We start from the raw sequence: 44492 nt of genomic DNA, 5'->3' as shown, positions 1-44492 counted from the left end.
GCCGCAAGGCGCCGCTGCCGAAGATCCGCGCGCGGCGCTGGCTCGACCGGCGGCACGACGAGCGGAGAAAGAATTGAAAGTGACGAAAGTCACGCAAGTCACGAAGGTGCAGGAGTAGAACCGGCATCACCTCATTCACCCTCGTCACTTCCGTGACTTGCGTGACTTTCGTCACCTACCTCATGTCCTACACCCGCCTCACCCTGCTGCCGTCGCAACTGGTCCTCGCCGTCGAGGAAGGCGAGACCATTCTCGATGCGGCCTTGCGCGCGGGATTGAATCTGCCGCACAGCTGCAAGGGCGGGCATTGCGCTGCGTGCCGCGCGCGGCTGATCAGCGGGGAAGTCCGCTATCCGGCGGGACCGCCGTTAGGCATCACCGCGGCCGAGGCTGCAGGTGGTTACGCACTGCTGTGCCAGGCACACGCTGCGAGCCCGGAACTCACGGTGGAAATCCGCGAGATCCGGCCGCCGGTGCCGGAAGAACGCATTCAGAGCCTGCCGTGTCGCATCGAGCGCATGGAAGCACTCGCGCCCGGCGTGATGGCGGTGTATCTGCGGCTGCCATCCGCGGAGACGTTCAATTTCGTCGCCGGCCAGTATCTCGACATCATGCTGCCGCAGAACCGGCGCCGCAGTTTCTCGATCGCCAATCCGCCGCACGATGCCCAGTTCATCGAACTGCACATCCGTCGCGTCGCCGGCGGCGAGTTCACGCAGCAGCTGTTCGCCGGTATGAAGGAGAAGACGCTGCTGCGGATCGAAGGTCCGCTCGGACAGTTCTGGTTCCGCGAGGAATCGCCGCGGCCCGCACTGCTCATCGGCGGCGGCACCGGTTACGCGCCGCTGCGCGCGATGCTGCATCACCTGCTGGAACGCGGCGATCGACGTCCGCTGCATCTGTACTGGGGCGCACAGACGCGCGCCGACCTTTACGAGGACGCCATGCTGCGCGAGATGACGCAGCGCTATCCCAACCTCGCCTATACGCCGGTGCTGTCGAATGCGACGCCGCTCGACGAATGGCAGGGCCGCAGCGGCTGGGTTCACGAAGCGGCCTTTGCCGATCACCCGCGACTCGCCGACTATGACGTCTACGCGAGCGGCCCGCCGGTGATGGTCGAAGCGGTCCGCCGTCACTTCAGCGAGCAGGGACTGCCCGCCGATCAGTTGTTCTTCGACTCGTTCGACTTCGCGCCGGATGCGCTGGAGAAGCTGCGGCAGACCAAACCGGGTCAGTAAATCTGCTCTCTCTTCCTCTTCCTGTGGGGCCGGCTTCAGCCGGCCATCTGCAGAGGAAGGCCGGCTGAAGCCGGCCCCACAGGAGGAGCGCTCAGCGAGTCTGCGTCGCTGCCGCCAGCGCCGCACGCCGCCGTCGATTCCAGCGCCAGATGAGCGGCGCGAGGATCACGTCGTAGCACCAGGCCGCGAGCGGCTCGACCGGCGGCAGCCGGATGAACCACGCAAGCCCGCGCCAGTACGGCAGCGCCGCCCAGATCGTGCACAGCGCTTCGATGCCGCTCAGCATCCGTCCCGAATCCGCGAGCACATATACGCGCCGACGCGCCGTCTGCAGATCGATTCCATAGCGACTCATCAGTTCGGGGCGGGTCGCGACATCGTCGAACTGCCAGCGCTTCCCCAGGCGCCGCGCGGCGCGACAGTAGGTGTTCATCTCGCCATCGCAGATCGGACAGAACGTGTCGTAGAGCACATCGCTCGGCGCATCCGTGCGCATGCACAGATCGGCGAGCGCCTCATCGATCCGCGGATATTGGAATTCGAAACCCGACGCCAGCGCCTTCACCGGCAACACGCGCTGACCATCGAGCAGGAGCTGCGCGCGTTCGCCGAGCAGGCAACGCAGCATGGTTTCCGGGGCACGCACCGTCAGGGAACGTCCGAACTGTGCGGCCAGCTGGCGTGCGAATTCGTGCTGACGGACAGGCACCGGCGCTGTGGCGTTGATCGGTCCGTCGACGTCGCCGCGGTCGAGACAATGCTCGATCAGGCGCAGCACATCGTCGATGTGAATCCACGACAGCCATTGCCGGCCCGAGCCGAGCACGGCAGCAATCCGGGCGCGCGCTGCCAGGATCTGCTGCGGCAATGCGCCGCCATCGCGTCCCAGCACGACGCCCAGACGCAGGCTGCAAACGCGTACGCCATGACTCTTTGCGCGTTGCGCGGTGAGTTCCCAGATCTGGCACAGCTGCGACTGGAAGATCGTGCGGCCACGATCGGCCTCGCACAGTTCTTCGTCGCCGCGCACGCCGTAGTAGCCCACGGCCGATGCCGTCACGAGCACGGCGGGCTTGTGCTGCAGCCGGCCGATCAGCTCCACGACGGCCTCCGTCACTGCGACGCGACTGGCGATCAGTTGACGACGCCGGCGCCCGGTCCACGGTCGCGAAATGATCGGCTCGCCGGCCAGATTGACGATCGCATCGATGCGCACATCGGCGGCGATCTCGACCAGCGACGTGCAGATCGTGACGTGCGGTCCGAACAGATCGAGCGCGCGCTCGCGACGGCGCGCGAGCACCAGCACGTCGTCGCCGGCCGCGATCAATCGCCGGCATACCTGCCGGCCGATGAAGCCGGTCGCGCCCGTGACGAGGATCCGTCGCGGTTGAAGTTTGCTGCCGGCAAACAGCGGATCGCGCAGCCATCGCGGCGGCCGGCGCGGCAGGAACATCGCGAGCAGCGAACCGGCAATCAGCAGGACCACGAGCAGGTTCATGTCCATCACCCTCACTGAAAGATCCCATCCTGGAAGAACATCCGGCCAAACCAGTGATGATTCGTGTCCATGGTGAAGCGGAATCGGCCCTCGCCGAGATCGCGATGCACGACGTGGGTCGCACCGGGCAGGAACCAGTCCGGCAGCCGCACGCGCCAGCCGCCGGCGCGGAAGAAGTAACCGGTGCTGAGAAAATGCAGTTCGCCCCGTTCCTCGAACACCTTCAGGCGCATGTGCAGGCCGGCGTTCAATGCCTCGATGAGCGTGCCGTCGTCATCGAGTTGCTTGGTCGAGCGCACGACGACGGGCGCACGACCGGCGAATTCGTAGCAGCGCTCCCACACGATGCCGTCGGCGGTATCGATCACACGCACGGTCATGGGCACGTCCTCGCCGGTGTACGGCGCGACCGGCGTGCCGAAGAGCCGGCACAACTGCGCGAACCAGCGCCCGCTGCGCGATGCAGCCACCTTGCAGGCGCCGCGATAGATCACGTTCGCGTGCGCCGCATGGACGAAGCGCGTCCGCACGGCCGGCGGCAATCGCGACCAGGCGCTGTCGCCGAGCAGCCGGTGAAAATCCGGGTAGCGGCCGCCGGTCAGCGGCACCTCGGTGAGATCTCCGAGAACGGTCGTGTTCATGTTCTTGTCCTTCCGCTTCCAGCGTCGTCCGTAATTTCAGGAATTTCTGAAACTTGGCGGCAAAAAAAATGCTCGCTCCGTCACCCCACGATCTTCGCGACCCGCGTTCCCATGCGCATGAGCTTGAGCAGCGTCGGCCGCGGCATGTCGCGGATCTGGTCGTACCAGCCGGTCATCTCTTCGAGAAACTCGAGCATGGTCGCGATACGCTCCTTCACCTGCTCCGGGGTCTCGGTATCGCGTTTCGATTCCTGCGCGCACTCGCGCAGCATCTGCACCGTCGGGTCGATCTCGCGGCGCTTGCGACCGTCGAGGATCGTCGTGAGCACTTCCCAGATATCCTTGCGGGCCTGGAAGTAGTCGCGACGGTCGCCGATGACGTGGGTGATGCTGACCAGGTCCCAGACCTGCAATTCCTTGAGGCTGACGCTGACGTTGGAGCGGGCGATGGCCAGCGTCTCGGCGATGTCGTCAGCGGTCAGCGGCTCGGGAGCGAGGAACAGCAGCGCGTGGATCTGGGCCACGGAGCGGCTCACCCCCCAGCGGCTGCCCATTTCGCCCCAGTGGAGGACGCAGCGTTGGATCGTGGGTGTGAGTTTCATGTCGGGTAAGTCGGTTATTTCAGGAATGTCTGAAAATTACGGAAAGATCGACCGGGCTGTCAATGCGGCGAGTGCCTATCGCGGCACCGTGGGGGCCGCAGCATGACTGCGCCGAAGCCCCATGCGCTGATCGTCGGCTGCGGCTATGTCGGCGAGCGTCTGGCCCGCCGCCTGGCCGACACATACGACATAACGGCGGTCGTGCGCACGCCCGCGCGCGTGGCCGAACTTACCGCGCGCGGCATCAAGACCTTTGCACTCGATCTCGACCGCGTACGGCTCGGCGCCTGGATTCCGGAAAAACTCGAACAGGCGGCGATCTTCTACCTGGCGCCGCCGCCGGCGGCCGGCGAAAGCGATCTGCGGCTCGACCGCTTCCTGCAACTGGCGACGGTGCCGCCGCGCGCCTTCGTCTACCTGAGCACCACGGGTGTCTATGGCGACACGGACGGCGCGCCCGTCGACGAGGGCAGTCCGGTGCAACCCATGACCGATCGCGCCCGTCGACGCGTCAGCGCCGAGGAAATGACGCGCGTGTGGTGCACCGAGCGTCGCGTGCGTCGCGTGGTGCTGCGAGTCCCCGGCATCTACGGTCCGGGACGCCTGCCGCTAGAACGGCTGCGAAAGCGCGAAGCCACCCTGCACCCCGACGAAGCCGGCATCAGCAATCGCATCCATGTGACGGATCTGGTCGAAGCCTGCGTCGCCGCCGCCCTCAATCCCGAGGCCCGCGGCATCTACAACGTGACCGACGGCAATTCCTGCAGCTCGACTGCCTTTCTCGATCGCGTCGCTGCACTGACCGGGCTGCCGCCCGCGCCACGGGTTTCGATGGACGAGGCGCAGCTGACGTTCAGTCCGGAACGCCTGTCGTTCCTGCACGAATCACGGCGCGTCAGCAACGAACGGATGCTGAAGCATCTCGGCGTCAAGCTGAGGTTTACGGATCTCGATGCGGGGATACGCGACAGCCTGGAGAAAGAAGACTGAGAGCCTTCTCCTGTGGGGCCGGCTTCAGCCGGCCTTTTTCAAGCCAGGAGGCCGGAGGAAGCCGGCCCCACAGAAGAGCGAACCTCAACCGTCAGCCCGGCTGACTCTTCCTGCTCCCCAGCCACTTCCGGATCGGCGCCCACTGTTCCCAGTCCGGCCCCGCGAGATATTCGGGCAGTTCGAAAATGCCCATGCCGCGCTGGAAGGCGCGCAGATAGTTGGTCGACTGGCGCAGCGAAGTGAGGTACGGCACCTTCAGCTTGCCGAGATACTTGTCGAGTTCCTCGAACATCAGCGTGTTCTCGCGCACGCGGTTGGCGATCACGGCCAGCTTGGCCTGCTCGCGCTGCACCTTGCCGAGTTCGAGCAGTTCGCTCATGAAATGAGCACAGGCCTTCATGTCGATCGGCGACGGCATCACCGGCACGAGAATGGTTTCGGCGCGTCGCACCAGTTCGTTCATTTCCGAACCGTGGGTGCGCGCGGGCGCATCGATCACCAGCACTTCGGTATCGCGCGGCACGCCGCGCACGCCTTCGTCATAGGCCGGCACGCCCTGAATCTTCGGCAGGTCGTCCGGACGCGTCTCGAGCCAGTCGAGGCTGGTGCGTTGCGGATCGTAGTCGGCGATCGCCACCTTGTAGCCATCGATGGCGAACAGCGTGGCGATGTTGGTGGCGAGCGTGCTCTTGCCGCAGCCGCCCTTCGAATTCATAACCATCACGTGGCGCATGAAATCCTCGCTTCGCGCTGGCGTGAAAAGCCCGGCGATCGAATTGTTCTTCAAGGAGCCTTTTGCCGGCGGCTACGTTAAGGTGGCCTCGTGGAAATGTCCACGCGCGGAGACATTCGCATGGCTTTCGCAAACCCTTCACCGGCGGCGATCGCTGCACTCCTGCGTTCGGCCCGGGTCATCGCCGTCGTCGGCCTTTCCGACAATCCGCACCGGCCGAGTTACGAAGTGGCTGCCGCCCTGCTCGACTACGGCTACCGGATCATTCCCGTGAGTCCCGCGCTCTCCGTCTGGGAAGGCATCCGGGCCGTTCCCGATCTCGATCACGTCGCGGATGCGCTGAGCCCCGGCGAGCACGTCGATATCGTCGACGTCTTCCGCCAGCCGCAGCACGTCGACGACATCGTCGCCGACTGTCTGCGCCTGCGCTTCCCCGCCCTGTGGCTGCAGCTCGGCGTGATCAACGAATCCGCCGCAGAACGCGCCGTGGCCGGCGGCATGACCGTCGTCATGGACAAGTGCATCAAGGTAGAGCGGATGAGGATGGGGTGAGGAAGGCGCCTTCCGTATACTCCGCCCATGCTGTTGAACTTCACCAAGATGCATGGCCTGGGCAACGATTTTCTGGTGTTCGAGGCGCCTGCCGACGACGCCGTGCCCGACAGCGAACGCATGCGCCAGCTCGCCGATCGACGCACGGGCATCGGCTTCGACCAGGCATTGGTGCTGCTGCCGCCGCGGAAGCCCGGCACCGACGTCTACTACCGCATCTTCAATGCCGACGGTTCCGAAGTGGAGCAATGCGGCAATGGCGCGCGCTGCGTCGGCAAGCTCGTCGCGCAGAAGCTGGCGCGACAGCAATTGCACATGGACAGCCTCGGCGGCCGCGTCGATGTGCAGTTGCGCAATGACGGCCTGGTGTCAGTCGACATGGGCATTCCGGATTTCAATCCTGCGGCACTGCCCTTCGAGGCTGCGCGCGAAGCCGATGTCTATCCGCTTCGTGTCGGCGAGACGGAGCTGCAGATCAGCGCGGTCTCGATGGGCAATCCGCACGCCGTGATGCGCGTGCCTTCCGTCGCCGACGCGCCCGTGGACACCATCGGACCTGCGGTAGAGAATCACACGCGCTTCGCCAGGCGGACCAACGTCGGTTTCATGGAGGTCGTGAGCCGCAATCACATCCGCCTGCGCGTGTTCGAGCGCGGCGTCGGTGAAACCCAGGCCTGCGGCACCGGTGCATGCGCTGCGGTCGCGGTGGGGAGAAAGCTGGGCCTGCTGGACGAAGAAGTCGCCGTCGATGCGCCGGGTGGACGCATGACGGTGCGCTGGCCGGGTCCCGGCGAACACCTGTGGATGACCGGCCCTGCGGTCACCGTGTTCCGGGGAACGGTCGAGATCTGACCCTACAACTCGAGGTTTCATGAGCAAGCAACCTGTCCGCGGCGTCGAAGTCGACTCCCTGCCGGAAGAAGTCATCGCCGAATATCTGCAGCACCATCCCGACTTCTTCGAACGCCACGCGGCCCTGCTGACCCGTCTCAAGTTGCCTCACGGCCGCGGCTCTTCCGCGATCTCGCTCGTCGAACGCCAGGTGGCCGTACTGCGCGAGAAGAACGAGAAAGCCGAAGCGCAACTGCATGACCTCGTCGGCGTCGCCCGCGACAACGATGCGCTCGCCGACAAGATCCACAAGCTCTCCCGCCGGCTGATCCGCGCCCGCACGGCAGAGGCACTCGTCGATGCGCTCGAAGCGTCGCTGCGCGAGGACTTCGGCGCCTCCGAATGGCTGATGGTCCTCGCCCCCGCCGCGGAGTCCGGTTTTCACCAGATCACCAGCCGCCATCTGCGCCTCGTCGAGCCGACCGCCGCCGAACTGAAAATGTTCGAAACTTTGTTCAGCGGTGGCAAGCCGCGCTGCGGCCAGATCCGCGACAGCCAGCGCGATTTCCTGTTCGGCACCGGCACGATCGAAATCGGCTCCGCCGCGCTCGTACCGCTCGGTCCGCAGGCAGCGGCCGGATTGCTGGCCATCGGCAGCCCCGACACGGAACGCTTCTCGCCGGCCATGAGCACGGAATTTCTCGCACGCATCGGCGAGCTGGTGAGCGAGGCGGTGGGGGCGGTGTGAGGCGACCCGTCGGCCGAGGGCACCGTCATGCATGACGATGCCCTCGCCTGGCTGCCGCGATTCCTGAGCCATCTTTCTTCCGAACGCCGGCTCTCGGCACACACGCACGTCAACTATCGGCGCGACCTGGAGCTGTTCGCGAAATATTGCGAGCACCAGAAGGTCGACGACTGGCCGCGGCTCGACAGCCAGCACATCCGCAGTTTCGCCGCGACCGAATTCCGGCGCGGCCAGTCGCCGCGCACCATCCAGCGCCGGCTCTCGGCACTGCGCAGCTTCTTCAATTTCCTGATCCGCGAATCGGCGCTGAAGGCGAATCCCGCGGTCGGCGTGCAGGCGCCCAAGGCGAGCAAGCGTCTGCCGCAAACGGTGGATGCCGATCAGATGGCGCGATTGCTGGCGTTCCGCGCCGACGACGAACTCAGCGTGCGCGACAAGGCCATCATGGAGCTGTTCTATTCGTCCGGGCTGCGTCTGTCGGAACTCGTCGATCTCGATCTCGGCGACGTCGATCTGCGCGACCGGACGGTGCGCGTCGTCGGCAAGGGCAACAAGGCGCGCGTGTTGCCCGTCGGACGTTTCGCGATCGAAGCACTGACCGCCTGGCTGCGCGAGCGAAGCGCGGTGGCGATGCCCGGCGAGACCGCGCTGTTCGTCTCGAAGCGCGGCGGCCGGCTGCTGCAGCGTGCCATCCAGCGACGCATCGAACGCTGGGTGCGCGCACAGGGTCTCGGCATTCACATGCATCCGCACATGTTCCGCCATTCCTTCGCCAGCCACCTGCTCGAATCGAGCCAGGATCTGCGCGCCGTGCAGGAATTGCTGGGTCACGCCAACATTTCGACCACGCAGATCTACACCCACCTTGATTTCCAGCACCTCGCCAAGATCTACGACCAGGCTCATCCGCGGGCGCGACGCAAAGCGGCGGTTCGAGGATCCAAGGAATAGAAAGAAATGGCCGCAAAAAGGCGCAAAGATCACAAAGGGATTTGATCTTTCATTCCTGCACTTTGAGTCTCTTGCGCCTTTTTGCGGCCATTCTCTTCTTCTGATTCTGTGTCTCCTGCGGTTACTCTTCTCCCATGAATCAATTCGAAGGCACAACGATCCTTTCCGTGCGGCGCAACGGCACGGTCGTCATCGGCGGCGACGGCCAGGTATCGCTCGGCAACACCGTGATGAAGGGCAATGCACGCAAGGTGCGCCGGCTCTACGACGGCAAGGTGCTGGCGGGATTTGCCGGCGGCACGGCGGACGCATTCACGCTGTTCGAGCGCTTCGAAACGAAGCTGCAGCAGTTCGGCAATCTCACGCGCGCCGCCATCGAACTCGCGAAGGACTGGCGTTCCGACCGCAGCCTGCGGCGTCTCGAAGCGCTGCTGTGCGTGGCCGACACGAAGAGTTCGTTCATCATCTCGGGCAATGGCGATGTCATCGAACCCGAGGATGAAATCATGGCGATCGGCTCCGGCGGCTCCTACGCCCTGTCGGCTGCGCGCGCGCTGATGCAGAACACCGATCTCGACGCGCGCAGCGTGGTCGAGAAATCGTTGAACATTGCAGCGGACATCTGCATCTATACCAATCGGAATCTGACGATCGAAGAGCTTCGAGCGTGAGATTGCAAGGCGACTGGCCGCTGGCGACTGGCAGCTGGCCGGAGTCGAACCCTCCTGATATTTCTGGCCGACTGCCAGCCGCCAGTCGCCAGTGGCCTGCTTCATGTCCTCCATGACCCCCCGCGAAATCGTTCAGGAACTCGACAAACACATCGTCGGCCAGGCGGAAGCCAAGCGTGCCGTCGCCATCGCGCTGCGCAATCGCTGGCGCCGCATGCAGGTGCCCGAAGAACTGCGCGCCGAGATCACGCCGAAAAACATTCTCATGATCGGACCGACAGGCGTCGGCAAGACCGAGATTGCACGCCGGCTCGCGAAACTCGCGCGTGCGCCCTTCATCAAGGTGGAAGCGACGAAGTTCACCGAAGTCGGCTACGTCGGCCGCGAAGTCGATTCCATCATCAAGGACCTGATGGATGTGGCGGTGAAGATGACGCGCGAAGTCGAGACGGAAAAATTCCGGCATCGCGCCATGGATGCCGCGGAGGAACGCGTGCTCGATGCGCTGCTGCCGCGACCGAAATCCATGGGCTTCGCGCCGGAACCCGATCCTGCGCCGCGCGATCAGGACACGCGCCAGAAATTCCGCAAGATGCTGCGCGAAGGCCAGCTCGACGATCGCGAAATCGAGATCGAAGTGCGCGCATTGCCGATGGGCGTCGAGATCATGGCGCCGGCCGGCATGGAGGATCTGACCAACCAGCTGCAGGGCATGTTCGCCAATCTCGGCGGCAACCGCACCAGGATGCGCAAGGTGAAGGTGCGTGAGGCCTTCAAGCTGCTGACCGACGAGGAAGCGGCGAAGATGATCAACGAGGAAGAACTCAAAGCCCAGGCGCTGCAGAACGCCGAGCAGAACGGCATCGTGTTCATCGACGAGATCGACAAGATCGCGCGCCGCCAGGAAACGCACGGCGCCGACGTCAGCCGCGAGGGCGTGCAGCGCGACCTGCTGCCGCTGGTCGAAGGCAGCACCGTCAGCACCAAGCACGGCATGGTGAAGACGGATCACATCCTGTTCATCGCCTCCGGCGCCTTTCACATGTCGAAGCCCTCCGACCTGATTCCGGAGCTGCAGGGCCGCTTTCCCATTCGCGTCGAGCTGCAGGCGCTCAAGGTGGAGGACTTCATCCGCATCCTCACCGAACCCGACGCCTCGTTGTGCACGCAGTACCGCGCGCTGCTCGCGACCGAAGGCGTGAATCTCGAGTTCTCCGACAGCGGCGTACGCCGACTCGCCGAAGTCGCCTTCCAGGTCAACGAACGCACCGAGAACATCGGTGCGCGGCGCCTGCACACGGTGCTGGAGCGTTTGCTGGAAACGCTGTCCTTCGAAGCCGCCGATCGCAACGGCGCGACCATCACCGTCGATGCGGCGTATGTCGACAGGTATCTGGGCGAGCTGGTGAAGGATGAGGATCTGACGCGATACATTCTTTAGGCTGCTGGCGACTGGCTGCTGGCAGCTGGCCAGAACGGAGATGCTCTATTCTCTGGCCAGTTGCCAGCAGCCAGTCGCCGCTCTCTTCCCCATGCCCCCCACCTCTCTCAAACTCCGCACCCGATCCCGCCTGCTCGAAGTCGCCTTCGACGACGGCACGCGCTACGAGCTGCCGTTCGAATATCTGCGCGTGTACTCGCCCTCGGCGGAAGTCCGCGGCCACGGGCCGGGGCAGGAAACGCTGCAGCTCGGCAAGCATGACGTCGGCATCAAGGCCGTCGAACCGGTGGGCAATTACGCAGTGAAGCTCGTGTTCGACGACGGTCACGACACCGGGCTGTATTCGTGGAGCTATCTGCGCGAACTCGGACGCGAGCACGAACAGAAGTGGGCGAACTATCTGGCGCGGCTCGCGGAGCTGGGCATTCCCTATCCCACCGCCGCCGGCAAGAGCCGATAATCGCGGCGGCTTCATCTTTCCTGGAATCATGTCAGCGCTACAGACCTTCTTCGCCGCCGGATGGATCGGCATCGGTATCCGCCTGCTGCTGATCGCGCTTTGCGCCTGGCTGCTGCATCGGCTGATGCGAGGCGTGATCGGTCACCTGGGCGGTCGATCGATCATCCCGGCCGAGTTGCTCGTCGGCCTGCGACGTACCTCCTCCTTTCTGATCACGGCCGGCGCCGTGCTGCTCGCGCTGCAACAGCTCGGCGTGTCGACCACGGTGGTGTGGACGGCACTGACCGGGTTCATCGCCGTCGGTGCGATCGCCTTCTTCGCGGCGTGGAGCGTGCTGTCGAACATTTTCTGCACGGTGCTCATCATCACCACGCGCCTGTTCCGTCTGCACGACCGAATCGAGATTCTCGAGAACGGCGAAAAGCGCGGACTGCAGGGCGAGGTCGTCGATCTGAACATCATCTACACCACGCTGCGCGAAGTTGCGCCCGACGGTACGGTCGCCTCGGTGCTGCAGGTTCCCAACAGCCTGTTTTTCCAGCGCGTGATACGACGATGGACGGGACCGGTTCCTCCGCAGCCGATGAGTGCGGACCATCAGTCGCCGGACACCTGACGCGCGTCATTACGCGTCGATCATCTTCTCCTGCCAACCGATCTCCATACCTTTCACCGCGTCATCGAACTCGTCGAGGGTCATCAGATCGAGGCACGGCATGGCGCCGTGCTGCGTCCATCGACCGCTGGCGAGCTTGCGCGCAATCACGATCGCCGCAATGCACGGGATCTGCGGTCCGTGACCCGCGAGGGCGGTCAGTAGCCATTCGATGCGTCGTTGCCGTCCCGCGGTCGTGCCAGTCACGACGACGTGCATGCCGCCCGCATCGCTGCCGAACCGCAGCAGCAATTCGCTGGCAGCGCGCAGGAACCTTGCGGCCGGACGCCAGTTGCTCACGATGCGCCATCGCGCCAGCCACGACATGAGCCACAGGCTCCATTGAATCGTGCGCAGCTCCAGGCCGGCGTGGAACTTCACGCTGTCGGTCACGCCATAGCGCAGCGGAAACAGCGACAGATCGGGCACATCGCAATTGGCAAACCAGCGCCAGCCGAGCCGGGGATAGAACACACGATGCTGATCCTGCCAGCCGTACACGCGCTGCCAGCGGCCGCGCTGCCAGCGCTCGAAGGGCTTGCCGCAATAACTCAGCACCGATTCCACCGTCGACAGGCCGCGCGGCGTGCGGTTGCCTGGCGTGATGCCGATGGACACGGTCGCGATCGAATCGAAGCGGCTGCGATAGCGATCGAGCACGGCTGCAGACAATGCAGGCACCGTGCTGGCACCGCTCACGACCAGCACGTTGCGCTCGCGGGCAGCGGCGTCGAGCGCGGTGATTCCGGTGACGAAGGCGCGGCCGTCGGCCAGATCGACGTAGTGCGCGCCGGCCTCGATGCAGGCGCGCGCGACTTCGTACGACTGGCCCTGGAACGGACCGGCCGTGTGGATCACGAGATCGATGCGCTGTTGCCGCAGGAACTGCGCGAATTGCGGATCGTGCGCATCCAGACCCATGCCTTCGACCACGGCCGCCGCACCGCGCAGTCGGGCCGCTGCCTGCCCGGCGCGCACCGCGTCCCGGCCGGCAATCAGCAGATGACAACGCGCTTGCGACGCGAGGGCGTCGACGATACGAGCACCGAAGTTTCCGTAGCCGCCAAGGACCAGAATTCGATAGGCCGGCTCCCGACTCATGGCTACAATGCGATCCCCGATGAACGCTGAACACGACAAGCGCGACGGCGCGGATACTACCGATTTCGGCTACCAGCAGGTGCCGAAGGCAGAGAAGGCCGCGCGCGTGCGCGAGGTGTTCGATTCGGTCGCAGGCAACTACGACTTGATGAACGACCTGATGTCGGGCGGCGCGCATCGTCTCTGGAAGCGCTTCACGCTGTCGCAGACCGGATTGCGACCGGGACAGCGCGCGTTGGATGTCGCGGGCGGCACGGGCGACATCGCCGCCGGCATGGCGAAGCAGGTCGGCGCCAATGGGCTCGTCATGCTCACCGACATCAATGCAGCCATGCTCTCCGAAGGTCGCGATGCACTGACCGATCGCGGCATCGTCGGCAATGTGCGTTATTCGCTCGCGAATGCCGAATGTCTGCCGTTTCCCGATGCAAGCTTCGATTGCGTGACCATCGGCTTCGGCCTGCGCAACGTCACCGACAAGCAGAAGGCGCTGAACTCGATGGCCCGCGTGCTGAAGCCGGGCGGCCAGTTGATGGTGCTGGAGTTCTCGCATCCGGTCGCGCCGGGCCTCAAGCCCATCTACGACCGCTATTCCTTCTCCGTGCTGCCGTGGCTCGGCAAGGTGGTGGCGAAGGACGAAGACAGCTATCGCTACCTCGCCGAATCGATCCGCCGCTTTCCCGATCAGCCGACGCTGCAGTCGATGATGGAACAGGCCGGGCTCGAACAGTGCCGCTATCACAATCTCACGGGTGGCATCGTGGCATTGCATCGGGGCTGGAAGCTGTGAGGCTCGCGCCGCTCGAAGCCGTCCTCAATCGCAACATCGCCGCGTCCGGCGCGGCGCGCGGACTGTGCACTCGTCTCGCCGGCAAGGTACTGACAGTCCGGTTCACGGGCCTGCCGCTCGCCCTCCAGTTCGAATCCGACGGCGAGCGCATGAAACTCGACACCTCGACGACGGCCACCGCGAACGCCACGCTCACCGGCACGCCGCTCTCGCTGCTGCAGCTTGCTAGTCCCCGCCCTGAAGCGGCATTGCGTACGGGCGCCGTGCACATCGAAGGCGATGCGGAAGTGGCACAGACCTTCAGCGAACTGCTGAAGCACGCGCGGCCGGATCTCGAAGAAGAACTCTCGCGCGTCATCGGCGACGTCGCCGCTCATCAGGTGGGCAATGCCGCACGTTCGGTGCTGGCGTTCGGTCGTCGCACTGCCGACACGTTCGCGCAGAACGTCGCCGAGTTCCTGCAGGAAGAAGGCCGCGATGTCCCGGCGCGCGTCGAAGCCGACGAGTTCATCGCCGGCGTGGACAAGCTGCGCGACGACGTCGATCGTTTCGAAGCGCGACTGGCGCGGCTGGAACGACAGGGATCCTGATCACCCATCATGCGATTGCGCGTTCTCACCCGACTGCTCGAAATCCAGCGCGTGCTGGTCCGGCACGGCCTCGACGAGATCATCCTCGCCACGCATCTGTTCCGGCCGATCCGCTTCGCGTTCTATCTTTCGCCCGCCACCTGGTTCCAGCGCGCGAACAAGGATGCACCGCGCGGCGAGCGGCTGCGCAAGGCGCTGGAGGAACTGGGGCCGATCTTCATGAAGTTCGGCCAGACGCTGTCGACGCGCCGCGACCTGCTGCCGCGCGACATCGCCGACGAACTGGAGAAGCTGCAGGACGAAGTGCCGCCCTTTCCCGGCGAGCAGGCACGGGCGATTGCCGAAGCCGCGCTGGAACGGCCGCTGAACGAAGTGTTTGCGCGCTTCGATCAGGAACCGCTCGCCGCCGCCACCATCGCGCAGGTGCACACGGCACAGCTTCACGACGGCAAGGAGGTCGTGGTCAAGATCGTGCGGCCCGGCATCCGCGAACAGATCGAACGCGATGTCGAAGTGATGTACGCGCTGGCGCGGCTCGCGAATCGCTACTGGTCGCAGGCGCCGCGGCTGCGGCCGGTGGAACTGGTACGCGAGTACGAGAAAACCATCCTCGACGAACTGAACCTGATGCGCGAGGCCGGCAACGCCACGCAACTGCGGCGCAACTTCGCGGATTCACGCCTGCTGTACGTGCCGGAGATCTACTGGGACTACTGCCGCAAGAACGTGATGGTGATGGAGCGCGTGCACGGCGTGCTCATCAACGACATTCCGGAACTCGAACGGCGCGGCGCCAACATTAAGCGGCTCGCCGAGAACGGCGTCGAGATCTTTTTCACGCAGGCGTTCCGGCACAACTTCTTTCACGCCGACATGCATCCGGGCAACATTTTCGTGCTGCTCGACGACCCGCAGCATCCGCGCTACGCGGCCGTGGACTTCGGCATCGTCGGCACGCTCGATCCGCGCGACCAGCACTACCTCGCCGAGAATTTCCTGGCGTTCTTCGATCACGACTACCGCCGCATTGCGCAGCTGCACATCGATTCGGGCTGGATTCCCTCGCATGTGCGCGTCGATGAACTCGAATCCGCCGTGCGCACGGTCTGCGAACCGATCGCCAACAAACCCTTGCGCGAAATCTCCTTCGGCCAGGTGCTGATCAGCCTGTTCGAAGCCGCGCAGCGCTTCGATGCGCAGATGCAGCCGCAACTGATGCTGATCCAGAAGACGCTGCTGCAGATCGAAGGCGTCGGCCGCCAGCTCTATCCGGATCTCGATCTGTGGGAGACGGCGCAGCCGCTGCTCAAGCAATGGATGCAGGAGCGTTACAGCCTGAAGTCGATGGTGCGCCAGACGCGCAAGCAATTGCCGGGACTGGTCGACGCGCTGCGCGCGGCGCCGCAGCTGATCCAGCAGGTCGTGCAACGCGCGACCGATGGCCGCCTCGATGTGCCGGTGAAGTCGCGCGACCTGGAAGTCCTGCGCGAGGAGATCCGCGCCGATGCGCGTCGACGCGACGTCACCGTCATCGCTGCGATCAGCCTGCTCGGCGGCATTTTCTGGTTCGCGCTGCATCGCGATCCGCTGTGGCCGGGCGTGGTGCTGGTGCTCGCCAGCGTCGTTGGGCTGTGGTACGCGCGACGATAGGTCTTGTTTCTTGCTTGCTGTGGGGCCGGCTTCAGCCGGCCTTCTGAGGAGTCAGGCTGAAGCCTGACCTACAGGAAGAAAGGTTTTCCTAGCTCTTCAGCGCAATCCAGGTCGCAATCCCGACCGCGCTGCATCTCCCCTCCGCATCGAACAACGCCGTACCCGCCGTGTGCTTGCGTCCGTGATTCGCGATAGGCCACGCAATCACGACGCAGGTCTCGCCGCTGCGCGGCCGGCGATCGACCTGCACGGAGAACTCGCCCAGCAGCGCCAGCGTCGGACTGCAGGCGGCGAAATAGCCGGGACAGTCGAGCGCAGCCCAGATGAATTCGCTGCGGACGTGGCCGGTGTCGTCGGCCAGCGAGGCATCGGGCTGCCACGGCGCCGCCAGGACGTTCGTGCCCGGGATCGATCCGGGAAAAATGCGCAGTCCGTCGCCGTCGGCGCGCTGCGGTCCGCAGACGAAACAGTGCGGAAAGGAATGCTGTGCGAAGCCGGAGAAATGCTTCGACGCGCCCAGCGCTTCGACCCACGAGGGCGCGGCCGGCACCTCGACGACGGGAACGTGCGGCGTGGCCGTTGCAATCAACACGCGTCCGGACGGCTGCGTCGCATGAACGTCCCAGCCGCCGGCGGCATTCGTCGAGATGTCGAGCGCCCGATCGATCGGCACCGGCTGTGCCAGCCGCACGCGCACGGATTCGCCGATCGCCTGCGCGATCACGCCCGCGCTGTAGCCGCCGTTGCCTGAGTTCGGCGGACCGTTGAATCGCGGTGCGACGATGATCCGGGACATCGGCTCAGGTCTTCTTCTCTTCGCGTTGCAACAGTCCCCACGCCACCGGGATCAGCGATACGACGATGATCGCGATCGTGACGATGCCGAAGTTGTTCTTGATGAGGGGGATGTTGCCGAACAGGTAGCCGCCCCAGATGAAGATCGTGATCCAGGCGAAGGCGCCGACGAAGTTGTACGCGGCGAAACGGCGCCGCTGCATCATGCCGACGCCAGCAACGAACGGCGCGAACGTGCGGATGATGGGCATGAAGCGCGACAGCACGATGGTCTTGCCGCCGTGCTTTTCGTAGAACGCCTGCGTACGGAGCAGATAGTCCTGCTTGAGCCACGGGATGCTGCCGCTGAAGGCACGCGGACCGACCGCCCGGCCGATGCGGAAATTCGTTTCGTTGCCGAGAATGGCCGCGACCATCAGCAGCAACCATATCCATCCGGCATTGAGCGTGCCGGTGCTGTCGATGGCGGCGAGCGCGCCGACGGCGAACAGCAGCGAATCGCCCGGCAGGAACGGCGTCACGACCAGGCCGGTCTCGCAGAAGATGATCAGGAACAGGATGCCGTAGATCCAGTAGTGATACTGCGCGACGAGTTCGGAGAGATGACGGTCCAGGTGCAGGACGAAGTCGATGAACCAGTGGATCAGTTCCATTTGCAACTCAGGCGATGGAAAGAGATTGGCCAGCGCGCGACTTCGCCGCGAGCGGCTGATTGCGTTCGTCGACGAGTACCACGACCGGTTCGTGCCGTTCCGCCTCGGCTTCGGTGTACTGCGAGTAGGCACAGATGATCAGCAGATCACCCACCATGGCCTTGCGCGCAGCGGCACCGTTGAGCGAGATATCGCCGGAGCCGCGCGGTGCCTTGATGATGTAAGTGGCAAAACGCTCGCCGTTGTTGACGTTGTACAGCTCGATGTACTGGTTCGGCCGCAGACCCGAGGCTTCGAGCAGGGCTTCATCGATGCCGCAGGATCCTTCGTAGTCGAGGTCGGCCTGGGTGACGCGCACGCGATGCAGTTTGGCTTGCAGCAGGGTCAGGAGCATGGATTCGCCAGATCAGCTGAAACGGGGCCGACAGGCTACAGGCTGACGCCGCAGATAGGAACGCCGACGCTCAGCATGCGGCCGCCAGCCGCTCGACGAGGGGTTCGAGTTCCGAATCGATCAACAACCCGCTGGCGTGCCGCGGACGCAGGAAGCCCTCCGCCTGGCAGCGCTCGATGAAGGCAATCAGCGGATCGTAGTAGCCCGCCTGGTTGAGCAGGCCGCAGGGCTTGCGATGCAGGTCCAGCTGCGTCCAGGTCCAGGCTTCGAACAGTTCATCCATGGTGCCGATGCCGCCGGGCAGCGTGAGAAAGGCATCCGACAGATCGCCCATCAACTGTTTTCGTTGCGCCATGGTCTGCACGACGTGCAGCTCCGTCAGCCCCGCGTGTCCGACTTCCTTGTCGAGCAGCAGTTGCGGAATCACGCCGACCACCCGGCCGCCTTCCTGAAGCGCCGCATCCGCCACTGCACCCATGAGTCCGACGCGGCCGCCGCCATAGACGAGCGTGCAATGCCGTCGCGCCAGCAGGGTGCCGAGCGTACGCGCGGTTTCCAGATAGCGCGGATGATTGCCGGCGTTCGAGCCGCAGAAAACGCACAGGGATTTCATGGGGGCGGGATTCTACCCGCGCGACGTTTATGTAAAGCACTGCGTCAGACAAATGCACCAAAGCGTGCTCGGGGAATCACTGCAGGCCGTACGCGCTCGTAAAACTGCGGCACAGGTCACATGGGTTCGCGCATTGCAGCAACCCTTGCACGACATTTTCCGCTCAAGCTGCATCGCCCCGGGCCCGATACAACTTCTGACGTGCGGCAAGCCCGTCGATCCCGGTCCATCGACTCTATGCAAGGCTCCTACACCCCGTGGCTCGTCTGTCTCTCGATAGTCGTGGCCATCGTCGTTTCCTACACCGCGCTCAGCCTCGCCTCGCGCGTGGCGGTGGCCCGCGGCCGCTCGGGGGCTGGCGTGGCTGATCGGCGGCGCCGCGGTGCTGGGCATCGGCATCTGGTCCATGCACTTCATCGGCATGCTCGCCTTCCGCCTGCCGATCGCGCTGACCTACGACATCCGCACCACGGCCGCATCGCTCGGCATCGCCGTCGTCGTCTCCGCGTTCGCGCTGACGATTGCCGGTCGCGATTCGTTGAGCATGGTGCGCCTGTTGCTGAGCGCCGTGCTGCTCGGTGCCGGCATCGCCTCGATGCACTACACCGGCATGGCCGGCATCCGCATCGTCCCCGGCATCACCTACGATCCGGCAATCTTCATCGGTTCGATCGGCATTGCGATCTCCGCCTCCTTCGCGGCGCTGTGGCTGGTGTTTCACCTGCGCCACGGCAATTCCTGGCAGATGGCGCTGTCGCGCATCGCCGCCGCCATGATCATGGGCCTGGCCATCAGCGGCATGCACTACACGGGCATGTGGGCCGCCAACGTCGCCGATGGCTCGTACTGCCTGCCCGGCGCACGTCTCGACAATGCCTGGTTCGGCGTCGCCCTCGCCCTGCTGGCGATGGGCATCATGATCATTGCGCTGCTGACCGTGGTGTACGACGCATGGATGCAGCAGCACCGGGTGGAACGCGCCGATGAACTGCGCGCCCACCACTTCACGTCGAGCCGTTCCGACGCGCTGACGGGACTGCCGAACCGCGTGGCGCTGGTCGGGGCCGCCGAGGAAGCGATCGTCAGTGCACAGAAAAGAAACGGCCAGTTCGCCGTGCTGATGCTGGACGTCGACCGCCTCAAGGCCATCAACGACTCGCTCGGCCATCAGGCCGGCGACGAGATGCTGATGGAAATCTCGCGCCGTCTGCGCAAGCTGCTGCGTCACAACGACATGCTGGCGCGCCTGGCGGGCGACGAGTTCACGATTCTCGCGACGGAACTGCGCAGCGCACGCGACGCGGAATCCATCGCCGACAAGGTGCTGGAAGCACTGCGCGAGAAGGTCACGGTCGACGGCGTGGATGTGCATCCCTCCGTCAGCATCGGCATCAGCACCTTCCCGCTCGACGGCGAGAGCTTCGAAACGCTGCTGCGACGGGCGAAGGCCGCCATGCGCTACACCAAGGATGCGGCGCGCGGTGGCTACCGCTTCTACGCTTCGGAGATGAGTGCGTTCACGGACGACCGCCTGGCGCTGGAAGTCGAGCTGCGGCGCGCGATCGAGAACGACGAACTCGAACTGCACTATCAGCCGAAAGTCGACATCGCGACCAACCGCATCCGCAGCTGCGAAGCGCTGATCCGCTGGCGTCATCCGACGCGCGGTCTGATCTCGCCGATGGTGTTCATCCCGGTCGCCGAAGAAACGGGCCTGATCGTGCCGCTCGGCGAGTGGGTGCTGCGCGAAGCCTGCCGGCAGGTGCGTCGCTGGCTCGATGCCGGCATCCCGCCGGTACGCGTCGCGATCAATCTCTCGGCCAAGCAGTTCCGCCAGGCCAATCTGACCGCCATCGTGAAATCCGCACTCGCCGATGCGGGACTCGAACCGGGCTTCATCGAACTGGAGCTGACCGAAAGCTCGGTCATGCACAACCCGGAGAAATCCGCCGAGACGCTGGCGTCACTCAGCGCCATGGGCTCGCACATTTCCATCGACGATTTCGGCACTGGCTATTCGAGCCTCAGCTACCTGCGGCGCTTCCCGCTCGACAAGCTCAAGATCGATCGCAGCTTCATTCGCGACCTGATGAAGAATCCCGACGATGCCGCCATCGTCAAGGCGATCATCTCGCTCGCGCACAGCCTGCGCCTGCGCGTCGTCGCCGAAGGCGTCGAAAGCGCAGATCAGCTGGAATTCCTGCGGCAGCTCGGCTGCGATCAGTACCAGGGTTATCACTGCAGTCCTGCGGTCACGCCGGACGAGTTCGCCGCGCTATTGCGGCGCCTGCGTGCGGAACGTCCCGATCTCACCGAAGCCGACATGCTGCGCACGCAGAGCCGGCTGGCGGCGTTCACGCCGGAAGCGGTGCGGTAAGCGGAATCCTTTGTGGGGCCGGCTTCAGCCGGCCTCTTCTGTAGGTCAGGCTTCAGCCTGACTTCCTCAAAAGGCCGGCTGAAGCCGGCCCCACAGGAAGAACTAGACGTCGTCAGCCCGACGACCTCCGGCACGACGCCGCTCCGTCCCCTGCCACAGCGGCTGCATCATTCCCTGTTCGCCGCGACGCCGCGGCCCCGCGCGCCGATCGGCGTGATGCCGGAAACGACAATCGCACTGCGCTGCATCGCAGGTCGGCAGCGGCAGGCGCGGCGCCTGGCGCGACAGAAAACGCATGCCCTTGAAGCGATGCGCAGCAGCGCAGGCATTCTTGCCGACAACGATGGAAACGGCCCGATAGGGATGACTGCTGGTGCTCGGCGTGGTCGCTTTCCTGGTTTTCACCGGTGCCGCCCGGCGCGGTCTGAACCAGTCTGCGAATGCCTGCCACGGTGACTTCGACGCCATGGATTCTCTCGCCCCTTCCCCGCCCGAGGCGGCGATGCCGCCGCCGCTCGGGTGCTCAAGAGAAAGCGCGCAGAGAATGTTCCGCGAAACGCAAATCCACCATTGGACGGAAGTGACGCGCGATCAGCGTCGTCGGCGAATCACGGACGCATCAGCCGCGCAGCGATTGCAGGAAGGCCGCCGGATCCTCGCCGCGCTCGATCACTTCGACCAGCGCCGAGCCGACGATGACGCCATCGACGTAGGGCGCCATCTTCGCCACCTGCTCGCGACTGCGGATGCCGAAGCCGGCGCACACCGGCGCCGGAGAAATGCGCCGCACACTGGCGAAATAATCGAGCACTTCCTGCGGGACGGCGACGTTCTTGCCCGTCGTGCCCGTCATGGTCACGCCATAGAGGAAACCGCTGGTGTTGCCAGCGAGCATCTGCACGCGCTCCAGCGGTGTGACTGGCGTGACGAACTGCACCAGCGCGATGCCGCGCGCTTCGAGGGCGCGACGCAGATCGTCGCACTCCTCGTACGGCAGATCGGGCACGATGAAACCCGTGACGCCCGCTTCGGCCGCGGCCTGCGGCAGCTTGTCGAGTCCGTAGGCCAGCAGCGGATTCAGATAGCTCATGAGCAGCAGCGGCGCCTTCGGCCGCGGATTCGCACGCGTCAGTTCCGCGAGAATCCATTTGAGCGATACGCCCTGCTCGAGCGCGACGCGACTGGAGCGCTGGATCGTCGTGCCGTCCGCCATCGGATCGCTGAAGGGCACGCCGATCTCGACGACGTCGACTGCAGCGGCCACCCTGGCCAGCAGCGGCAGGAATGCTTCGCGCGTCGGAAAACCGGCGGTGATGTAGGCGACGATCGCGGGATTGCCCTTGTCCTTTCCGAGGGCCTTCGCGTCGCGGATCGCAGTGCTGATGGAAACACCGATGTTCATCAGGTCAATCCTTTCAGCAGCGTCTTCTGCAGCGTCGGCATGTCTTTGTCACCGCGGCCGGAGAGGCCGATGAGGATGCGTTTGCCCGGATTCGCTTTCGCGTAGCGACGCGCGCCAGCCAGTGCATGGGAGGATTCGATCGCCGGCAGGATGCCTTCGGCCGCGCAGCATTCGGCGAGCGCATCGAGCGCGTCGTCGTCGTTGACGGCTTCGTATTTCACGCGGCCGATGGTTGCGAGCAGCGCGTGCTCCGGCCCGACGCCGGGATAGTCGAGGCCCGCGGACACCGAATGCGTTTCCTGGATCTGGCCGTTCTCGTCCTGCAGCAGCAGCGAGTACGTGCCCTGCAGCACGCCCGGCGTGCCGTAGGCGATCGAGGCGGCGTTCTGGCCGAGTCCGCCGCCGATGCCACCGGCTTCCAGGCCGAGCAGCGCCACGTCGCGATCTTTCACGAACGGATGGAACAGGCCGATGGCATTCGAACCGCCGCCGACGCAGGCCACCGCGATATCCGGCAGTTTGCCGGTGAGCGCCAGCATCTGTTCGCGCGCTTCGCGGCCGATCACCGACTGCAGTTCGCGCACGATGTAGGGATAGGGATGCGGACCGATGGCCGAACCGAGGCAGTAGTACGTGCCATTGGGATCGGACACCCAGTCGCGCAATGCTTCATCCACCGCGGCGCGCAGCGTCTTGTCGCCGCTGGTCACCGGCATCACGGTCGCGCCCAGCAGTTTCATGCGACCGACGTTCGGCGCCTGGCGTTCCATGTCGATCGCGCCCATGTACACGGTGCAGGGCATGCCGAGTCGCGCGCACGCCGCGGCCGAAGCCACGCCATGCTGACCCGCACCCGTTTCCGCGATCACGCGCTTCGCGCCGAGCTTCTTCGCCAGCAATACCTGGCCGATGGAATTGTTGATCTTGTGCGCACCGGTGTGCGCCAGATCCTCGCGCTTCAGCCAGACATCGGCGCCCCATCGCTGCGACAGGCCGCGCGCATGCGTGAGCGGCGTCGGGCGTCCCACCCAGCTTTTCAGTTCGGCGTGAAACTCGGCGAGAAAGTCGGCGTCGCGCAGGTAGCGATCGACGCCGGCCTGCAGGCGGTTCAGCGCCGGCACCAGCGTCTCCGGCACGAAGCGCCCGCCGAAGGGGCCGAACCGGCCGGCGCGATCCGGGTAGGCATCGTTCAGCACCGCGGCGAGCACCGCCTGCGCATCGATGGAGTTCACATCCGTTTTCATTGATCTGCTCCGCTGTGTGCGGCGCGCGCCGCACGTACAAATTCGACGATCTTGTTCACGTCCTTGACGCCGGACGCGCTTTCGACGCCGCTGCTGACGTCGACGCCGAAGGGCCGCACGCTGCGAATGGCCTCGGCCACATTCGCGGCGTTCAGGCCGCCGGCCAGCACGAGCTGCGTCTTCGTTGCCAGCGCCGCGGCCGCATTCCAGTCCGCGACGATGCCCATGCCGCTCACCGGACCTTCGAACAGCAATCGCGGCGGCGGCGAGGCCGGCGCGCGGCCAACGCGATACACCGGCAGCACGGCGAGGCCCGCCGGAATCTGCAGCGTATGCAGATCTTCTGCATCGGTCTGCAGCACATCAGGGCGAAACACGCGCCACACTTCATCGAGCAGCGACTGCGTCGGGTGCTGCATGACTGCGACCCGCTGCATCGAGATCGTCATCGCCTCGATCAGCTCCGCTGCGCGCTGAACCGTGAGCTGGCGTTTCGACGGCGCGAACATGAAGCCGATGGCATCGGCACCGGCGTCGCTCGCTGCTTCGATGGTCTCCCGGGAAGTCAGTCCGCAGATCTTGATCCACAGACTCATGGGCGCAGTCCGGCGCTCATTCGTCTTCTCCGGTGATGCGCATCCTGCGGGTGCGCGTCGCCATGGCGCGTTCGCGACCGGCGGCAAGCAGGCTGCCCAGCAGCTCGCGCGGCTTGTCCGAATGCATCAGCGTCGTGCCGACGAGCGCGACCTGGTAGCCGATGTCGACCACGGTGCGCACGTCGTCGACGGAGCCGACGCCGCTTTCCGCGACATGCGCGTAACCGGGCGGCAACTGGTCGACGAGTTCTTCGAGCCGGCCGAATTCGACGGTGAGCTTTTCCAGATCGCGGCAATTGAGACCGACGAGGATGCGTTCGTCATGCGCCTTGCGCAGCGCCAGCACGTCGTGGGCGGTCTGCAGGTCCATGGCATCGAAGGCTTCGAGCAGCACGAACATCTTGAGCATCGCGGCGCAGTCGAGCAGTTCGGTGATGCGGCTGCGATCGAGCATGCGCACGATCACGAGCGCACCGCCGGCACCCGCCGCGCGCGCTTCCATCACCTGGTAGGGATCGACGAGGAAATCCTTGCGCATCGCCGGGACCTTGTGCGGCGCGAGGATCGCGGCCGCCTGCGCGAGATGTTCCAGCTTGCCGCCGAAGCGGCTCGGCTCGGTCAATACCGAGACGGCGCAAGCACCGCCCTGCGCATAGGCCTGCACGCGCGCTTCCACACCCGTGGTATGTGCAGACAGATCGCCCGCCGAGGGCGAATGCAGCTTGCACTCCGCGATGACGTCGAATCCTTCGGCGCAGAGCTTGAGGCGCGGCGGCGGCGGCAGGTCCGAGACGCGCGCCCACAGCGCCTGTTCGGATTCCTTCGCGCGCGCCTGTTCGAGCCGGGCTAGGCTCGTTTGCGTCATTTCGGTGAGCAGGCCAGTCATAGAGAAAGTGACGAGGTGACGAGGGTGACGTAAGTGACGAAGGCAGGGCGGAAATGGCGATTCATCGACACGTCCGTCCGAAGGCTGCCAGTTTGTCCAGAACCTGTTTGCCGGCGCCGCTATCGATGGCCGCACCGGCCATCTGCGCGGCCTCGCGAGGCGACTGTGCCTTGCCCAGCAACTCCAGAACAAGTGCGGCTTGCAACACGATGGCGTCGCGATGCGGACCGCGGTCGCGGCCTTCCAGCACGGCGCGCAGGTGCTGCGCATTGTGCGCCGCATCCCCGCCCTTCAGATCTTCCGCGGTGCAACGCGACAGGCCGAATTCCCCGGCGTCGCGCACGCGGCGCGTCACCTTGCCGGGACGCACGTCGAAGAACTCGAACGGACCGACCGGCGTCGCTTCGTCCCAGCCGGGGTGTCCATGCACGACGAAGGTCCGCTCGATCGGCATGCCGCTCAGCGCATCCGCCATCAGGGCCGCCGCATCGATGTGATACGCGCCGATGAGGTGATACGGCGGCGCTGCCGGATTCAGCAGTGGCCCGAGCACATTGAATACCGTGCGCACGCCGAGCGCCTGACGGATCGGCATGATGGTCTTCATCGCCGGATGGAAGTGCGGCGCGAAGAAGAACGTGAAACCGGTGGCGGCAAGGCACTCGCCGGAGGTCACTTCATCGAGCGGCAGCGTCAGGCCCAGGGCGCGGATGACGTCGGCGCTGCCGCTGCGGCTCGAAATGGAACTCGTGCCATGTTTGGCGACGCGAATGCCCATCGCGGCCACCAGCAGCGCCGCGCCGGTGGACAGATTGAAACTGCCCGATCCGTCGCCGCCGGTGCCGACCATGTCGACCAGCGGCGAGCCTTCCGGCAATACCGGTCGGCGCGCGAGTCCGCGCATCGACGTCGCGAAGCCGCGCAATTCATCGGCCGTCAGGCCTTTCATGCGCAGGGCCGTGAGCACGGCGCCCGCCATCGCCGGCGGCGTATTTGCATCGGTCAGCGCCATCAGCAGCTGCGAGGCTTCGCTCTCGCTCAGATGCTGTCGATCGAGCAGCCGCTCCAGCGTGTCACGCAATGCGCTCATGCGTTCGCCTCGCGCCGGGCCAACGTCTGTTTGAGGAAGGCGCCCATCAGCACCGGACCCTGCGGTGTCAGTACGCTTTCCGGATGGAACTGCACGCCTTCGACCGTCAGCGTCCTGTGGCGTACGCCCATGATCTCGCCCTCGTCGGTGCGCGCGGTGACTTCGAGCACGTCCGGCAGCGACTGCGGCTGCGCGATCAGCGAGTGATAGCGGCCTGCTTCGAAGGGTTCGGGCATGTCGGTGAAGATCGAACGCCGATCGTGATGCACCAGCGAGGTCTTGCCATGCATGAGCCGGCCGGCGCGCACGACCTTGCCGCCGAACACTTCGACCAGCGACTGGTGACCGAGGCACACGCCGAACACCGGCACTTCGCCGGCGAACGCCTCGATCATTTTCATGGAGACGCCCGCCTCGTGCGGTGTGCCCGGGCCCGGCGAAATGCACAGATGCGTGGGCTTGAGCGCACGCGCCTCGTCGACGGTGATCTGGTCGTTGCGATGGACCAGCACGTCGGCGCCCAGCACCAGGAAGGCCTGCACCAGGTTGTAGGTGAAGGAATCGTAGTTGTCGATCAACAGCAGTCGTGGTTTGTTGAACGGGGGCTTGTTCATGGGGTTGCTCACAGACCTTCCTCCGCCAGCGCCAGCGCGCGCCGCACGATGGCGCTTTTCGCCAGCACTTCCTGGTATTCCATCTGCGGCACGCTGTCGGCGACGATACCGGCGCCCGCCTGGTAGCTGTAGGTATCGCCGCGGAACACCATCGTGCGGATGGTGATGGCCTGATCCATGTCGCCGCCGGTGCCGAAGTAGCCGACCGTGCCGCCGTAGAAGCCGCGCCGCACCGGTTCGAGTTCGTCGATGATTTCCATTGCGCGTACTTTCGGCGCACCGACGAGCGTGCCGGCAGGGAAGGCGGCGGCGAACAGATCGAATGCATCCTTGCCCGGCGCCAGCTGGCCGTTCACGCCGCTGACGATGTGCATCACGTGGCTGTAGCGCTCGACGTGACGATACGGATTCACGCCGACGGAACCGGCCTTCGCAACGCGGCCGAGATCATTGCGCGCGAGATCGACGAGCATGACGTGCTCGGCGTTTTCCTTCGGGTCGGCGAGCAACTCCTTCTGCAGTACTTCGTCGTGCGCCGCGTCTTCGCCGCGCGGACGCGTGCCCGCGATCGGCCGCATCTGCGCCAGCCCGCCGGAAAGTTTGACCAATGCTTCCGGGGACGAACCAACGACCACGCAATCGCCGAGATCGCAGTAGTACATATATGGAGAGGGATTGAGCAGCCGCAGCGCGCGATAAGTTTCGAAAGGTTCCAGGCTGCATTGGCCGGAGAAACGTACCGACAACACGAGCTGATACACATCACCGGCCGCAATGTATTCCTTGGTGCGCGCCACCCCCTGCAGGAATTCAGCCTCGCTCAGACTGCCAACTGCAGGCGAATAGCTGATGCGCTTGTCGGACGCCGGCACCGGTCCGCGCAGCGCCTGGATGACTTCCTTGCGCAGCGCCAGCCGTTCGCTCTCGGAACCGGCGTGCAGCAACGCGACGCCGCGGGTCAGGTGATCGAACACCAGCATCGAACGCGGCGCCAGGTAATGCGCATCCGGCGTCGATTCGATGCGGCGGGCGCGATTCGGCAGGCGTTCGAAGTAGCGCACGAGATCGTAGCCGGCGACGCCCACGAGACCGCCCGGCAGCGGCACGCCCGGAATCTGCGGCTGCGGCTGCGGCGCTTTCGCCAGCGCGGCGCGCAGGGCATCGAGTAGTTCCTGCTGGTTGCGCGGGGCCGCGGTCGTCCTGCCGTCGACCGTCAGGCCGCGTTCGTCGAGCCGGACTTCGAGACAGTCGCCGAAACCGATGAAGGAATAGCGGGCCAGCCGTTCGCCGCCCTCCACGCTTTCCAGCAGGAAGCGCGGCCGGAACGGCTTCAGTTTCATGAAGGCCGATACCGGGGTATCCAGGTCGGCGGCGATGTCGAAAGGCGGTTTCATAGAAAATCCAGGCAATAAAAAACCCATCCCGGCTATTCGCTCGGAGATGGGTCTTCTGGGTTCTTCAGCGGTGTTTTGTTAAGCGCAGCGCAATCCAGCAGCCCTCTCCTAGGAGTGCCGCCACCACCAACCATGAATGTGAGCGCTGGTATACATCGGGCCGGGAGTATTACCGGCGGCCGGAGGGGGAGTCAAGGCGGAAGGCTACAACCCTTCCACATCCATTCCCCGTTCGGCCAGCCACTGCTTCCTTCGCTCGTAGTCCGGCATCGCACGCTCGACGCGCTGCCAGAACTCCGGCGTATGTAACCGCTCATGCAGATGGGCAATTTCGTGAACGACGACGTACTCGGCAATGCGCGTCGGCAGGAGGACCGACTTCCAGTGGAAGTACAGCCAGTTGCCTTTGCCGCAGGAACCCCAGCGGTAGCCCAGATCCTGCACTTTGACCCCGGCGGCCTCTACCTGCATTCGGGCTGAATACTCGGCGACCTTCGCTGCAAACCACGACTTGCCTCGCTCGCTGTACCAGCGAATGAAATGTGTGCGCGCGCATTTCGATTCCGACTTCACCAGATGAAAGCGGCCGTTGGCCAGCCTGAGCGGCGCATTCTGTCGGGCCACGAGTTTCAGCCGGTAGCTGCGACCGCGGTACAGGAATCCTTCGCCGCTCACGAACGATTTGCGCCGGAACGGCCGGCGCAGCAGATCCTTCTCGGCGAGCTTGGTGTAGATCCAGAAACGCTTCTCCAGCACGAAGCTCACGAGCTGAGCCTCTGCCGCCTGCGGCGGCGCCGCGAGTAACAGGTCGCCGCGACGGTCGACCGTGATCTGCAGCGTGCGACGGCGACTGCTGCGTTTCACCGAAAACTTCAGATCCTCGACGGTCAGCGTGTTCATGCGGTCATCAGCTTGTGATGGTTGGCGCGCGCCAGATCCATGAGCTTGTCGACCAACGCATCCGCGTCGTCCAGCTCCACCCTGCGCGACGCCATCAGGTGCTCGAAGAGCCGGGTGGCAAGCGCGTCCTGGTCGGGCTTCTTGTTGGGACGCCAGAAGTTCTCGGTGAGCTCGGCAGCGATGATGTCCACGACTTCCATCGTGAGGTTCATGACAGCGCCTACCTGTTCTGCGTCTGCGTCATTTCCGGTCTGCGTTTCTTCCATCATCAGGCGAAAGAACGGCAGACAGTGCTCGGGCAGATCCGGCAATCCTTCATCGCCTTCCGACTGACCGGCCTTGAGGTTCCGGATGATGTCCTGCAACGCGGCGATCTGCTCCTCCCAGTTGTCGCCGAGCTGCTCGAGGATGTCCTTGAGCCGTTCGCTGAGCTTGCGATACAGCACCGGGTCTTCGTCGAGATGCTTGCGGATATGCGACCGGATGGCGTGTTCCATTTCGGACGCCTTGGCCCTTGGCCCCGCCTGCTCCTGCACGTGCGCTGCAAAGTTGGCATCGGTCAGGGAGATCGGCGGAATCTTCGGATCGATGCCCAACGAGATCACATGGTCGTCGATGAGCTTGCGCACTTTGGCGCCGACGTCCTTGCCGATCTGCGGCATGTCCTTGTAGCGCGTGCGGGCGCGGGCATGGATGTAGGCGAGCGTCTTGGCGTCACGCGTGAACGGCAACCCTTCCGGGCGCGGCAATACGGTGTCCAGCGATTCCAGGAAGTGTCGGAGCTTGACGGTGAACTCGGCGCGCAGGCGTTCATCGCGCAGCACATCCACGCACGCCTCGCGATCTTCCAGCGAGTCGATCCCGTTGCGCCGGAAGATATGGATGGCGCGCAGGTGCCGATCGCGCAACGCCGGGATTTCATCTTTCAGGCTCTGCAATGCGCCGGCGACATCTTCGTCCGCATACGCCGCCAGCGCTTCCTTCAGGTGATGGGCCAGACCGTAGTAGTCCACGACGATGCCGGCGCGCTTGCCGAAGCCCGTGCGATTGACGCGCGCGATGGCCTGCAGCAACTCGGCTTCCTTGATCGGGCGATCGAGGTACATCACGCCTTCGATGGGCGCATCGAAACCGGTGAGCAGCATCGATTTCACGATCAGGAAGGCAAGCGGATCGCGCTTCTGAGGGTCGTCGTGAAGCAGCGGCTTCCTGAAGCGTTTGATCAGTCCCTCCTGCACGGCGCCGTCGGTCCATTGCTTCCACGCCGGATCGTCATTGTTGCCGCCGGAAATGATGGGTGCGCACTCGAGTGCCTTGAGCGCTTCGCGATAACGCCATGCCTGCACGACGGCCTGCACCTTCGGCGGCCGCTGGCACAGCGCCTCGTCATCCAGCGTCTGGTCCGCTGGCGACAGACTTTCCGCATCGTTCAGCAATTGCGCACGCGCAGCGTTCAGCGCATCGAGATAGCGGACGGCTGCGAGCCGGCTATACGCCACCACCTGCGCCTTGTAGCCGTTGGGCAGGATATTCGTGACGTAGTGACGCAGGATGTCGCGCGCCTTCTCCTTGATGAGTTCCGGCGCTTCGAAGATCTGGCCCCGGGTGGCGTACTTCTTCTTGATGGCTTCGAGTTCTTCCTCGCTGCGGGTGCGGAACAGATCCTCGAACAGCTCATCCAGACTCGCGCCATCCTTGACGGCGCCCTGCGCGGTGCGCCCTTCGTAGAGCACGGGAACCGTCGAACCGTCCTGTTCGGATTCGCGGATGGTGTAACGGTCGATGAACTCGCCGAAGATCTCGTGCGTGCGCTTCTTCTCGCCCATGATGATCGGCGTGCCGGTAAAGCCGATCTTGGCGCAGTTCGGCATGCTGCTCATCAGGTACGCGTGCAGATCGTTGGTGTGACTGCGATGCGCTTCATCGACCAGCACCAGGATGCTGCTGTCGTCGTTGAGCACGTCGGTTCGCGGCGCATCGGAAACGTGCGGATACTTCGGCAGATCCTCGAGCTTCAGCGGCTCCTCGTCGGCCGCATCGCTCTCGCCGTACTTCTGCACCATCCCGAAGACGAGGCCCGGCCCCTTGCGGGTCACCAATGTCCTGAGCGCCGCCTTGCTGGTCGCGATCTCGACCGTCTCGCCTGACAACGCGGCGGTCTCAGCAAGCTGGCGCTGCAGATCCTTGCGATCGGTAACGACAATGATTTTGAAGCGCCGCAGCTGCGGATCGGTGCGCATCTTGCGGACCAGGAACACCATCGTCAGGCTTTTCCCGGAACCCTGTGTGTGCCAGATGATGCCGCCGCGCCGATCGTGCTCACCGTCCTGCCATCGCGTCTGGCCAGTCCGCAGTCGCTGCACTGCCTTGCTCACTGCACGAAACTGTTGATAGCGGCACACGGCCTTCATCGTCTGTCCGCGCGTGTGCATGAACAGCATGAAATGGCGAACGATGTCGAGCAGGTTGGCCTTGCTCAGCATTCCGGCGATGGTGAACTCCTGTTCTGAAGGCTTCTTGCCAAGCTGTGTCGCAACGTCGCTCTCCGTCAGCGGCGCAACCGTCTTCCACGTCGCATAGTCCTCGAACAGGCCGCCGATACAACCGACGCGTGCCTGATCGAAGCTGGTCGCGATGAGCAGTTGGTTCGTATGGAACAGCGGCTCATTGCCTTCGTTGTCCTCGACTTCGAAGGTGGCGCGGCGTTGATTGCTGTAGCGGCGCAACTGATCGACCGCCTGCACCAACGGTTCCGGCACGGACGGGCTCTTGCATTCCACGACGACGAGCGGCATGCCGTTCACGAACAACACCAGGTCCGGCACGATGAAGCCCTTGCCGCGGTCGTAGCCGGGCGGGCAATCGACGCGAAACTGACTGATCACCGTGAACTGATTGTTTTCCGGCTTTTCCCAGTCGATGTATCGAAGGGTCTGCCCGCGTCCACCATTCCAGTCCGGCAGGCCGTCGACGGTGATGCCCTTGAGCAGCAATTCCGTGGCGATCTGATTCGCTTCGATCAGCTTCGGCGCGCTGATGCGCGTGATGGCGGATACAGCCTCGGAGAGGCGACCTTCATCCAGCCAGGATTTGCCGTCGCGCAGATTCAGTTCGCGCAGCTTCTGTCGGAGAACGGATTCCTGGATGACTTGAGAGAAGCCGGCGCGTTGCGTCGCAGCCGGATCGTCGAGGGAACCCGCAACGTGAGTCCAGCCCAGACTGGCGAGGTGCTCGATGAATCGGCGTTCGACGTCTTCGAGTTCCCAGCCCATGGGTGAGCCTCGTTAGTCCTTGAGCAGTGGCGTGACGCGGACGCGACCGGTGAGGAGGTCGTCCATGAGGCCTATCTTCACCGAGTTCAGTTTTTCAAACCTGCGCACCTCCTCATCCACCTCAATATTGAGGGATGCAACGCGGCGCAACACTTCATCTTGCTCATCAGAAAGCGGCCAACCTAACAGAAGCCCGAGTAAGATCGCGCTATTGGCGACGTCGCGACCTCCTGAATTTACATGCGCCCGCGTCTGCCTTCGTAATCTGTGGTCACTGCTTAACACGAGTTGCACGTACTCGGGCCTAGCCTTCATCAAGTCGATGGAGATTCGCATGAAATTCGAGGACATTATCCACCCAACCTCAGCAGCCCCAACAACGACAGATCGGCCCACATCAGCCACGCGAGAAAATACGATGTCGCCGATGTGGACCTCAAAATCGGCAAGAGAACGGGCCTTCTCTTCCGAGATATAGAGCAGCTCGCCTTCAATGAATTTCCTATCTCCAAGCGATCCAATGGTGATCACAGGCCTTCCAACCTGGCGCCAGTGCTCACCCTTCAACGTCGAACCAAAGGGGCCAGTCCGAATCACGCTCCTCTCGGGTGACGCTCTCGACTGCAAACCGGAAACATCCCACTCCTTCGGAATCCACCCCAGCCGCGACGGCTTGTACAGGTGAGGCGCTTCGCTCTGCGGCGGACGCAATTCGCCGTTCTCGTCGATGCCGCACGTCAACAGATCGTGCAGCAACCCCTGCTTGACCTGCTTGAGCTTCTCGATGATCGCCTCGGTCTGGCGGATGGCGGTGTCGAGGGTGTCGATGATCTGCGTGATGAGCCTCTGCTCACCGGATGGCGGCAAGTCGATAGGAATCGACTCTAGAATTTCCTTCGATAGACCTCCGCGTCCTCCACCTGACGAGCGCGCTCGCAGCTCCTCATATCTGCGATCCAAATTGTGAAAAAGATATCCCGTCAACAGTGACGATTCGTCACCGCGCAAGAGCGCTATCGATTGATTCGTACTCAGAGCACATAACGTAAGGGCCACAGTGCCACGAGTCTTTCCCTGCCCAGCGAGTCCAACTGCCACTGCAGGCGGAGAAGTCAGCGTCGCGTTCGATATCGCTAGGCCTGCCTCAGTAATTCGACCTGGCACGTCGTAAACCCGGCGTAGATTCACATCCCCCGAGGCCATCCAAGGGATAGAACCACCCCAATACTTCGGAATTCCCGTGGGAGGGGTTCCTCCCAACGTGCAACTACTGACCTCTCTGAGTTTGACAGACCGCCAGCCGCTCGGCGGCGGATTGCTTTGCCGGAAGCCAGATGAATTATTTGCGAAATCTTCGAAACTAGCGTCCGTCATCGCCCGTCCTCCAGCAAGTTCAACACCAACCGAATCATCAACTCCTTCTGCCTCGGATCGCTCTCCGCCACCAGAAGCGCGAGCGCCACCATCGCATTGTCCGCCAGCCGCGGCTCGCCATCCGCTCGCAACAGCAACTGATTGCGCCGCAGATACTCCAGGAACAGCAGCGTGCCGATGCGCTTGTTGCCATCCGAGAACGGATGGTCCTTGATGACGAAGTACAGCAGATGTGCCGCCCGCGCCTGCACCGTCGGATACAGCGGTTCGCCGCCGAAGGTCTGTTCGATCGCGCCGAGAATGCCTTCGAGCTGATCGCCGCGTTCGCGGCCGAAGAGGTCGGTCGATTCGTTGCGGCTTGCGAGGGCGGCGCGCAGAGCCTGGATGGCGGCCCGCGCCCGCGTCAGGGAGAGTTCGCTGGATTGCGCGACCGGATTTGCCGGCGTCGATGGGAGGCTGTCTTCGTCGTACTCCAGCAGCAGTTTCCACGCGCGCGTGTAGCGCTGCACGACATCGAGCACGGCACGACCCTGCTCCGTGACCAGGAACTGATTGCGCAGCGTGTTCGACAGCAGTTCGACGGCCTGTTCGATCTCGGTGAAGCCCCGTTCACGCAGGCGCTTTTCGTTCAGCGTGTAGCCGCGCAGCAGGTGATCGCGCAGGGTCTGGGTGGCCCAGATACGGAACCGGGTGCCTTGCTTTGACTTGACGCGATAGCCGACGGAAATGATGGTGTCGAGGCTGTACAGGACGACGGGCTTGTCGGACAGAGCAATATGCATTTTTTGCATATTGCTTTCCTCGGGCAATTCTCCCTCCGTGAAGACGTTGCGAATGTGCCGCGACACTACGGACTGATCCCGGCCAAACAGCTCGACCATCTGTGCCTGGGTCAGCCAGACGGTATCGCGTTCGAGCCGCACGTCCAGCTGAATCCTGCCGCCGGGCGGCTGATACAGAATCACCTCGCCGCTCACAGTCTCTGGCGCTGCATCCGGCGGCCTGGGCTGCATCCGTCCTTTGCGGTGTGCCGAACGCCTGGCAGGCGCCTTCGCTTTCACCGCCTTCGCTCGCGTGCTTGCAACTTTCTTCGATCGAGCTTTCATGTCTCACTCCTTGAGAATCGATGTTTCAATCCCAGCCAGAGACGCCCCCACCCTAACCCTCCCCCGCTTCGCGGAGGAGGGGACGGAGGAAGCGCGACTGCCCTTCTGACTATCCGCTATCCGCCATCCGCTATCCGCTTCTTCTCCTTCAGACATACCCCAATCCCTTCAGGTACTCCTGCAGCTGCTTCGCCGCCGCGTCGCGGTCGTGCTCGATCTCGGTGAGTGTGACCTTGTACTTGTCCCACCAGTTCTCGAACGCGGCAACGATCTGCTGGCGATGCTGGGTGATGTAGCGTTCGACGATGGTGCGCATGTCGTCGTGCAGGATCGTGAGCAACAGGGTCGCGGCCTTTTTCTCGTCGAGCGCATCGACGGCGGCGTTCAGTTGCCTGACCAGTTCGCCTTCGCTGCCCTTCAATTGCTTCCTGACCGCGCCGAGGTCTTTCTTCCAGGCGGCCATCTGGGTCGGGTCGACCGCGGTTTCGTCCTCCGCTTCGGCGGCCTCGTCGTCTTCGCCAGTCTCGTTCTGTGGCGTCGCTGCCTTGATCTGCGCTTCGAGCTCGGCCTTTTTCGCTTCCAGCTCTGCAAGCTGCGCCACGAAATCATTCAGGAGAAACCGGACCAGCTTGTGATCCAGCGGATCGTGCTTCGACTCCTCGTCCTCCAGGGCCGTGATGATGCTCGTGCGCCAGGCGTCGATGACGCCCTTGCTGCCGCGCGCCATCAGGGTGAGGAAGTCGTATTTCGATTGATCCCAGAACCCCGCCACGATGCCGCGCACCTGGAAGGCATCCAGCAGGCCCAGCGGATCGAGCGCCGCGCTGAAGCTTCTGAGCACATCGTTGCGAACGCCGACGAAGCTCCCCTGTCCGGCCAGTTTCGTGATCCTGCTGGCGTGGGCCTTCCACCACTGATCGAACGCGTCGCGCACCGTGCGCTCCTTCGCGAGGAGGCCCGGATTGTTTTCGATCGCAGGCTTCAATGACTGGCGAGTCGTGACATCGGCACGGAACTCCAGGTAGCGGGCATCCCGATCCTGGAGCAATTCGCTGGCGCTGAATCCATGAGCCGCGAACAACGGCTGCTTCGCAGCGACCTCGTCGCGTGGGACGCCGCCCAGCAGGTGCGCGCGCACGTCATGCGGTTCGGGCGGCGGCGCGTTGTCGGCATAGCGGCGAATGTTCAGATTGAAATCATTGGCGCGCAGCGTCTCGACATCGACCACGGCAGCGAAGCCAGGCACGTCGGCAAATGCTTCGAAGGTATTAACGATCCGCTCGGTGTGTTCAGGATGCAGATAGTTCTGCGCCCGGCCTTCGAAGTATTCCCGGTCGGCGTTGATGAACAACACCTTGCCGCGCCGCTCCTTCGGCTTGCCGCTCCTGCCGTTGACCGTCTTGCGCATTACCAGGATGCATGCAGGAATGCCGGTGCCGTAGAACAGGTTGGGCGCGAGGCCGATGACGGCTTCGAGCAGATCCTCCTGAATCATGGCGGCGCGGATCGCTCTTTCCTCGCCGCCGCGAAACAGGACGCCGTGCGGCATGACGGTCGCCAGCAGTCCGCCGTCCGCCAACACATGCACCATGTGCTGCACGAACATGAGATCGGCTTTCTTCGAGCCCAGCGGCACCTGGCCGAAACGAAAACGCTCGGGAAACTTCGGCGCCCACAGGGCGCGGCCCTCGCGATCCTTCTCGGTGTTGCCCCAGTTGATCGAGAACGGCGGATTGGTGAGCACCCGGTCGAAGCGCCTGAGTTCGCCGCCATCGACATGCTGCGGCTCGGCAAGCGTGTCTTCATTCAGCAGGTCCGCCGTGCGGATGCCATGCAGCAGCATGTTCATCTTGGCAATGGACCAGACGGTGCCATTCGCCTCCTGTCCGTACAGATTGGCCTTGCGTCCGTCCTCGCCCTGCTCGTCGATGAATTCCTTGGCCGCGATCAGCATGCCGCCGGAGCCGCAGCAGGGATCGTAGATGTGATGCTTCTGCGCCGGCTTGAGCAGCCGCACCATCAGCTTCACCACGGAGCGCGGCGTATAGAACTCGCCGCCCTTCTTGCCGGCGGAATCGGCGAAGTCGCTGATCAGGAATTCATACGCCGCACCGAGCAGGTCGGGAAACTCGAAGTCCTCGTTGCGCAGCCGATACGTGCTGAAGTGGGTGATGAGCTGGCGCAGCCTGATGTCGGGGATCTTGCTCTGGCCGACCTTGCGCGTGAAGTCGATGTGCTCGAGCACATCGGACAGCGTGCTGTTGTGCTCTTCAAGGCCGCCCAGCGCCTTGTTCAGCTCGCCGCCGACGTTCTCGTGGGCCTCGTTGACGAGCTGTTCCCAGCGGGACACGGGCGGCACATAGAAGGAATCTCCATACCAGCGTGGATGGTCTGCGAGTTTTTCTGCCTTTGCCTTGGCGAGGCCGCCGGCGACCTGCTGCGCAACGACTTCCTCCCGCCGCTCCTCGAACACATCCGAGCAGCGCTTCAGAAACAGCATCCCGAAGATGTATTCCTTGAACTCGGAGGCGTCCATCTTGCCGCGCAGGATGTCGGCGGCCTTGAAGAGGTGGTGTTCGAGCTGGTTGAGCGTTAAGGGCATCGTTCTGAAGAGTCGTTGGAGCAGGCGCGGTGCAGGCGCCCGCCCCGCTCTTCTAATTCATTGATCCGATTCGTAAAGATAGGACGCCCACCGGGGAAAGTCGACCGGGCCGGATCGACCGCATTGCCGTGCCAGGAAGGTGACGAGTCGGAATAGAGATGCTCTTTAATCTCGCCAGTGCCTTACTTGATCAGCCGCAGATTCACCGGATACCGGTACGCCACCCCTTCGCTCGCCTTCACGGCGGCGATGATGATGAACACCAGATCCGCCAGGCTGAGCAGGAGCAGCAGCAGGAAACCGATGGCGACGATCATCAGGATCACGCACACGATGGCGGCGAGGAACACGGTGATCTGGAAGTTGAGCGCTTCCTTGCCCTGATCGTTCACGAAGGGCATTTCGTCCTTCTTGATCAGCCAGACGATCAGCGGGCCGAGCACGGCGCCGATGCCGGTGACGAGACCGAGCAGCGCGCTCAGATGCACGCCGACGGCCCAATTGCGTTCCTGCTGACCCGGAGCGGGCGTGAGATCCGTCATGTGGGAACCCGTGACGATGGAGGCGCAGTGCGCGGTGACGGAAGCGTAACGCCTTCCTTCTCTCCTGTCAGTCACGGGTCATGGCGAGGATCCGGCAGTCGAGACGAAGAGCGCGAACCGCAAAAGACCGCATAAAAGAATGCGAAAGAAAGTAGGAGCGGGGTTCCATTTTTGACGGTCTTTTGCGGCCCCTCTCCTCCTTCCGATTCCCGTTCCTGCAGAAGTCCTCATCTTCTACCGCGATGGAATCCCGGCTAACCGCTTTGTCACCGGGTCGCGACTGATCCCTCACGGCACCCCTCGTAGGATTTCACTCATGCCGGCGCACTGCTGCGTCCGCAATGACCATGAATACACGAGGGAGATTTATGAGCTCGCGAAGAATGTGGGGTGGCGTCGCTACGGCGGTTACGGTTGCACTGGGCACGGCCCTGGGCGGCCCGGCAATGGCCGATGCCGCCGCGGATGGCGCGAATGCGTCCGCGACCCTGGAGAACATCGTCGTCACGGCGCGCCGCCGCGAGGAACAGGTCCAGGACGTGCCGCTCGCGATCTCGGTCGTGAACTCCAGCACACTGGAAAAGACCGGTACGTTCAACGTCGGCAAGCTCAGCCAGCTGCAGCCGTCGGTGCAGTTCTATTCCAGCAACCCGCGTAATTCCGCGGCGAACATCCGCGGCATCGGTGCGCCATTCGGTCTGACCAACGACGGCATCGAGCAGGGCGTCGGCATCTACATCGATCAGGTGTACTACGCGCGCAGCGCGACGGCGACCTTCGACTTCCTCGATGTCGACCAGATCGAAATCCTGCGCGGACCGCAGGGCACGCTGTACGGCAAGAACACCACCTCGGGCGCCATCAACGTGACTTCGCGCAAACCGAGCTTCACGCCCGAAGCGGATGCCGAAGTCAGCTACGGCAACTATGGATTCGTGCAGGGCAAGGGCTCCGTTTCGGGACCGATAACCGACAAGCTCGCCTTCCGCCTCGGCACCTCGTACACGCAGCGCGACGGCACGATCCGCAATGCCGCGACCGGTGACGACATCAACGAACAGGACAACCTCGGCTTCAAGGGCCAGCTGCTGTGGGAAGCGAGCGATTCGCTGAGCGTCAAGTTCTCGGCGGACTATACGCACTCCGATCCGCTCGGCTTCGGCCAGCTCTACGTGCGTGAAGGCTCGACGCAGCGTCCGTTGAGCCGTCAATACGCCGCGCTCGCCGCTGCCTCGAACTACCAGGTGCCGAGCACCAATCCGTTCGATCGCGTGACCGATCTCGACGCCGAACTCACGGCCGAGCAGTACTTCGGCGGCGCGTCGGTGCTGGTGGAATGGGATGTCGGCCCCGGGCGGCTTACGTCGGTGTCCGCGTATCGCAAATGGGACTGGTATCCGAAGAACGACCGTGACTTCATCGGCCTGCCCATTACCACGATCTCGGAAAATCCGTCCAAGCAGCGCCAGTACTCGCAGGAACTGCGCTACGCAGCGACCGGCGAAAAGATCGACTACGTCGTCGGCGTGTATGGCTTCTACCAGACCGTCGACACCAACGGCGCACAGGAACAGGGTCCGCTGGCCAGTCGCTGGCTACTGGGCGGTGCGAGCGCCAACAACCCCGCCATCCTCGACGGCCTGCGCTCCGAGAACGACATCGGCCTGAAGAACACCAGCGCCGCTGCGTTCGGCCAGTTGACCTGGCATGTCACCGACGACCTGCGACTGCAACCCGGCCTGCGCGTCAACTACGACAGGAAGGAAGGCAAGTACATTGCCACCGTCACCAACGCGACCAACACACCGTTGACGAGCGAACAGCGCGGCGTGCTGGCGCCGCAGAGCTACGAACCCGAATTCAGCGATACGAATGTCTCGGGCGACTTCACGGTGTCGTATGACATCGCCGACAACGTGCTCGGCTATGCCACGTATGCCAAGAGCTTCAAGTCGGGCGGCATCAATCTCTCCGGCCTGCCGCTGGATGCGGCCGGCCAGCCGATCACTGCGGTGGAAACGGTCAAGCCCGAAGACGTGAATCACTTCGAAGTCGGCTTGAAGTCGCAGTGGTTCGACGGTCGGCTGACCGCCAACCTCGCCGGCTTCTGGACCGAGATCAATGACTATCAGGCCACGGTGACCAACAGCCAGGCCAACGTGATCCGCGGCTATCTCGCCAACGCCGAGCAGATCCGCGTGCGCGGCGTCGAACTCGATCTCTCCACGCAGCCCATCAGCGGCCTGACGCTGTACGCGAACGGCGCCTACAACGATCACGAGTACACGAAGTTCACGGATGCACCGTGCCCGCCGGAACTCGCCGGCGGCACTGCGGCGTCGGCGGCGAATCCGCCGAGCGCGCCGGGTACGCCGGGCGGCTTCAGCCCGGCGTTCTGCGACATCTCAGGCCAGTGGCTGCCGGGCATTTCGAAGGTGTCCGCATCGTATGGCTTGCAGTACGAACTGCCGCTCGCGGCGCTCGGCAGCAACGGCGGCGCGTACTTCGCCTTCGACGGACTGTATCGCTCCAAGTTCTCGTCGAATCCGTCGCGCTCGCTCTACACGGACGTCGATGGCTATTCGCTCGCGAACTTCCGCGCCGGCGTGCGCTTCGGTCAGGGCTGGGACGTGTACGGCTGGGTGCGCAATGCGTTCGACGAGGAATATTTCGACTTCCTCTCGACACAGTCAGGCAACACCGGCCTCGTGATCGGTCAGCCCGGCGATCCGCGCACGTACGGACTCACGGTGAGAGCCTCGTTCTGAGGCTCTCTTCCGTCACGAAGCTTTAACACCCGTCATTCATCCTGTGGAGGCGCACCTTGCGCCTCCACGACAGGATCATCCAATGAAGTTCGACATCTCCAGCACCCGGCGCGCGTTGCTCGCCGCCTTCGCGTTCGGTCTGACGCTCGGCGCATCCGCTGCTCACGCAGCATCGACGACGCTGCTCAACGTTTCCTACGATCCGACGCGCGAGCTGTACGAGGACTACAACAAGGAATTCGCCAAGTACTGGAAAGCGAGGACCGGCGATGAGGTTTCGATCAAGCAGTCGCACGGCGGTTCGGGCAAGCAGGCGCGTACCGTGATCGACGGCCTGCCCGCTGACGTCGTCACGCTCGCGCTCGCCGGCGACATCGATGCGCTGGTCACCAACGGCAAGCTGCTGCCGGTGAACTGGCAGTCGCGCCTGCCACACAACAGCTCGCCCTACACCTCGACCATCGTGTTCCTGGTGCGCAAGGGCAATCCGAAAGGCATCAAGGACTGGGGCGATCTGGTGAAGCCGGGCATCGCCGTCATCACGCCGAATCCGAAAACCTCCGGCGGCGCGCGCTGGAACTATCTCGCCGCGTGGGCCTGGGCGCTCAAGCAGCCGGGCGGCAACGAGGCGAGCGCAAAGGAATACGTGCGCAAGCTCTACAAGAACGTGCCGGTGCTCGACACGGGTGCGCGCGGTTCGACCACGACGTTCGTCCAGCGCGGCATTGGTGATGTGCTGCTCGCGTGGGAGAACGAGGCGTATCTGTCCATCAAGGAACTCGGGCCCGACAAGGTCGAGATCGTGGTGCCCTCACTGAGCGTGCTGGCCGAACCGCCGGTCGCCGTCGTCGACAAGGTCGTGCTGAAGCGCGGCACACGCGACGTCGCCACGGAATACCTGCGGCACCTCTACAGCCCGGAAGCGCAGGAAATCATCGCGAAGAATTTCTATCGCCCGATCGACGCGAAGGTCGCGGAGAAATATGCGAAACAGTTTCCGAAGATTCCGCTCGTGACCATCGCCGACTTCGGCGGCTGGGACAAAACCCAGAAGGCGCACTTCGCGGATGGCGGCGTGTTCGATCAGATCTACGCGCCGAACTAGCGCGCTCTCTTGCTGTGGGGCCGGCTTCAGCCGGCCTTTGTGAGGAGTCAGGCTGAAGCCTGACCTACAAACAAACCCTGACCTGCAGTCAATCGTCGTCCCGGTTCTCCTCCGCCCGCTTCTTCGCCTTCATCCATTCTTCGAGCCGTTTCAGATCGAGCGGCTTGCGCTGCGGCGGCGGAGTCGGCGCGGTCGACGGACCCGTCGGCGGACGCAGTTTGCTGCCCGTCGCGCGGGCATTGTCGTAAGGATCGGAGCCGCCACCGCCCTTCGCCGGCGCGGTGTCATACGGATTGAATCCGCCGCCGGGCAGCGGCTGCCGCTGCGGCGCACTCACGGGCTTGTCGGGATCGAGCCTGGGATTCCTGGCCGTCTCGGCCAGCGACAGCTCGCCGAGATCGAGCTTGCGCAGGCGATGCGTGCTCACATCGCGCGTATAGACGCCCGTCTCCAGCTGCCATTCCCAGGTGGGATTGCCGCGCGAATCGTAGGCCACGCGGCCCGAGCGCTTGTCTCCCCCCTTGTCGCCCACCGCGGTGGGCTGACCCGCCGGCGGCTGCTTCGGGTCTTTCGGTTCACTCATTGGCTGATTCCGGCATCGAACTGACGGGATTCTGGTCCCGCGTACGGGGCCATTGCAATTGCGGCGGGACGATCGGTGATACTCCGCCGGGAAATTGCCTGCGACACAACGACCTCCGATGAACCCACACCGACCGCGCGCCAGCTCTGAGAGACCCGAACTGGCGCGCGGATTCCTTGGCGTGTTCGCCTACAGCCGCCGCGCGCTCGAACTGGTGTGGACCACCAGCCGCCCGCTCAGCATCGCGCTCGGCGTATTGACGCTGCTTGCCGGTATTTTCCCGGCAGCGATCGCGTATGTGGGCGCGCTGATCGTCGATGCCGTGGTCGCAGCGATGCAGGCGGCACCGGCAGATCACGCCGCGCGTACCTCGCATGCGCTGCTGCTGGTCGGCGTGGAAGGCCTGCTGGTCGCCGGCCTGGCCGGTGCGCAACGCGGCCTGTCGCTGTGCCAGTCGCTGCTGCGCGCGCAGCTCGGCCAGCGCGTGAACGTGATGATCCTGGAGAAGGCGCTCACGCTCGATCTGGCGCATTTCGAGAACTCGGAGTTCTACGACAAGCTGACGCGCGCGCGGCGCGAGGCATCGAGTCGTCCGCTGTCGCTGGTCGTGCGCACGTTCGGTCTGGCGCAGAACGCGGTGTCGCTGCTCAGCTATGCGACGCTGCTGATCCAGTTCTCGGGCTGGGCGGTACTCGTGCTCATCCTCGCCGGCCTGCCGGCGTTTCTCGCCGAGGCGAAATTCTCCGGCGCCGCGTTCCGCCTGTTCCTGTGGCGCTCGCCCGAGACGCGCATGCAGCTCTATCTCGAAACGCTGCTGGCGCGCGAAGACCACGTCAAGGAGATCAAGCTCTTCGGGCTCGGCCCGCTGTTCCTGCAACGCTATCGCGCCATCTTTCACAAGCTGTACCGCGAAGATCGTGATCTCACCGTCCGCCGCGACACGTGGGGATTTTTTCTCGGACTCATCGGCACGGCGGCACTGTATGGCGCGTATGCGTGGATCGCACTGTCCGCCATCGCCCGCGCGATCACGCTGGGTCAGATGACCATGTACCTGATGCTGTTCCGCCAGGGACAGGCCGCGGTGTCGGCGATCCTCTCCGCGATCAGCGGCATGTACGAAGACAACCTGTATCTGTCGACGCTCTACGACTATCTGGAAACGCCGGTCGACGCGCCCAGGGGAAACACCGTGCGCGGGCCGCAGCCCGACGATGGCATCCGCTTCGAACACGTCGGCTTCACCTATCCCGGCGCGGAAACGCCGACGCTGGTCGACGTGAACCTGCACATCCGTCCCGGCCAGTCGCTGGCGCTGGTCGGCGAGAACGGTTCCGGCAAGACGACGCTGATCAAGCTGCTGACGCGCCTGTATCCGCCGACGTCGGGCCGCATCCTGCTCGACGGCCAGGACCTGCGCGACTGGGACGAAGCGGCGCTGCGCGATCGCATCGGCGTGATCTTCCAGGACTTCACGCGTTATCAACTGCTGCTCGGCGAGAACATCGGCGCCGGCGACGTACAGCATTTCGAAGATGAAACGCGCTGGCGCGAAGCGGGCGAGAAAGGCATGGCCACGCCCATCGTCGAGTCTCTGCCAGCCGGCTACCGCACGCCGCTGGGCAAATGGTTCAACGACGGTCGCGAACTCTCCGGCGGCCAGTGGCAGAAGATCGCTCTGTCGCGCGCCTTCATGCGCTCACGCGCCGACATCCTCGTGCTCGACGAACCGACGGCCGCGATGGACGCCGCTGCCGAGGCCACGATCTTCGAGCACTTCCGCGCCCTGACCCGCGAGCGCATCGCCATCCTGATCTCGCACCGCTTCTCCACCGTGCGCATGGCCGACCAGATCGTGGTGTTGCAGGACGGCCGCATCGTCGAACATGGCAGCCACGAGGAACTCATGAAGCTCGACGGACACTATGCGCATCTGTTTTCGTTGCAGGCGAAGGGGTACCGATGAACACCATGCGTGTCTGGGCCGCCGAAGCCATCCAGAAGATCGAAGCCGACTTCAACCGCTCGGCGGAC

At 64.1% G+C, this 44492-nt stretch carries 41 protein-coding genes and 1 pseudogene; 18 read left to right on the top strand and 24 right to left on the bottom strand.

Annotation, left to right across the window (positions count from 1 at the left end; all coding sequences use genetic code 11):
* The first annotated feature begins 161 nt into the window (after positions 1-161).
* Entirely contained in the window at positions 162-1241 is a 1080-nt protein-coding gene (locus V7D81_RS06840; RefSeq protein WP_324315397.1) for a CDP-6-deoxy-delta-3,4-glucoseen reductase, read from the top strand.
* A gap of 91 nt (positions 1242-1332) precedes the next feature.
* Here V7D81_RS06840 and V7D81_RS06835 read toward each other — a convergent pair whose 3' ends face one another.
* From V7D81_RS06835 to V7D81_RS06825, 3 genes are all read right to left on the bottom strand, one after another.
* A complete protein-coding gene (locus V7D81_RS06835) occupies positions 1333-2742 on the bottom strand; it encodes a TIGR01777 family oxidoreductase (RefSeq protein WP_324315396.1) in 1410 nt (469 codons plus the stop codon).
* An 11-nt stretch (positions 2743-2753) separates the two neighbouring features.
* Positions 2754-3383, bottom strand: coding sequence for a DUF4166 domain-containing protein (locus tag V7D81_RS06830; protein ID WP_324315395.1), 630 nt, complete (start codon positions 3381-3383; stop codon positions 2754-2756).
* An 80-nt stretch (positions 3384-3463) separates the two neighbouring features.
* Positions 3464-3985, bottom strand: coding sequence for a GbsR/MarR family transcriptional regulator (locus V7D81_RS06825; RefSeq protein WP_324315394.1), 522 nt, complete (start codon positions 3983-3985; stop codon positions 3464-3466).
* Between the two features lie 102 nt (positions 3986-4087).
* Here V7D81_RS06825 and V7D81_RS06820 point away from each other — a divergent pair, with 102 nt between their 5' ends.
* On the top strand, positions 4088-4975 hold the full coding sequence (locus V7D81_RS06820) for an NAD-dependent epimerase/dehydratase family protein (protein WP_324315393.1): 888 nt from the start codon (positions 4088-4090) through the stop codon (positions 4973-4975).
* A gap of 91 nt (positions 4976-5066) precedes the next feature.
* Here the strand turns inward: V7D81_RS06820 and V7D81_RS06815 are convergent, their stop codons facing one another.
* On the bottom strand, positions 5067-5708 hold the full coding sequence (locus V7D81_RS06815; RefSeq protein WP_324315392.1) for a ParA family protein: 642 nt from the start codon (positions 5706-5708) through the stop codon (positions 5067-5069).
* Between the two features lie 120 nt (positions 5709-5828).
* Between V7D81_RS06815 and V7D81_RS06810 the strand changes: the two genes are divergently transcribed.
* The 8 genes from V7D81_RS06810 (at position 5829) to V7D81_RS06775 (ending at position 11978) form a co-directional block, all read left to right on the top strand.
* Positions 5829-6260: a CoA-binding protein gene (locus V7D81_RS06810; protein WP_324315391.1), complete on the top strand. Its 432-nt coding sequence runs from the start codon at positions 5829-5831 to the stop codon at positions 6258-6260.
* A gap of 27 nt (positions 6261-6287) precedes the next feature.
* Positions 6288-7112: a diaminopimelate epimerase gene (gene dapF / locus V7D81_RS06805; RefSeq protein WP_324315390.1), complete on the top strand. Its 825-nt coding sequence runs from the start codon at positions 6288-6290 to the stop codon at positions 7110-7112.
* Between the two features lie 19 nt (positions 7113-7131).
* Complete coding sequence (locus V7D81_RS06800) at positions 7132-7839, top strand: DUF484 family protein (RefSeq protein ID WP_324315389.1); 708 nt, start codon at positions 7132-7134, stop codon at positions 7837-7839.
* 27 nt (positions 7840-7866) lie between these two features.
* The gene (xerC, locus tag V7D81_RS06795) at positions 7867-8790 is read left to right on the top strand and encodes a tyrosine recombinase XerC (protein WP_324315388.1); all 924 of its coding nucleotides are present in this window, start codon (positions 7867-7869) and stop codon (positions 8788-8790) included.
* A gap of 134 nt (positions 8791-8924) precedes the next feature.
* Complete coding sequence (hslV, locus tag V7D81_RS06790) at positions 8925-9461, top strand: ATP-dependent protease subunit HslV (protein WP_324315387.1); 537 nt, start codon at positions 8925-8927, stop codon at positions 9459-9461.
* A gap of 103 nt (positions 9462-9564) precedes the next feature.
* Positions 9565-10902: an ATP-dependent protease ATPase subunit HslU gene (gene hslU / locus V7D81_RS06785; RefSeq protein ID WP_349257618.1), complete on the top strand. Its 1338-nt coding sequence runs from the start codon at positions 9565-9567 to the stop codon at positions 10900-10902.
* A gap of 91 nt (positions 10903-10993) precedes the next feature.
* Complete coding sequence (locus V7D81_RS06780) at positions 10994-11362, top strand: DUF971 domain-containing protein (RefSeq protein WP_324315385.1); 369 nt, start codon at positions 10994-10996, stop codon at positions 11360-11362.
* Between the two features lie 28 nt (positions 11363-11390).
* Complete coding sequence (locus tag V7D81_RS06775) at positions 11391-11978, top strand: mechanosensitive ion channel family protein (protein WP_324315384.1); 588 nt, start codon at positions 11391-11393, stop codon at positions 11976-11978.
* A gap of 9 nt (positions 11979-11987) precedes the next feature.
* Here the strand turns inward: V7D81_RS06775 and V7D81_RS06770 are convergent, their stop codons facing one another.
* The gene (locus V7D81_RS06770; RefSeq protein ID WP_324315383.1) at positions 11988-13118 is read right to left on the bottom strand and encodes a saccharopine dehydrogenase family protein; all 1131 of its coding nucleotides are present in this window, start codon (positions 13116-13118) and stop codon (positions 11988-11990) included.
* A gap of 19 nt (positions 13119-13137) precedes the next feature.
* Here V7D81_RS06770 and ubiE point away from each other — a divergent pair, with 19 nt between their 5' ends.
* Genes ubiE through ubiB form a run of 3 tightly spaced genes read left to right on the top strand, consistent with a single transcriptional unit; the run spans position 13138 to position 16148 of the window.
* Positions 13138-13908 carry a bifunctional demethylmenaquinone methyltransferase/2-methoxy-6-polyprenyl-1,4-benzoquinol methylase UbiE gene (gene ubiE, locus V7D81_RS06765; RefSeq protein WP_324315382.1) on the top strand — a complete coding sequence of 257 codons (771 nt, stop codon included), beginning with the start codon at positions 13138-13140 and terminating at the stop codon, positions 13906-13908.
* Positions 13905-14498 carry a ubiquinone biosynthesis accessory factor UbiJ gene (locus V7D81_RS06760; protein WP_324315381.1) on the top strand — a complete coding sequence of 198 codons (594 nt, stop codon included), beginning with the start codon at positions 13905-13907 and terminating at the stop codon, positions 14496-14498. Before ubiE ends, V7D81_RS06760 begins: the two co-directional genes overlap by 4 nt.
* Positions 14499-14507: 9 nt before the next feature.
* A complete protein-coding gene (gene ubiB, locus V7D81_RS06755) occupies positions 14508-16148 on the top strand; it encodes a ubiquinone biosynthesis regulatory protein kinase UbiB (RefSeq protein ID WP_324315380.1) in 1641 nt (546 codons plus the stop codon).
* 88 nt (positions 16149-16236) lie between these two features.
* On the opposite strand, the gene V7D81_RS06750 is transcribed toward ubiB, so the two are convergent.
* The 4 genes from V7D81_RS06750 to V7D81_RS06735 form a co-directional block, all read right to left on the bottom strand.
* Positions 16237-16944: a hypothetical protein gene (locus V7D81_RS06750; RefSeq protein WP_324315379.1), complete on the bottom strand. Its 708-nt coding sequence runs from the start codon at positions 16942-16944 to the stop codon at positions 16237-16239.
* Positions 16945-16948: 4 nt separating this feature from the next.
* Positions 16949-17596, bottom strand: a complete 648-nt coding sequence (locus tag V7D81_RS06745) for a DedA family protein (RefSeq protein ID WP_324315378.1) — start codon at positions 17594-17596, stop codon at positions 16949-16951.
* A 7-nt stretch (positions 17597-17603) separates the two neighbouring features.
* Positions 17604-17990 carry an aspartate 1-decarboxylase gene (gene panD, locus V7D81_RS06740; RefSeq protein ID WP_324315377.1) on the bottom strand — a complete coding sequence of 129 codons (387 nt, stop codon included), beginning with the start codon at positions 17988-17990 and terminating at the stop codon, positions 17604-17606.
* Between the two features lie 70 nt (positions 17991-18060).
* Entirely contained in the window at positions 18061-18603 is a 543-nt protein-coding gene (locus tag V7D81_RS06735; protein ID WP_324315376.1) for a TIGR00730 family Rossman fold protein, read from the bottom strand.
* Positions 18604-18723: 120 nt separating this feature from the next.
* Between V7D81_RS06735 and V7D81_RS23200 the strand changes: the two are divergent.
* Together V7D81_RS23200 and V7D81_RS06730 are read left to right on the top strand one after the other, a co-directional pair.
* Positions 18724-18900, top strand: a pseudogene (locus V7D81_RS23200) (hypothetical protein); the annotation flags it as partial.
* Positions 18901-18985: 85 nt separating this feature from the next.
* Positions 18986-20980, top strand: a complete 1995-nt coding sequence (locus tag V7D81_RS06730; protein WP_324315375.1) for a putative bifunctional diguanylate cyclase/phosphodiesterase — start codon at positions 18986-18988, stop codon at positions 20978-20980.
* Between the two features lie 102 nt (positions 20981-21082).
* On the opposite strand, the gene V7D81_RS06725 is transcribed toward V7D81_RS06730, so the two are convergent.
* The 14 genes from V7D81_RS06725 to V7D81_RS06660 form a co-directional block, all read right to left on the bottom strand.
* Entirely contained in the window at positions 21083-21448 is a 366-nt protein-coding gene (locus V7D81_RS06725) for a hypothetical protein (protein WP_324315374.1), read from the bottom strand.
* A gap of 151 nt (positions 21449-21599) precedes the next feature.
* Positions 21600-22382, bottom strand: a complete 783-nt coding sequence (gene trpA, locus V7D81_RS06720; protein ID WP_324315373.1) for a tryptophan synthase subunit alpha — start codon at positions 22380-22382, stop codon at positions 21600-21602.
* On the bottom strand, positions 22382-23626 hold the full coding sequence (trpB, locus tag V7D81_RS06715; protein WP_324315372.1) for a tryptophan synthase subunit beta: 1245 nt from the start codon (positions 23624-23626) through the stop codon (positions 22382-22384). The genes trpA and trpB overlap by 1 nt, the downstream gene beginning before the upstream one ends.
* Positions 23623-24222, bottom strand: a complete 600-nt coding sequence (locus V7D81_RS06710; RefSeq protein WP_324315371.1) for a phosphoribosylanthranilate isomerase — start codon at positions 24220-24222, stop codon at positions 23623-23625. Before V7D81_RS06710 ends, trpB begins: the two co-directional genes overlap by 4 nt.
* Before the next feature lie 16 nt (positions 24223-24238).
* Positions 24239-25087 (bottom strand): indole-3-glycerol phosphate synthase TrpC, encoded by an 849-nt coding sequence (locus V7D81_RS06705; protein ID WP_324315370.1) that lies wholly within the window; start codon positions 25085-25087, stop codon positions 24239-24241.
* Positions 25088-25169: 82 nt separating this feature from the next.
* Positions 25170-26198, bottom strand: a complete 1029-nt coding sequence (gene trpD, locus V7D81_RS06700; RefSeq protein WP_324315369.1) for an anthranilate phosphoribosyltransferase — start codon at positions 26196-26198, stop codon at positions 25170-25172.
* The gene (locus V7D81_RS06695; protein ID WP_324315368.1) at positions 26195-26812 is read right to left on the bottom strand and encodes an anthranilate synthase component II; all 618 of its coding nucleotides are present in this window, start codon (positions 26810-26812) and stop codon (positions 26195-26197) included. The genes trpD and V7D81_RS06695 overlap by 4 nt, the downstream gene beginning before the upstream one ends.
* An 8-nt stretch (positions 26813-26820) precedes the next feature.
* The gene (locus tag V7D81_RS06690; RefSeq protein WP_324315367.1) at positions 26821-28206 is read right to left on the bottom strand and encodes an anthranilate synthase component I family protein; all 1386 of its coding nucleotides are present in this window, start codon (positions 28204-28206) and stop codon (positions 26821-26823) included.
* A gap of 204 nt (positions 28207-28410) precedes the next feature.
* Positions 28411-29106 carry a M48 family metallopeptidase gene (locus V7D81_RS06685; RefSeq protein WP_324315366.1) on the bottom strand — a complete coding sequence of 232 codons (696 nt, stop codon included), beginning with the start codon at positions 29104-29106 and terminating at the stop codon, positions 28411-28413.
* The gene (locus tag V7D81_RS06680) at positions 29103-32378 is read right to left on the bottom strand and encodes a type I restriction endonuclease subunit R (RefSeq protein ID WP_324315365.1); all 3276 of its coding nucleotides are present in this window, start codon (positions 32376-32378) and stop codon (positions 29103-29105) included. Before V7D81_RS06680 ends, V7D81_RS06685 begins: the two co-directional genes overlap by 4 nt.
* 12 nt (positions 32379-32390) lie before the next feature.
* Positions 32391-33752, bottom strand: coding sequence for a restriction endonuclease subunit S (locus tag V7D81_RS06675; RefSeq protein WP_324315364.1), 1362 nt, complete (start codon positions 33750-33752; stop codon positions 32391-32393).
* Positions 33749-34858 (bottom strand): RhuM family protein, encoded by a 1110-nt coding sequence (rhuM, locus tag V7D81_RS06670; protein ID WP_324315363.1) that lies wholly within the window; start codon positions 34856-34858, stop codon positions 33749-33751. Before rhuM ends, V7D81_RS06675 begins: the two co-directional genes overlap by 4 nt.
* Before the next feature lie 148 nt (positions 34859-35006).
* Positions 35007-37460 (bottom strand): type I restriction-modification system subunit M, encoded by a 2454-nt coding sequence (locus V7D81_RS06665; protein ID WP_324315362.1) that lies wholly within the window; start codon positions 37458-37460, stop codon positions 35007-35009.
* A gap of 182 nt (positions 37461-37642) precedes the next feature.
* Positions 37643-38002 (bottom strand): DUF4870 domain-containing protein, encoded by a 360-nt coding sequence (locus tag V7D81_RS06660; protein ID WP_324315361.1) that lies wholly within the window; start codon positions 38000-38002, stop codon positions 37643-37645.
* 368 nt (positions 38003-38370) lie between these two features.
* On the opposite strand from V7D81_RS06660, the gene V7D81_RS06655 reads away from it, so the two are divergent.
* Both V7D81_RS06655 and V7D81_RS06650 read left to right on the top strand, forming a co-directional pair.
* Entirely contained in the window at positions 38371-40770 is a 2400-nt protein-coding gene (locus V7D81_RS06655; protein WP_324315360.1) for a TonB-dependent receptor, read from the top strand.
* Positions 40771-40852: 82 nt separating this feature from the next.
* Entirely contained in the window at positions 40853-41875 is a 1023-nt protein-coding gene (locus tag V7D81_RS06650; protein WP_324315359.1) for a sulfate ABC transporter substrate-binding protein, read from the top strand.
* Between the two features lie 88 nt (positions 41876-41963).
* Here V7D81_RS06650 and V7D81_RS06645 read toward each other — a convergent pair whose 3' ends face one another.
* Complete coding sequence (locus V7D81_RS06645) at positions 41964-42458, bottom strand: hypothetical protein (RefSeq protein ID WP_324315358.1); 495 nt, start codon at positions 42456-42458, stop codon at positions 41964-41966.
* A 118-nt stretch (positions 42459-42576) separates the two neighbouring features.
* Between V7D81_RS06645 and V7D81_RS06640 the strand changes: the two genes are divergently transcribed.
* A complete protein-coding gene (locus tag V7D81_RS06640; protein ID WP_349257617.1) occupies positions 42577-44424 on the top strand; it encodes an ABC transporter ATP-binding protein in 1848 nt (615 codons plus the stop codon).
* Positions 44425-44492 lie beyond the last annotated feature (68 nt).

This window comes from Povalibacter sp. (genome assembly GCF_036735925.1).
In the GTDB taxonomy this organism is placed as follows: domain Bacteria; phylum Pseudomonadota; class Gammaproteobacteria; order Steroidobacterales; family Steroidobacteraceae; genus Steroidobacter.
This window is presented reverse-complemented; position numbering and strand designations above follow the sequence as displayed.

What these genes read in the sequence shown, in the direction of transcription:
- V7D81_RS06695 (WP_324315368.1), bottom strand. Translation starts at nt 26,812, where the DNA reads ATGAACAAGCCCCCGTTCAACAAACCACGACTGCTGTTGATCGACAAC.
- V7D81_RS06770 (WP_324315383.1), bottom strand. Translation starts at nt 13,118, where the DNA reads ATGAGTCGGGAGCCGGCCTATCGAATTCTGGTCCTTGGCGGCTACGGA.
- V7D81_RS06745 (WP_324315378.1), bottom strand. Translation starts at nt 17,596, where the DNA reads ATGGAACTGATCCACTGGTTCATCGACTTCGTCCTGCACCTGGACCGT.
- trpA (WP_324315373.1), bottom strand. Translation starts at nt 22,382, where the DNA reads ATGAACATCGGTGTTTCCATCAGCACTGCGATCCGCGACGCGAAGGCC.
- V7D81_RS06675 (WP_324315364.1), bottom strand. Translation starts at nt 33,752, where the DNA reads ATGACGGACGCTAGTTTCGAAGATTTCGCAAATAATTCATCTGGCTTC.
- hslU (WP_349257618.1), top strand. Translation starts at nt 9,565, where the DNA reads ATGTCCTCCATGACCCCCCGCGAAATCGTTCAGGAACTCGACAAACAC.
- V7D81_RS06810 (WP_324315391.1), top strand. Translation starts at nt 5,829, where the DNA reads ATGGCTTTCGCAAACCCTTCACCGGCGGCGATCGCTGCACTCCTGCGT.
- ubiE (WP_324315382.1), top strand. Translation starts at nt 13,138, where the DNA reads ATGAACGCTGAACACGACAAGCGCGACGGCGCGGATACTACCGATTTC.
- V7D81_RS06640 (WP_349257617.1), top strand. Translation starts at nt 42,577, where the DNA reads ATGAACCCACACCGACCGCGCGCCAGCTCTGAGAGACCCGAACTGGCG.
- dapF (WP_324315390.1), top strand. Translation starts at nt 6,288, where the DNA reads ATGCTGTTGAACTTCACCAAGATGCATGGCCTGGGCAACGATTTTCTG.
- V7D81_RS06650 (WP_324315359.1), top strand. Translation starts at nt 40,853, where the DNA reads ATGAAGTTCGACATCTCCAGCACCCGGCGCGCGTTGCTCGCCGCCTTC.
- V7D81_RS06815 (WP_324315392.1), bottom strand. Translation starts at nt 5,708, where the DNA reads ATGCGCCACGTGATGGTTATGAATTCGAAGGGCGGCTGCGGCAAGAGC.
- V7D81_RS06690 (WP_324315367.1), bottom strand. Translation starts at nt 28,206, where the DNA reads ATGAAACCGCCTTTCGACATCGCCGCCGACCTGGATACCCCGGTATCG.
- V7D81_RS06705 (WP_324315370.1), bottom strand. Translation starts at nt 25,087, where the DNA reads ATGACGCAAACGAGCCTAGCCCGGCTCGAACAGGCGCGCGCGAAGGAA.
- V7D81_RS06655 (WP_324315360.1), top strand. Translation starts at nt 38,371, where the DNA reads ATGAGCTCGCGAAGAATGTGGGGTGGCGTCGCTACGGCGGTTACGGTT.
- V7D81_RS06645 (WP_324315358.1), bottom strand. Translation starts at nt 42,458, where the DNA reads ATGAGTGAACCGAAAGACCCGAAGCAGCCGCCGGCGGGTCAGCCCACC.
- V7D81_RS06775 (WP_324315384.1), top strand. Translation starts at nt 11,391, where the DNA reads ATGTCAGCGCTACAGACCTTCTTCGCCGCCGGATGGATCGGCATCGGT.
- trpD (WP_324315369.1), bottom strand. Translation starts at nt 26,198, where the DNA reads ATGAGCGCATTGCGTGACACGCTGGAGCGGCTGCTCGATCGACAGCAT.
- hslV (WP_324315387.1), top strand. Translation starts at nt 8,925, where the DNA reads ATGAATCAATTCGAAGGCACAACGATCCTTTCCGTGCGGCGCAACGGC.
- V7D81_RS06725 (WP_324315374.1), bottom strand. Translation starts at nt 21,448, where the DNA reads ATGGCGTCGAAGTCACCGTGGCAGGCATTCGCAGACTGGTTCAGACCG.
- V7D81_RS06665 (WP_324315362.1), bottom strand. Translation starts at nt 37,460, where the DNA reads ATGCCCTTAACGCTCAACCAGCTCGAACACCACCTCTTCAAGGCCGCC.
- V7D81_RS06780 (WP_324315385.1), top strand. Translation starts at nt 10,994, where the DNA reads ATGCCCCCCACCTCTCTCAAACTCCGCACCCGATCCCGCCTGCTCGAA.
- trpB (WP_324315372.1), bottom strand. Translation starts at nt 23,626, where the DNA reads ATGAAAACGGATGTGAACTCCATCGATGCGCAGGCGGTGCTCGCCGCG.
- ubiB (WP_324315380.1), top strand. Translation starts at nt 14,508, where the DNA reads ATGCGATTGCGCGTTCTCACCCGACTGCTCGAAATCCAGCGCGTGCTG.
- V7D81_RS06660 (WP_324315361.1), bottom strand. Translation starts at nt 38,002, where the DNA reads ATGACGGATCTCACGCCCGCTCCGGGTCAGCAGGAACGCAATTGGGCC.
- V7D81_RS06750 (WP_324315379.1), bottom strand. Translation starts at nt 16,944, where the DNA reads ATGTCCCGGATCATCGTCGCACCGCGATTCAACGGTCCGCCGAACTCA.
- V7D81_RS06825 (WP_324315394.1), bottom strand. Translation starts at nt 3,985, where the DNA reads ATGAAACTCACACCCACGATCCAACGCTGCGTCCTCCACTGGGGCGAA.
- xerC (WP_324315388.1), top strand. Translation starts at nt 7,867, where the DNA reads ATGCATGACGATGCCCTCGCCTGGCTGCCGCGATTCCTGAGCCATCTT.
- V7D81_RS06710 (WP_324315371.1), bottom strand. Translation starts at nt 24,222, where the DNA reads ATGAGTCTGTGGATCAAGATCTGCGGACTGACTTCCCGGGAGACCATC.
- V7D81_RS06835 (WP_324315396.1), bottom strand. Translation starts at nt 2,742, where the DNA reads ATGAACCTGCTCGTGGTCCTGCTGATTGCCGGTTCGCTGCTCGCGATG.
- V7D81_RS06830 (WP_324315395.1), bottom strand. Translation starts at nt 3,383, where the DNA reads ATGAACACGACCGTTCTCGGAGATCTCACCGAGGTGCCGCTGACCGGC.
- V7D81_RS06680 (WP_324315365.1), bottom strand. Translation starts at nt 32,378, where the DNA reads ATGGGCTGGGAACTCGAAGACGTCGAACGCCGATTCATCGAGCACCTC.
- V7D81_RS06800 (WP_324315389.1), top strand. Translation starts at nt 7,132, where the DNA reads ATGAGCAAGCAACCTGTCCGCGGCGTCGAAGTCGACTCCCTGCCGGAA.
- V7D81_RS06685 (WP_324315366.1), bottom strand. Translation starts at nt 29,106, where the DNA reads ATGAACACGCTGACCGTCGAGGATCTGAAGTTTTCGGTGAAACGCAGC.
- V7D81_RS06735 (WP_324315376.1), bottom strand. Translation starts at nt 18,603, where the DNA reads ATGAAATCCCTGTGCGTTTTCTGCGGCTCGAACGCCGGCAATCATCCG.
- panD (WP_324315377.1), bottom strand. Translation starts at nt 17,990, where the DNA reads ATGCTCCTGACCCTGCTGCAAGCCAAACTGCATCGCGTGCGCGTCACC.
- V7D81_RS06820 (WP_324315393.1), top strand. Translation starts at nt 4,088, where the DNA reads ATGACTGCGCCGAAGCCCCATGCGCTGATCGTCGGCTGCGGCTATGTC.
- rhuM (WP_324315363.1), bottom strand. Translation starts at nt 34,858, where the DNA reads ATGAAAGCTCGATCGAAGAAAGTTGCAAGCACGCGAGCGAAGGCGGTG.